Source organism: Rhodococcus quanlei (genome assembly GCF_055231015.1).
Map to the genome: position 1 here is coordinate 1 of NZ_JBUYWD010000031.1, position 42,509 is coordinate 42,509.

General features: G+C 64.6%; 42 protein-coding genes and 1 pseudogene. 21 read left to right on the forward strand and 22 right to left on the reverse strand.

The features are described from left to right. Positions 1-125: 125 nt before the first annotated feature. From ACZI8Q_RS19995 to ACZI8Q_RS20005, 3 genes and pseudogenes are all read left to right on the forward strand, one after another. Positions 126-317 (forward strand): annotated as a pseudogene (locus ACZI8Q_RS19995) (hypothetical protein); the annotation flags it as partial. Positions 318-351: 34 nt separating this feature from the next. Further along, on the forward strand, positions 352-1,434 hold the full coding sequence (locus ACZI8Q_RS20000) for a mechanosensitive ion channel family protein (protein ID WP_463375362.1): 1,083 nt from the start codon (positions 352-354) through the stop codon (positions 1,432-1,434). A 232-nt stretch (positions 1,435-1,666) separates the two neighbouring features. Further along, positions 1,667-2,224, forward strand: coding sequence for a sigma-70 family RNA polymerase sigma factor (locus ACZI8Q_RS20005; protein ID WP_463375324.1), 558 nt, complete (start codon positions 1,667-1,669; stop codon positions 2,222-2,224). A gap of 97 nt (positions 2,225-2,321) precedes the next feature. Here ACZI8Q_RS20005 and ACZI8Q_RS20010 read toward each other — a convergent pair whose 3' ends face one another. The 4 genes from ACZI8Q_RS20010 to ACZI8Q_RS20025 all read right to left on the reverse strand — a co-directional run bounded on the left by ACZI8Q_RS20010 (position 2,322) and on the right by ACZI8Q_RS20025 (position 6,502). Next, positions 2,322-2,534, reverse strand: a complete 213-nt coding sequence (locus ACZI8Q_RS20010; protein ID WP_463375325.1) for a TOBE domain-containing protein — start codon at positions 2,532-2,534, stop codon at positions 2,322-2,324. 103 nt (positions 2,535-2,637) lie between these two features. Continuing rightward, the gene (locus tag ACZI8Q_RS20015) at positions 2,638-4,089 is read right to left on the reverse strand and encodes a DUF4185 domain-containing protein (RefSeq protein WP_463375326.1); all 1,452 of its coding nucleotides are present in this window, start codon (positions 4,087-4,089) and stop codon (positions 2,638-2,640) included. Between the two features lie 621 nt (positions 4,090-4,710). Continuing rightward, positions 4,711-5,802 (reverse strand): VIT1/CCC1 transporter family protein, encoded by a 1,092-nt coding sequence (locus ACZI8Q_RS20020; protein ID WP_463375327.1) that lies wholly within the window; start codon positions 5,800-5,802, stop codon positions 4,711-4,713. Positions 5,803-5,812: 10 nt separating this feature from the next. Next, entirely contained in the window at positions 5,813-6,502 is a 690-nt protein-coding gene (locus tag ACZI8Q_RS20025) for a SanA/YdcF family protein (RefSeq protein WP_463375328.1), read from the reverse strand. Positions 6,503-6,797: 295 nt separating this feature from the next. Between ACZI8Q_RS20025 and ACZI8Q_RS20030 the strand changes: the two genes are divergently transcribed. From ACZI8Q_RS20030 to ACZI8Q_RS20050, 5 genes are all read left to right on the forward strand, one after another. Then, positions 6,798-7,991 carry a DUF418 domain-containing protein gene (locus ACZI8Q_RS20030; RefSeq protein WP_463375329.1) on the forward strand — a complete coding sequence of 398 codons (1,194 nt, stop codon included), beginning with the start codon at positions 6,798-6,800 and terminating at the stop codon, positions 7,989-7,991. Continuing rightward, the gene (locus tag ACZI8Q_RS20035) at positions 7,988-9,226 is read left to right on the forward strand and encodes a sensor histidine kinase (protein WP_463375330.1); all 1,239 of its coding nucleotides are present in this window, start codon (positions 7,988-7,990) and stop codon (positions 9,224-9,226) included. The genes ACZI8Q_RS20030 and ACZI8Q_RS20035 overlap by 4 nt, the downstream gene beginning before the upstream one ends. Next, a complete protein-coding gene (locus tag ACZI8Q_RS20040) occupies positions 9,219-9,839 on the forward strand; it encodes a response regulator (RefSeq protein ID WP_463375331.1) in 621 nt (206 codons plus the stop codon). Before ACZI8Q_RS20035 ends, ACZI8Q_RS20040 begins: the two co-directional genes overlap by 8 nt. Positions 9,840-10,056: 217 nt before the next feature. Then, the gene (locus ACZI8Q_RS20045) at positions 10,057-10,482 is read left to right on the forward strand and encodes a hypothetical protein (RefSeq protein WP_463375332.1); all 426 of its coding nucleotides are present in this window, start codon (positions 10,057-10,059) and stop codon (positions 10,480-10,482) included. Between the two features lie 81 nt (positions 10,483-10,563). After that, entirely contained in the window at positions 10,564-11,037 is a 474-nt protein-coding gene (locus ACZI8Q_RS20050; protein ID WP_463375333.1) for a hypothetical protein, read from the forward strand. A gap of 24 nt (positions 11,038-11,061) precedes the next feature. Here the strand turns inward: ACZI8Q_RS20050 and ACZI8Q_RS20055 are convergent, their stop codons facing one another. Together ACZI8Q_RS20055 and ACZI8Q_RS20060 are read right to left on the reverse strand one after the other, a co-directional pair. Then, complete coding sequence (locus ACZI8Q_RS20055) at positions 11,062-11,610, reverse strand: hypothetical protein (RefSeq protein WP_463375363.1); 549 nt, start codon at positions 11,608-11,610, stop codon at positions 11,062-11,064. Between the two features lie 11 nt (positions 11,611-11,621). Further along, a complete protein-coding gene (locus ACZI8Q_RS20060) occupies positions 11,622-12,707 on the reverse strand; it encodes a class I SAM-dependent methyltransferase (RefSeq protein ID WP_463375334.1) in 1,086 nt (361 codons plus the stop codon). Positions 12,708-12,825: 118 nt separating this feature from the next. Between ACZI8Q_RS20060 and ACZI8Q_RS20065 the strand changes: the two genes are divergently transcribed. From ACZI8Q_RS20065 to ACZI8Q_RS20080, 4 genes are all read left to right on the forward strand, one after another. Beyond that, complete coding sequence (locus tag ACZI8Q_RS20065; protein ID WP_463375335.1) at positions 12,826-13,251, forward strand: hypothetical protein; 426 nt, start codon at positions 12,826-12,828, stop codon at positions 13,249-13,251. 42 nt (positions 13,252-13,293) lie between these two features. Beyond that, the gene (locus tag ACZI8Q_RS20070; protein ID WP_463375336.1) at positions 13,294-14,178 is read left to right on the forward strand and encodes an LLM class F420-dependent oxidoreductase; all 885 of its coding nucleotides are present in this window, start codon (positions 13,294-13,296) and stop codon (positions 14,176-14,178) included. A gap of 173 nt (positions 14,179-14,351) precedes the next feature. Beyond that, positions 14,352-15,683, forward strand: coding sequence for an ABC1 kinase family protein (locus tag ACZI8Q_RS20075; RefSeq protein WP_463375364.1), 1,332 nt, complete (start codon positions 14,352-14,354; stop codon positions 15,681-15,683). A 99-nt stretch (positions 15,684-15,782) separates the two neighbouring features. Beyond that, complete coding sequence (locus ACZI8Q_RS20080; RefSeq protein WP_463375337.1) at positions 15,783-16,622, forward strand: class I SAM-dependent methyltransferase; 840 nt, start codon at positions 15,783-15,785, stop codon at positions 16,620-16,622. Between the two features lie 198 nt (positions 16,623-16,820). Here the strand turns inward: ACZI8Q_RS20080 and ACZI8Q_RS20085 are convergent, their stop codons facing one another. After that, a complete protein-coding gene (locus tag ACZI8Q_RS20085; RefSeq protein WP_463375338.1) occupies positions 16,821-17,186 on the reverse strand; it encodes a VOC family protein in 366 nt (121 codons plus the stop codon). A 95-nt stretch (positions 17,187-17,281) separates the two neighbouring features. On the opposite strand from ACZI8Q_RS20085, the gene ACZI8Q_RS20090 reads away from it, so the two are divergent. After that, on the forward strand, positions 17,282-18,247 hold the full coding sequence (locus ACZI8Q_RS20090; protein WP_463375339.1) for a helix-turn-helix transcriptional regulator: 966 nt from the start codon (positions 17,282-17,284) through the stop codon (positions 18,245-18,247). 378 nt (positions 18,248-18,625) lie between these two features. On the opposite strand, the gene ACZI8Q_RS20095 is transcribed toward ACZI8Q_RS20090, so the two are convergent. Genes ACZI8Q_RS20095 through ACZI8Q_RS20105 form a run of 3 tightly spaced genes read right to left on the reverse strand, consistent with a single transcriptional unit; the run spans position 18,626 to position 22,211 of the window. Next, positions 18,626-21,118 carry an FtsX-like permease family protein gene (locus tag ACZI8Q_RS20095; protein WP_463375340.1) on the reverse strand — a complete coding sequence of 831 codons (2,493 nt, stop codon included), beginning with the start codon at positions 21,116-21,118 and terminating at the stop codon, positions 18,626-18,628. Then, positions 21,115-21,828, reverse strand: coding sequence for an ABC transporter ATP-binding protein (locus tag ACZI8Q_RS20100; RefSeq protein WP_463375341.1), 714 nt, complete (start codon positions 21,826-21,828; stop codon positions 21,115-21,117). The genes ACZI8Q_RS20095 and ACZI8Q_RS20100 overlap by 4 nt, the downstream gene beginning before the upstream one ends. Then, positions 21,825-22,211 (reverse strand): hypothetical protein, encoded by a 387-nt coding sequence (locus ACZI8Q_RS20105; protein ID WP_463375342.1) that lies wholly within the window; start codon positions 22,209-22,211, stop codon positions 21,825-21,827. Before ACZI8Q_RS20105 ends, ACZI8Q_RS20100 begins: the two co-directional genes overlap by 4 nt. A 257-nt stretch (positions 22,212-22,468) precedes the next feature. On the opposite strand from ACZI8Q_RS20105, the gene ACZI8Q_RS20110 reads away from it, so the two are divergent. Both ACZI8Q_RS20110 and ACZI8Q_RS20115 read left to right on the forward strand, forming a co-directional pair. Continuing rightward, complete coding sequence (locus tag ACZI8Q_RS20110; RefSeq protein WP_463375343.1) at positions 22,469-23,575, forward strand: sensor histidine kinase; 1,107 nt, start codon at positions 22,469-22,471, stop codon at positions 23,573-23,575. Next, positions 23,572-24,249, forward strand: coding sequence for a response regulator transcription factor (locus ACZI8Q_RS20115; protein ID WP_463375344.1), 678 nt, complete (start codon positions 23,572-23,574; stop codon positions 24,247-24,249). Before ACZI8Q_RS20110 ends, ACZI8Q_RS20115 begins: the two co-directional genes overlap by 4 nt. Positions 24,250-24,411: 162 nt before the next feature. Here the strand turns inward: ACZI8Q_RS20115 and ACZI8Q_RS20120 are convergent, their stop codons facing one another. From ACZI8Q_RS20120 to ACZI8Q_RS20130, 3 genes are read right to left on the reverse strand one after another with little or no spacing between them, the layout of a single operon-like run. Then, a complete protein-coding gene (locus ACZI8Q_RS20120) occupies positions 24,412-24,654 on the reverse strand; it encodes a hypothetical protein (protein WP_463375345.1) in 243 nt (80 codons plus the stop codon). Between the two features lie 24 nt (positions 24,655-24,678). Next, positions 24,679-24,906: a hypothetical protein gene (locus tag ACZI8Q_RS20125; RefSeq protein WP_463375346.1), complete on the reverse strand. Its 228-nt coding sequence runs from the start codon at positions 24,904-24,906 to the stop codon at positions 24,679-24,681. 8 nt (positions 24,907-24,914) lie between these two features. Beyond that, positions 24,915-25,625, reverse strand: coding sequence for a TetR/AcrR family transcriptional regulator (locus ACZI8Q_RS20130; RefSeq protein ID WP_463375347.1), 711 nt, complete (start codon positions 25,623-25,625; stop codon positions 24,915-24,917). Positions 25,626-25,786: 161 nt separating this feature from the next. Between ACZI8Q_RS20130 and ACZI8Q_RS20135 the strand changes: the two genes are divergently transcribed. Then, entirely contained in the window at positions 25,787-27,283 is a 1,497-nt protein-coding gene (locus ACZI8Q_RS20135; RefSeq protein WP_463375348.1) for an MFS transporter, read from the forward strand. 151 nt (positions 27,284-27,434) lie between these two features. On the opposite strand, the gene ACZI8Q_RS20140 is transcribed toward ACZI8Q_RS20135, so the two are convergent. The 5 genes from ACZI8Q_RS20140 to ACZI8Q_RS20160 form a co-directional block, all read right to left on the reverse strand. Further along, positions 27,435-27,818: a hypothetical protein gene (locus tag ACZI8Q_RS20140; RefSeq protein WP_463375349.1), complete on the reverse strand. Its 384-nt coding sequence runs from the start codon at positions 27,816-27,818 to the stop codon at positions 27,435-27,437. Positions 27,819-28,055: 237 nt separating this feature from the next. Continuing rightward, positions 28,056-28,916, reverse strand: a complete 861-nt coding sequence (locus tag ACZI8Q_RS20145) for a spermidine synthase (protein ID WP_463375350.1) — start codon at positions 28,914-28,916, stop codon at positions 28,056-28,058. An 8-nt stretch (positions 28,917-28,924) separates the two neighbouring features. After that, positions 28,925-29,743 carry an arylamine N-acetyltransferase family protein gene (locus ACZI8Q_RS20150; RefSeq protein ID WP_463375351.1) on the reverse strand — a complete coding sequence of 273 codons (819 nt, stop codon included), beginning with the start codon at positions 29,741-29,743 and terminating at the stop codon, positions 28,925-28,927. 70 nt (positions 29,744-29,813) lie between these two features. Continuing rightward, the gene (locus tag ACZI8Q_RS20155) at positions 29,814-30,887 is read right to left on the reverse strand and encodes an NAD(P)H-dependent amine dehydrogenase family protein (protein WP_463375352.1); all 1,074 of its coding nucleotides are present in this window, start codon (positions 30,885-30,887) and stop codon (positions 29,814-29,816) included. Between the two features lie 79 nt (positions 30,888-30,966). Further along, positions 30,967-32,391 carry a lipase maturation factor family protein gene (locus tag ACZI8Q_RS20160; protein WP_463375353.1) on the reverse strand — a complete coding sequence of 475 codons (1,425 nt, stop codon included), beginning with the start codon at positions 32,389-32,391 and terminating at the stop codon, positions 30,967-30,969. 118 nt (positions 32,392-32,509) lie between these two features. Between ACZI8Q_RS20160 and ACZI8Q_RS20165 the strand changes: the two genes are divergently transcribed. Further along, a complete protein-coding gene (locus tag ACZI8Q_RS20165) occupies positions 32,510-32,839 on the forward strand; it encodes a hypothetical protein (RefSeq protein WP_463375354.1) in 330 nt (109 codons plus the stop codon). A gap of 17 nt (positions 32,840-32,856) precedes the next feature. On the opposite strand, the gene ACZI8Q_RS20170 is transcribed toward ACZI8Q_RS20165, so the two are convergent. Further along, the gene (locus ACZI8Q_RS20170) at positions 32,857-33,837 is read right to left on the reverse strand and encodes an SGNH/GDSL hydrolase family protein (protein ID WP_463375355.1); all 981 of its coding nucleotides are present in this window, start codon (positions 33,835-33,837) and stop codon (positions 32,857-32,859) included. 117 nt (positions 33,838-33,954) lie between these two features. Between ACZI8Q_RS20170 and ACZI8Q_RS20175 the strand changes: the two genes are divergently transcribed. Beyond that, the gene (locus ACZI8Q_RS20175; protein ID WP_463375356.1) at positions 33,955-34,410 is read left to right on the forward strand and encodes a nucleoside deaminase; all 456 of its coding nucleotides are present in this window, start codon (positions 33,955-33,957) and stop codon (positions 34,408-34,410) included. A gap of 24 nt (positions 34,411-34,434) precedes the next feature. Here ACZI8Q_RS20175 and ACZI8Q_RS20180 read toward each other — a convergent pair whose 3' ends face one another. Continuing rightward, on the reverse strand, positions 34,435-35,862 hold the full coding sequence (locus tag ACZI8Q_RS20180) for a hypothetical protein (RefSeq protein ID WP_463375357.1): 1,428 nt from the start codon (positions 35,860-35,862) through the stop codon (positions 34,435-34,437). Positions 35,863-36,240: 378 nt separating this feature from the next. On the opposite strand from ACZI8Q_RS20180, the gene ACZI8Q_RS20185 reads away from it, so the two are divergent. Next, positions 36,241-37,305, forward strand: coding sequence for a glycerophosphodiester phosphodiesterase family protein (locus ACZI8Q_RS20185; protein ID WP_463375358.1), 1,065 nt, complete (start codon positions 36,241-36,243; stop codon positions 37,303-37,305). Between the two features lie 16 nt (positions 37,306-37,321). Here the strand turns inward: ACZI8Q_RS20185 and ACZI8Q_RS20190 are convergent, their stop codons facing one another. Together ACZI8Q_RS20190 and ACZI8Q_RS20195 are read right to left on the reverse strand one after the other, a co-directional pair. Then, a complete protein-coding gene (locus tag ACZI8Q_RS20190) occupies positions 37,322-38,080 on the reverse strand; it encodes an NRDE family protein (protein ID WP_463375359.1) in 759 nt (252 codons plus the stop codon). Between the two features lie 10 nt (positions 38,081-38,090). After that, the gene (locus ACZI8Q_RS20195; RefSeq protein ID WP_463375360.1) at positions 38,091-40,301 is read right to left on the reverse strand and encodes a thiamine pyrophosphate-dependent enzyme; all 2,211 of its coding nucleotides are present in this window, start codon (positions 40,299-40,301) and stop codon (positions 38,091-38,093) included. 99 nt (positions 40,302-40,400) lie between these two features. Between ACZI8Q_RS20195 and ACZI8Q_RS20200 the strand changes: the two genes are divergently transcribed. After that, a complete protein-coding gene (locus ACZI8Q_RS20200; protein WP_463375365.1) occupies positions 40,401-41,297 on the forward strand; it encodes an AAA family ATPase in 897 nt (298 codons plus the stop codon). After that, positions 41,245-42,423, forward strand: coding sequence for a VWA domain-containing protein (locus tag ACZI8Q_RS20205; protein WP_463375361.1), 1,179 nt, complete (start codon positions 41,245-41,247; stop codon positions 42,421-42,423). Before ACZI8Q_RS20200 ends, ACZI8Q_RS20205 begins: the two co-directional genes overlap by 53 nt. Positions 42,424-42,509: the final 86 nt, after the last annotated feature.

Sequence of the window (42,509 nt, forward strand, 5' to 3'; positions counted from 1 at the left end):
CAGGAGGCTGTGAAGCGTCAACCCGGCACAACCCGACCCGGGTTGATCGGACCGGGACCGTCGCCCCGCAAGAGGCGACTGCCTGATGGACGAGCATGCTCACGTTTGCTCACCACAAGGCAACGGTCCCGGTCGAATATCTCCTCGCCGACGACGAAGGCCACGGCTTCGCGAACCCCGAGAACCAACACCGGCTTTACCACGCCGTCGAGCGCCACTTCGCCGAGCACCTCGGTGGACGAAAGGGAGATTCGCGCGCAGTAGCGGCGACGCCTTCCTCGACCACGGCCGCACGCATCTCAACTCATGCCGTGTGATCGGCGTCACTGGGGTTTCGGGGGCCCGGCGTAGATCAGTAGCCTCGTGGCCGTGAATCACCTAGCTTTTCGAATGACGGACACGTGGCAGGAATGGCTCATCGACAAGCCTGTGCACATCGCGATCTACATCGGGGTCGCACTGGTGGTGCGATATGTGCTGCATCGAACCATCGACCACATCACACAACGCCAGGACGGCGGCGGCTCGTCGTCCCGTCTGATGCGGTGGTGGGAAAAGAAGGCCGCCGAACGGACCTCCGCCGAGCAGGTCGCCGACCCCGACGGCAACCGCAAGGGCGAGGACTTGCACAACGAAGAAGGCAACGGACTCACTGCCGCACTCCTGAAGAAGTACTCGCGTAAGCGCAGCGCCGAGGACCTGCGTGTCGAGCAGCAGCGCGACGAACGCCGGGCTCAGCGCATGGCCACGATCGGCTCGGTGCTCAAGTCGCTGGTCTCGTTCCTTGTGCTGATGTGGGTGATACTGCAGACTCTCGGCATCCTCGGCTTGAACGTGGCACCGTTCATCGCCTCCGCCGGCATCATCGGTGTGGCACTCGGCTTCGGCGCGCAAGCGCTGGTCCGGGACTTCCTATCCGGGCTGTTCATGCTGTTCGAGAACCAGTACGGCGTGGGCGACTGGGTGGACCTTGGCGACGCCTCCGGCACGGTCGAGAACGTCGGCCTGCGCGTTACGTCGGTGCGCGACCTACACGGCACCATCTGGTACTGCCGCAACGGCGAGATCATGAGGGTCGGCAACTACAGCCAGGACTTCGGCGTCGCGTTCCTGGAGTTCCCGGTCTCCTACGGGGCCGACGTCGATCTGGCTTGCCGGGTGGCGCTGGAAACCGCCCAAGCTGCAGCCGCAGAAGAGCCGATCAAATCCAATCTCCTCGCCGCGCCGGAACTGCAAGGTGTCAACGATCTCGGCGCCGATGCGTGGACTCTGCGCATGACGGTGGTGACCCGCGCGAACATGCAGTGGGCCACCGAACGCGAGTTGCGTCGTCGAATCCGCATCGCCTTCGACGAGGCAGGCGTCAGCGCGCCGTACCCGAGCGGATTGCCGGTGACGCCGTTGGAGGGCCTCGTCCCGCAACCAGCCCAATAGATGGTTGATTCCTTGGCCGGGTGAGGATCCGTCGGCGGCCGGTGATCGTTCGACGGTGACGTCAACGCATCAGCCCTCCGGCCCTTCGCGGACCGGAGGGTTCGATGGCCGATGACGCACACCCTGCTGCAGCAGACCGGTACCTTCACAGAACTTGGACTTCGAGGGGGTGGCGATCCCACCACCCCAGGGTGCCTATCGGCGTCGCCATCACCGCCGCAGACTCGAATACGTGAACGAAATCGAGGTCGAATCGTCGCTGCAACACCTGGCCCCACGTGCCCGGTCCGGCGACGAACACGCAATCCGAGAGATGGTGCGCATCGCGTATCCACTCGTCCGTGAGTACTGCGAGCGCCGGATCGGAACGAGCCTGCACCCGCACAGCACCAGTGACGACGTCGCACACGACGTGTGCCTGGCCCTGATGACGAGCATCGGCGGCTGCAAGCGCCGGTTCCTGCTGCCGTTCGTCTACGGCATCGCTTTCCACAAGGCCGGGGATGCGAAACGGCGGGCGATTCGGCACAGCCGGTGCGACCACGATCCCGCTGCGGCGGATCGGGATATGGATAACCCAGAATCGGCCGCGCTGCGAGGCGAACTGCGTGACGAGGTTCGGCGGCACCTGACGACTCTGACCGAGCGTGACCGCCAGATTCTGCACATGCGGTTCGTCCTGGAGATGTCCGCCGAGCGCATGGCTGCCGTACTGGGGACCACACCCGGTGCTGTGCGCGTGGCCCAACATCGGGCACTCCGCACCATCGAGAACCGAGCTGACCTCTGAGAAGCGGGCGTCCGGTGATCATGCCTTGGTGGTGCAACCCGGCCGGACGACTTCGCGGCCTTGCGGCGTCCCGTTGCCGGGTCGATGGATCCGGCGTCTACTCCACACCGAGCATGACCTCGGTGGACTTCACCAACACTGTCGTCGCCACCCCGTTCGCGAGATCGAGTTCCTCGACAGCTTCCTTCGTGATGGACGCGGTGACGACCTGCTCACCGCCGTCCAATTTCACTTTGACCGTGGCCATCACACTTCCGACAATGACCTCGGTGATCGTTCCGGCAAGCTGGTTCCGGGTGGACAGACGCATGGCGATCCTCCATCGTTCGGGCGGGTGCTCCCGACGCTACCGCGCCAATCCCCCGACGCCGTGCGACTTCACGGAACGAGACAAGGCGATCGATCGAATCAGGTCATTCGACCTCGGCGTGCATCATGAATACGTTGTAGTCCGACCAGGTGGAGATGGTGAAGTACAGGTCGTCGTCGGTCGACCACGGGTGGATGAAGCCGCCGTACAGTTCCGGGTAGTCCTGCACCGACACCATCCGCGCAGCGTCGGACCATAATCCCTGCGGGGAATCGGATTCGCGCAGGACGATCCCCAACTTCGCGGTGTCGAGGTAGGCCATCTGCCACTGCCCGGTCTTCTCGTTGTAGCGCACCGACAATTCACCGGCCGGCCCGTGCACGATCGGGGTCGCCTCGGAGGCACCACCCACTGGTGTCCACACCCCGTTCTGCCAATACTGGTACGCCGTTTTGTTGAGGACGTCCGCCTTCGGAACCCTCGCGAGCCCGACGGAACCGAGGCGCGTGTTGGGAGTTCCGAACATGTACACGTAGTCGCCTGCGGGGACCATCGACGCCACCTGGAACTTGGACACCCCGAAGATGTTCTCCCACTTGGCGTGCGGATCCTTCGTCCATGTCTGACCGCCGTCGTCCGAGTAGGCGATGCCGCCGTGGTTGGTCCACCACGTCGTGGGGATGCTGTTCCAGGTGCGGATCGACATGTAGCTCATGTACTGCCGGTCACCGATCGCGAACCCCGAGGTGGGGATGGTGGTGATCTCGACGTTGTCGAGCTTGCGGCTGCTCAGCACCTCCGCAGCATGGCACCGACTGTCCTGAACCATGCTGTCGAAGCTCACCCCGTCCGACAGGTCCTTGTCACTGCTGAACGCCAGCACGTTGCTGCGCCAGTCGCCGCCCTGCCCGCCCGGAGGGTGAAAGCCCTTGCCGACGGTGTCACCGAACACCATCGCCACCTGACCTGGTTTGGTCTCCCAGCTGATCCCGAGGTCTGTTCCGTAAACTTGCCAACGCTTGTCCGAACGCGTCACCGAACCCGCACCCGTCTGCTTCGCCACCCTGGTGACCTCACCGATCACCGGCGTCGGCGGCTTCGGGGTGACCGAACCCTGCTCGGTGGCGGGATGCACCACCGGAGGTGGCGGCGGGATGGGCTCACCGTCGCCTGGGACCGGAATCCCGAAATAAAAAGGATTGAAGTCGAGACCCAATCGCGGAATGTTGATGGCACTGGACAGATTTCCCGGCCGCTCGTCATCGTCCGTCAGATCCGGGCACGGATCCATGCAGGGATCGGTGGGCAGTTCTTGTTGCGGAACCCGCGGCTGGGGCGACTGCGGCGCGGGATACGGCACAACGGTCACCGCGGGATAAGGAATCGGGATGTCCAACTCTTCCGGAATGAGGGAGTTGACCTCATTGGACAGATCGGAGGCGCACGGGCCGGTTCCGGGAAGGGGTTCGGCCACAGCTACCGACTGATTGGCGAACACGATCGTCGCAGATCCGAGTGTCACGGCAGTAGCCGCCGCAAGCAGCCTTCGAGACATCGATACCTCGGTGGGTCGTTCCCTGCCCACTCGCTCCGAGCGGCGTCGCAGTCGGAGATTAACACCGGACTGCCGTCCGTCCGGGTGATGCCACGCCGTTACCGGGGAGTAACGACAGTGCGCTTCCGGGCCCGAAAGCGGCAACCCGAAACCGGCCGGGCAATCGGTGGGTCGATGCCGAGGCGGCACTCGAGACGATCACGATCAGCGGTGCGGATCGACTTCACGGAGTTCGGAGTGAACGCTGCGGTTCAATATCCACTCGGTGAGCGCGCCGGTAAAGACCTCGGGCCGACCGACCGGCCATAAGTGCCCCTCGCACGGTAAGTAGGCAGCACACGCGCCCGGCACGCGGGAGACCAATTCAGGTAGCCCGTCCCGAACCGCGCCGGCCTCTTGACCACCGGCGAGCAACAAGGTTCCGGCGCCCGAGGAAATGTGCGGAAGCTTCGGATCGCGATCCTGCGCGAATATTCTGCGTTGGGTCTGCGTACCGATGCTTACCGCGTTGCCCGAGTTGTACGAGGCCGGCCGGGCCCAGTGGGGAGCCAACGGTGCGCGGTCTCGGACTCCTACTCGAGGGTAAATGGAGTGGACGTTGCCCGCTGGCTGTCCCACACTTCACGTGCCGAACAACATCCCGAGAAGATACGTCGCGGCAGCCGCCCCGTACCCGATCGCCAGCTGACGCAGCGCTCGTTTCACCGGAGGCCCACCCGACAGAAGTCCCACGATGGCGCCGGTCCCGAGCAGAGCGATGCCGACGAGGACCGCTGCGACCAGCACCGCGGTCATGCCACCCAGCCCGAACAGGTAGGGCAGCACCGGAATGATCGCTCCGGACGCGAAGAACATGAAGCTCGCAGTAGCGGCGCCCAACCCTGTCCCGATCGCCTCGTGCTCATCCTCGGCCGGCGACTTCGGGGAAGCGCCAGCACGCTTCGGATCGGCACTCGCTCGCAGCACCTCGTCTGCACGGGCGTCGGCATCATCTGCCGACATGCCGCGGGCACGGTAGACCAGGGCCAATTCGTTGGCGTCGACATCGAGAAGCGGCACGGCAGCGTGCGCTGAGGGAGCCGGCCTGGATGCCTCGAGCAGTTCGCGCTGGGAGCGCACCGACACGTACTCGCCCGCCCCCATCGACAATGCGCCCGCGAGCAGACCTGCGATACCGGTGAGCAGGACGATCTGCTGCGAGACACCGCTGCCGCTCATACCGAGAACCAGCGCCAGGTTGCTCACCAGGCCGTCGTTGGCTCCGAACACTGCGGCACGAAACGTGCCGGACATTCGGTTGCGCCCACGTGCGGCCAGACCTCGGACCACTTCTTCGTGGATCTGTTCGTCCGCCGCCATCGTTTCGGTGGCGTCTTTGTCGGTCGCATACGGCGACCTGGTCTCCGCTCTCTGTGCCAGGGCCAGCACGAACACCGACCCGAAGCGCCGCGCCAACAGCCCGAGCAGCCGGGTTCGCATGTCCCCACGCATCGGTGTGCCCACCTGATCGCCGAGAAGCGAACGCCAGTGCGACTCGTGCCGGCCTTCCGCCTCTGCGAGCGCCAGCAGAATCTCCCGCTCCTCACCGCTGCGGCGATTCGCCAGGTCTCGGTACACGGCGGCTTCCGCCTGCTCGTTCGCGAGGTACCGGCGCCAACGACGAATATCGCTCGCGCTCGGTTCTCGTGAAGGCCCAGGTGAATGGGTGGACACGGGGGTGACGCTACCCGTCGATCATCACGGTCACCGAGTTCTCCGGCCGCGACACGACTGCCGGGGCACGATTGGACATGAGGTCGTAGATCGCTTTGGGCCGAGCCAGCAACTCCCTGGCCTGGTTCTGCGCGAACGCGAACGTCGAGCACTCACAGTCGGCGTCCACGCCGTCCACGTCCATTCCTGCATCTCTGCACAACGCCACCGCCCGTGACACGTGGAGGCCTTGGGTCACGATCAGCGCCTTCGTCACGCCATACGTCTGGACCGCCCGCGCACACGTGTCGTAGGTGTCCAACCCGAACGGATCACCGACGATCCTCGCCTCGTCGACACCCTTGTCGACGAGGTAGTCGGTCATGACGCCCACCTCGTTTCCGGTAGGGCTGGCACCGTTGCCGGACGCGAGTACCGCCTTCACACGACCTTCCGACACAAGCTTCGCCGCCGCGTCGAGCCGCCCTGTGAGGAAGGACTGCGGTTCGCCGCCTTGAACTTTCGCCCCCAGAACGATCACGACGGGAGCCGACGGTGCGGCGGCTGTGCGATACACATGCCCCGATGCCTCGAGCGCGATCCAGGCAGTGGAGGCCACGACGACGAACGTCACCGCGGATACTGCCGCAGCACCCCACACGAGCAACCTGCGCACGATGCCCGGCCGGGTGCGACAACTCTCGAGAGCGGACTGAGGCATAAACCCATCCAAGCATGCACGGTTCGCAGGACGAATCAGGCATAACACCCGCGTTGCCCACTCGGGCCCGATACCGCCCGGCCATGCGCACAGCCGTGCTCGCGATTGCCCTGACCTCCAGACGTCCCCGACCAACGTCACATCGGTTCGCCTCGAGCTGACCGGTGTGACATTCGTCGGGGTGAAGGACGAGCAGGCCGGCAGGTGTCGTTGCCAAACCCGATCGGGCCGGACGCCGCCTCGTCAACCGATCGGTGGATGCCTTCTGCCGCGGTGAAAACTTAGCGTCACACGTATGGACACCACGACCGGGTCTCGCTGCGAAACCATTGGGCGCAGCCGCCTTCTTGCTCCCGATTTTGCGCGCGGGCTGATGTTGGCGTTGATCGCCGTCGCGAATGTGCAGATATACCTGCACGGCCGCCCGTATGGTCTGCGCGAACACGTCATCACCGGTGATGTTGTCGATCAGGTCGTCACCGGAGCGTTGGGCGCGACCGTCGAGTTTCGCGCCTACCCGCTGTTCGCTGCCCTTTTCGGGTACGGAATCGTGGAAATGATCCGACGCCGACGAGCTCGTGGCGTGACCGAAGACGAGGCCCGTCGGGTGTTGCGCCGCCGCTCCGTCGGTCTGATCCTGTTCGGCGCGGTGCACGCCGTGCTGGCGTTCTCCGGTGACATCTTGGGTTGGTATGGGCTGCTCGGGCTACTGCTGGTGCCGCTGCTCCGGCTGAACGACCGTGCACTCCTCGTGCTGGCGTTCTCCTGGCTCGCCGTGGCGGGAATGGTGCAGGCAGCTATTTTCGCCGATCCGACCGCGAGCACCGAACGCAGCTTCTTCTGGTCGTACGGCGTGCCGGATCCGCTGCACGCCGCCGGGCTGCGGATGCTCGAATGGGTGATGGGCCCGTTCGGGATGGCGGCGGTCGTGACCGCGATACTTGTGGGCATATGGGCGGGGCGACACCGGGTCATGGAAAATCCGGAACGTCATCGGCGTCTGCTGACGCGGACCGCCTGGGTCGGGATCGGTGTGGGCATCGCCGGGGGAATCGGCCCCGCAGTCGTCGGCGCGCAAGTGTGGACGCCGAGCCCTCCGGGGCTGCTCGTATTGTCCTGGCTGCACGTGGTGACCGGCGTGTTCTGCGGGCTGGGCTACGCCGCGCTCATCGCCTTGGCGGCAGCCCGGTTGACGGCTTCCGGCCGCGACCGGCGTCGTAGCGTGCGGGCGTTGCAGTCCGCCGGACAGAAGTCGCTGTCGTGTTATCTGGCGCAGTCGGTGGTGTTCGCTGCGCTGTTGCCGGCCGCGACACTCGGGCTGGGCGGCGAACTCGGCCCCGCTTCTGCAGTCACTCTGGCGCTGCTGACGTGGGCGGCAACCGTGGTCGCCGCTGCCGCCTGGCCCGATCGGACCGGTCCGGCGGAGGCCGTGCTGAAGTGGTTCGTCAGTGGCCGGGCCGCATCGCAAGGTGTGAGAATCGGGGCATGACGGTGGAGCCAGTGGCATCACGACATGGCAACCACACCGACTGGATCTGGTTGCTGTTGCCGTACGCCCTGCTACTGACGGTTCCCGCCTACGCGGGACCGGCAGGGGAGATCGATGCAACCGACACACCCCGCGTGCTGGTCGCCAGTCTGGCACTGGCCGGATGGCACACGTTCTGGGCAGTCGGTCACCGTCATTGGTTGGAGCGAAACGTGGCGCCGATGGCGGTGTACTACCTCGGCTTGGTCGCGTTGTGTACCGTGCTGCTGCACGTGTCCGTCAGCTACCTGGCGCTGTACCTGGTCACCTACGGGATGGCGTTCGTGGCACTGCCGGGGGCCTGGGCGTATGCCGGTCTGGCAGTGGCGACAGCGTTCCCCGCGGCGCTCGCCGTGGCCTACGGGGAGACGCCGAACCCGGCTGTCACCGTCGGGGGTATGGCGCTTGCTGCGGCCATCGGCTGGAGCATCCGCAAACTGGAGTCCGAGACGGCGGCACGCAGAGCAGCACTGTCGGAACTCGCCCGTGCGCACGACAGCTTGGAACGGGCACTGGCCGACAATCTCGAGCTGCAGGATCGGCTGGTCTCCGAGGCACGTGAGTCCGGTGTCATCGCCGAGCGTTCGCGTATCGTCGCGGAGATCCACGACACGTTGGCCGCTGCTTTGGCGGGGATCGTCAGCCAACTCGAAGCCGTTGAAGCGCAAGCGCCCAAGGATGATCCGATGCGTGCACGAGTGCGGGTCAGCATCGAACTCGCCCGGAACGGGTTACGGGAGGCACGTCGATCGATCGCGGCGCTGCGTCCGACGGTGCTCGGTAATCGCGGGCTGCCCGCCGCGCTGACTGCCCTCGCCGACGAACATGAGCGCACCGGTGGGGTTCGTACGCGGGTTCATGTGACCGGTGCGGCGGCTACGCTGCCTGACGCCGTGGAGGACACACTGGTCCGCATTGCACGGGAGTCGCTCACCAATATCAGACGGCACGCCCGCGCCGACGAAGCCCACGTGACCCTTTCGTACCTGGGCGACTCGGTGGCACTCGACGTGGCCGACGATGGTGCCGGGCTCGAACCGATGTCGCCGTCGAGGCAGGGGCACGGACTGTCCCTGATGGCTGAACGGGTGGCCGGCCACGGCGGAACCCTGGATCTGCAATCGGCGCCGGGGGGCGGAACCACCGTCACCGCAACGGTTCCCATCACCGACACTGCGGAGGCAGCCGGTGTCTGATCCGATTCGTGTCTTGTTGGTCGACGACCATCCGGTGGTGCGCGACGGGCTGCACGGGCAATTGCAGACCGCCCCCGACATCCTGGTCGCAGCAGAGGCGGGCTCGGGTGCGGAGGCATCGGCGATGCTGCATCGCCATCGCGTCGACGTCGTGGTGACAGATCTGCGAATGCCCGGCATCGACGGGATCGATCTCATTGCCGGGATACGCGCCGAGCATCCGAACGTCGAGGTGCTGGTCCTGACCACCTACGACGGTCGAAGCGATGTGGTTGCGGCCCTGACCGCGGGTGCCCGCAGCTACCTGCTCAAGGATTCCGAACGCACACAGCTGTTCGAGGCGATCCGCGAAACCGCGCGCGGCCGCCGCATCCTGTCCCCGTCGGTGCAACAGCAATGGCACGCCGATCCAGGAACGGACTCACTGCTCACGGACCGCGAACACGAGGTTCTCGTACTCGTGGCCGAGGGCAGCACCAACGCGAAGATCGGCGCCGCTCTGTTCGTCGGCGAGGCCACCGTCAAAACTCATCTGCAGCACATATACACCAAGCTGGGGGTACGTGACCGTGCCGCGGCCGTGGCGACAGCGCATCGTCGGCGGCTACTGTGAACGTCGTCGGCGGCTACCGTGAACGGAAGAGTTTCCCAGGGGTGACGTAAAGGCTCAATCACCTGCGGAAAGCCGATGACGGGAGTCGAACCCGCGTATTCAGCTTGGGATAGCTGCTTTCGGGGATCATCCGTACGTTCGAAACCGCTGCCTCGGCACCAGGAGTTTCTGATTCCTTCCGATGGCCCTCATCGACACGGTCTGATCGAATGGGCGCGTGACGCTCACCATCGATTCCAAGATCGCACTGTTGGCCTCCGGGCTCATCCTGCTGTGGGCGCTCGCGCTCGGTGTGTGGAAATACCGCCAGATGGCAACCTCCACCGATGGCTCGGCGCACCCGTACGTCGACATCGCGCATCGGGCCGCGCTCATGTACTCGTTCGCGGCACTGGTACTCACCGCTCTGGCCCAGTTCAGCGATTGGCCCACCGCAGTCGATGTCATTGCCGTGCTCACGGTTCTGGTGTTCTTCGTCGGAGCCATCGTCAGCTACATGGTGCACGGATTCCTGGCCGACACCGACAACCAGTTCGTCCACCCGGTGCGCGGCACGCACGTATTCATGTTCCTACTCATCGTCGGCGAACTGGGCGGAACGGCCGTGCTCGTGGCAGGGTTCGTGCGAGCCCAATTCTTCTGAAAACGATTGCTTTGCTAACGAATGCGGCGCGCACGACGACACACCCACACACAACGCATCCCTCGAGCAGAGGAGGACTCCATGGCCTCATCCCGCGTGGCGGCAATCGCCGGAGGTGTCGCACTCACAACGGCACTCGGGAGTGGTGTGGCCGGCGCACAGCCCGCAGGCACAGGCATGGACCAGTACACCGCCGTCGACCCAATCGACTATCTGGTCGCCGACATGAACTATTACGGCAGCGTCTTCTTCCAGACACCGGATGGGCGCATGTGCGGCATCTACTACAACAACGGATACGCCGGGTGTGACGCTGTTCCCATCGACGCACCCCCGGGCACCAACCAGGTGCGAGTTGCCGTCTTCGAGGCCGGGAACTACCTGCACTCGACATCGCCCACGTTCACCGTGCCCGGTGGTCAGAGGGTTCTTTCAGAAGGGCACAAGATCACCCGCGGGAACACCACCTGTGGGGTCGGCTATCAGGGCACCGTGACGTGCGAGGTCGACGGACACGGGTTCCTCATCGCTGCAACCTACGGGTCTACCTGGTAGTCCATCGGACACGAACCGAGAACGTCAGGGCATCTCGACTGTCTCTGCCCGCGCGACCTCCCCGACCGCATTACGGATCGCGTTCACCGCCGGGATGCGCACGATGCGCAGTAGATCCACGATCACCACGGTGGCGGCCTGCAGGTAAGCGGTGCGAGCAAGAGCCTGGAGTCTCTCGTCCACATCGACCACTCCGAGTGCGCCGGTGAGCACCTCCGCCAACGCCTCGACATCCAGATCTGGAAACCACGGGACGACGGATCGGACGCACCGCTGCAGAACTGCCTGGACGTCCTCACCGGCCATCCCGTCCGGGTGGGCCATTTCCAGCAACTCGCGCACGATCCCCGACTGCACGGACACCACCTGTTCGAACGGCAGATCGTCCAGCTCACCGAAAGCGTCGACCGCAGCCGACGCCGACTCCTCCTGCACGGCCGCCACCGCAGCGTTCACTGCCCCGGCAATATCGCGGGCTACCTGCGGCCAAGGCTCCGGCCACCTGACGTCGTCGCACATGTTCACGTGTCCCACCATCGCACGACGTACCGACACCCGACGCACAGTCGGCATTGACACCGGCGTCACAGTCGACGCATCCGCACCGCACCGAGTCGGTACGCCGGCGCCACTGCGTGCGGTTCCGCGGCGATCCGTTCGGCTGTTCGCCGCCAGATCTCGTCGAGTACGGCGTTCTTGTCGGCCGACGAACGCTCCGGACCGAGCTGCGATTCGAAGCTAGGAGACAGAAACCCGCGCAAGAATCCCGTTTGTGCCCAGGCGTAGTCCTCGACCTCACCGCATCCGAGCAGGGCAGCGAACGGATCGGTCAATACCGTTGTGATGCAGTCCAGTAGGGCCAACTCGTTGCCGGTGCTGCCCACGAAGTTCGGTGTGAACGGATCGCGCAATTCATCGACGGAACGGAACCACGTGGGGTACACCAACGACCCGTACTCGTCGTACGCGATGAGGCCGTCGTCCCGGCACTGCCGCAGCGCTGTCTCCAAACAATCGAACAGCGCCTCCGATCCCACCAGCCCGTCGTCGCCCCGTAGGACGTCCACGACCACCAGACCGCCTCCCGGTGCCAGTTCCACCGATCGGTGGTCCAGGAAGCTCGTCCAGTCGGCCTGCGAGCACGCCCGATAGATCTCCCGTACGGACTCGTGTCGTGACATGTGCACGAAGAAGTGGTCCGGTATCGGCGTCGGTGCCGCACTGAGCCAGTGCAGGCTCGACGCACTCCACCCGAACGTCAACGAAGAACGCGGAAAGATCCTGTCGTAAAACGTACGACCGGCTACGAGCGGAAACACCTCGTGCCGCTCTCGCAGATAGCTCTCGGGGGCTCGGTCCACCACGTCGAAGAGGGTGGCGAAGTCGTTGTGCGGTAGATCGGTATGGACGACGGTGATACCCGCGTCCGGTCGGGCCAGCCGCAACGTGTCGACGGCCAACCCGATCGGCCGAAGACTGTTGTTCGCCTGCGCAGCACCGAAATCGGCGACCATGACCGGCACCGAACCGACGTCGGTCGAGATTCCGGCGATCGCATCGGCGATCAACGGATACCCGATGGCAGCGGCATCGTGCTGGGTGCGCGACTCGTGCCGATACACGCCACCCAACATCACACCGGGACTGTTGCGACCAGCCTCCTCGGCCATGGGATCAGCGTAGTCCCGTTGCCACGAGCCTGCTTGGGGTCCACACATGAGTAGCCTGACGAGTGTGCCGCTCCCACCATCTGTAACGCGATCGTTGCGACGCACCGGAAGCGCTCTGATGACGCTGCCGAGATCACTGGTCACGCTCGCGAAAGTCTTCGACGGCACCTCACGCGCGCCGAAACGGCGCATCATCGCGAATGCGCTGTTGGCGGTGGTCGTCGGGCTTGTGGCGTGGTTCGTGGCATTGCTCGGCGGGTTGGCAGTGGCGCGGGGACCGCTGTACGGGTTGGTCGACCGAGGACCGTACGACGACTCGTGGGGTGGCCCCTCCTTGGCGGGCGCCTGGAGCGTACACGCACTCGTCGCGATCCCCTTCATCGTGATCGCCGTGTACGCACTGATCGGCATCGACACCCTCGTCCGACGCCTGCATCGACAGCTCGTCGACCCCCCGGGCCCGCGTTGGCCGGTCCCGACCGCGCTCGCCGTCATGACAGCGGCAGCCTTCTTCTTCGTATCCTGGCTCCACCAGCTTCGATGAGCGCACCGGAATGAACCCGAACCCGTTCCGGTTGCACGGGCTGTGACTGACACCACTGCATCGGACGAAACCCCGGCTCTCGGCAGATTCGGCGTGTGGCGCGGGGGATTCCTGAAATCGAAAGCCGCGGTGGCCATCGAGGATCTCGGCTACGGCACGATCTGGATCGGCGGATCGCCGCCCGCAGATCTCGTGGCGGTCGAGAAGGTTCTGGCGGCCACCGAGACCATCACGGTGGCGACGGGCATCGTGAACATCTGGACGGCGCCCGCCCCCGACATCGCAGACACGTACCATCGGTTCGAGCAGAAATACCCAGGTCGTTTCCTGCTCGGAATCGGAGTAGGTCATCCTGAACAGCCCGGACTGAACTACCAGAAGCCCTACAGCACCCTCGTCGAGTACCTGGACGTTCTGGACGAACATGGTGTCCCCCAGGATCGGCGCGTGCTGGCTGCGCTGGGCCCTAAGGTGCTCGCACTCTCGGCGGCCCGATCGGCGGGCGCGCACCCGTACCTGACCACCCCGCAGCACACCCGTCAGGCACGCGAGCATCTCGACCACGCCTTGCTGGCGCCCGAGCAGAAGGCTCTGCTGGCGCCCGAGCAGAAGGTCGTGCTCGACGACGACCCCGCACGTGCCCGCCTCCTCGGACGCGATGCCGTGAACAACCCCTATCTGCAACTGAAGAACTATGTGAACAACCTGAAGCGACTCGGCTACCCCGAGAAGGAGATCGTGGACGGTGGCAGCGATCGGCTCGTCGACGACCTCGTGGCGCACGGTAACGCGCAGCAGATCGCAGCCAGGCTCAACGAGCACCTCACCGCCGGCGCCGATCATGTCGCGATCCAGGCACTTCCCGCGACCGACGATCCGGTGCCGACGCTTACTGCCCTGGCCGAGGCGCTGGGGCTCCGCCGCTGAACGGTCCGGCACCTTCTTTTCTGGGAGAGTGGTTCCCATAGGCCGTCAAGATTGGCAAGATGACGTGACTCGGAGTACCGCCTAGCCTAGGACTGAACGCTGTGCACGCTTCCACTCCCCACCCTGTGGGGCCGTACTCGGCGGGGCCACCTGCCAGCGCACTGAACGTCGACATGCCCACGCTTGATCGTTTCCGACTGACCGAGTTGTGGCGAGGAGTCGTCATCGGCGTCGTCGTCACCGCATACATGGTCGCCGCAATCGCCGCCTGGCCGCTGCGTCGCAATCGTGGCCGACTCGTCGATGCGACTTGCGAAGGGATCGTGAACGGCTTCGAGGTACTCGGCCCCACCTTCGTGAAACTGGGCCAGTTGATGGCGTCGTCGTCGGGCGTCTTTCCCGCGCCCCTCGCCGACGCCTGCCTTCGGTGTCTCGACGACGTGCCACCCGTGCCGGCGTCGGTGGCACGGGCACGAATCGAACGGGATCTGGGGCATACCATCGACGTCTTGTTCACCGAGTTCGACGATCGTCCACTCGCTGCCGCCTCCGTCGCCCAGGTTCATACGTGCACGTTGCCCGACGGCCGCCGCGCCGTCATCAAGGTTCAGCGTCCGAACATCGCCGAACGGATGCTGGTGGACCTGCGCGCCGCCTACTGGGGTGCGCGCGTGCTGGAGAACATCGAGTTCTTTCGCGTCGCGAACGCCACAGCCATCATCCGCGATCTGCACTCCGCGACGATGACGGAACTGAACAGCGCCGTCGAGGCGGATCGGCAAACGCGCTTCCGCCGCAACATCGGAGAATTCGGTGACAACATCCACGTCACCACACCCGAGGTGTACTGGGACTACTGCGGACCGCACGTCATCTGCATGGAACGGATGTCCGGAACCCCACTGGACCGTTTGGAGACCACGGACGACGAAACCAGCCGCCTACTGATCCGCCGGGGCGTCAAGGTGTGGATCGAGTCGGTCGTGCTGCACGGGCCGTTCCACGGGGACGTGCACGCCGGCAACCTGTGGGTGCTCGACGACGGCCGTATTTCCTTCCTGGACTTCGGCATTGTCGGCGTGCTGCCACCGGAGTGGCGTCAGATCATCAAGGACATGTTCTATTCGACCCTGATCGACGGCGACTTCTCCCGTGTGGCACGAGGGGTTCGTGCGCTCGGCTACGTCACCGATGTGGAGGCAACAGACGAAGAGATCGGCGCGCAGGTGGCAACCGTGCTGGCACCGATCCTCGGCCAGGATCTCGGTGAACTGAAGCTCAGCAAACTGATCGGTGCGCTGGTTCAGATCGGCAAGCAGTGGGGCGTCGCGAGCCCAGAAGAGTTGGTGCTCTTCGGTAAACAGCTCGGCTACTTCGAACGTTATGCCACCGCCCTCGCACCCGGTTGGGTGCTCGGGCAAGATCTTTACCTGTTCCGCAACATATTTCCCGACGCTGTCGCGGAGCGCACCCGAGACCTGGGGATCACCCTGCCGGAGGATTGAGGGCACAGGTGCTCGTACGCACGGATGAGTTTCAAGCATTACGCAGTCGAATCCGAGTCGTCGCTGAGCTCGATCGTAGCCGAGGACGGGGACTGACTCATGAGCAACGGAGCTGACTCGACGGCGGTTCGTACCGCGATGTGGCGGGCACTACACGTACTCATCGACGAGCCGCCCCATGTGCTGGACGACACGCTTGGGTTGCAGATCGCGGGCGTGGATAGCGATGACTGGCAGAAGCGTCCAGATATGGACCCTGAACGTACTCGGTCCAACCGTTCCTCGATCGTAGCCCGGGCCCGCGCCACTGAAGACATTGTGACGGACTGTGGCGCGCAACAATACGTGGTCCTGGGAGCGGGCCTGGACACCTTCGCACAGCGCGATGAGGGCACGGCGCACGTGTTCGAAGTCGATGCGCCTGCTACCCAAGCCTGGAAGCGTCAGCGGCTGGACGAGCTTGACCTGCTGACACCGGAGCGACTGCACTTGGTGCCAGTCGACTTCGAGGCCGGAGAGTCATGGCTCGACAAGGTAGTGGCTGCGGGCCTCGACCTGGCAATCCCAACGGTCGTATCGATGCTCGGCGTGACGATGTACCTCACGCGTGAGGCGATCACGGAAACACTATGCGCGGCAGCCTCGCTCACTGCCGGATCGGTAATGATATTCAGCTACGCACGCCCAATCGCGATGGCACCACCGGAGATTCGCCCGGTTCTGGAGGGTGCCGCCAAAGGAGCCGCCGCATCCGGACATCCCTGGCTGAGCCTGTTGGCACCCGACGAGGCGATCAACCTTGCGCGTGACGCCGGATTCGGTGACGTGCAGGTCGTGGACTCGTCCGACCATCACAACCGGTACTTTTCCGACCGTCATGATCGCCTCAGCCCTGTCGGCGGCGAAGACCTCGTGGTAGCTACCACTGGCGGGGAATGATTCGACCGCCGAGCCATCGGCGTTTCGTCAGTCGGCATCTGCCGCCCCCCGACAATGGGTGCCGGAATCAATTGGTCCGATGATCACTGGCCGTTCTTTCGCATACGCTCCAGGCCGAAGCTGATCCGCGCACCGCTTGCACACCAACCTCCGGACGCCACCATCGAAAACGAACCTAGTAGGTACGGGTCGTGCAGCTCAGTCCACCGGGGACACCCGGATGAGGTTGCCGTCGGGGTCCGTGATCACGAACGTGCGGCCGAAGACAGCGTCGTACGGCTCCTCCACGACATGGACTCCCTTCGAGACCCAACTCCTGAAGGTTTCGTCAACTACGGACGCCGATCCCGGCACCATCAGGCCGACCTCGCTTGTGCGAGGGGTGCTCGGAATCGCGTGGTCGCTGTAGCCCGTCCACAGCGCGAACAGGACACCGGGCGCTACCTCGAAAGCCACGTAGTGCGGACTGGTGAAGGTCGGTTCGATCTCGAACAGGTCGCTGTAGAACGCGGTAGCGGCCTTGGCGTCGCGAACGCCGATCAGGAACAGGTTTGGTGCGGGCACAGAGCGCTCCTCAACTCGTTGATTTCTGGGTACCGCTCGAGTTGATCGCTTTATCGCGACAGAACCTGTCACCTTTTCTGCGAACATTGGTCAGTATGAAGGCTTCGAGGCTGTTGCACCTCTTGCTGCTCCTGCAGACCCGTCAGCGCTTTACCACCGCCGAGCTCGCCGAGCGCCTGGAGGTGTCCCGGCGTACGGTGCTGCGGGATGTCGAGGCGCTCTCGACAGCGGGGGTGCCTGTTTATGCCGAACGCGGGCGGAACGGCGGCATCGTCTTGCTTCCCAACGCTCGGCTCAACGCATCCCATCTGGAACCACCAGAGTTGGAGGCCCTCTCGGTACCTGGTTTGGACAGCGCGCAGCTCGAGCGCATGGGCCTGTCTGCGGTGTGGGAGTCGGCCGCGCACAAGATCGCCGCCCGCCAGGCCGCAGCACCTGAGTCGTCGAGTCTGCTGCGACTGGCGGACCTGGTGCTGGTGGACAGCACCGCGTGGCTTGCCGAGTCGAAGACAGCGGTGGACGTATCGGATCTGGCCTCGGCCCTGCGATACCGGCGCCGTCTGCGAATCCGGTACCGGCGCAGCGCCGAGAAACAGGACTCGACGCGGGTGGTCGACCCGTACGGGATCGTGGCGAAATCAGGCCGCTGGTATCTCATCGCCGATGACCAGGGGACCGGTCGGCTGTTCGCTCTGGAACGACTCTCCGCCTACGAACAACTCGACGCGCCAGCTGTTCTCCGACCAAATGAGACCCTCCGCACCAGGTGGGCGGCGTTGAAGGAACGCACCGAGAGGCAAGGTCGCGTGAGCGTGACCGTCCGCCTGCCAGCAAATGGCCTCGACCTGGCACGCCGCATCCTCGGCGCCCGGATCCACGATGTCTCCGACGCGGACGACGGCTGGTGCACCGTCGTCGTCCGCTACCCCGACATCGAGTCGGTGCGTCAGCTCCTCCAATTCGGCGACCACATCGAGATACTCACCCCCGAAGCAGCCCGCAGACGCATCAGCCAGCTCGCCAAGGACCTGGCTGAAAGACACTCGGTCCCAGCCTCGTGACTGCTAGCGGCACGCCCCTCGACTCAATCAATGTCCCCAGTCGGGACACCTAGTGAGCCTGGCTCCAGGCAAGCCAATCAGATACCAAGAGGTCGGAGAAGGACTCCGGGCTTGACCGGAGCATTTGGGTGAGCTGCCCGCTGCAGGCTGTGCCTGCCCCTCCCAACTTCGAGGATATCGCGGGCGGCGACCACCAATCGCTGATCGGGCGGGCTGCGGGTCCAGATCTCGTGCCGCAGGCACTGGGACTTCAATGCCACCGTTGTCGCGCACGAACCGAATCGTAGCCAGCAGATCGGCCAGGAGTTGGCTATATTCGGCCCTCGCAGCGTGACGCACACGGTGGGCCTGTCATCTCACAAATCACCACCGACTGACCTACTCGACGCTGACGGCCTCGATGATGTTCAGCCGAGCCGCCCGTAGTGCCGGTGGTATCGAGCCGAGCAGGCTCAGAACAACTGCGACAGCGGCGAAGAGCAGCGCGATCGCCATCGGCTGATACTCGACATCGATACTGAGGACGTTCGACATGGCCTTGGAATTCAGATACTGGTTCGCCGCGCCGAAGACGACTCCGATGCCGCCGCCCACCACCCCTATTGCCGCAGCCTCGGCGAGAACGGTCCGTAGCGCGAACCGACGGCTCGAGCCGATCGCGCGCAGGACACCCAGTTCGCGTCGACGTTCGAGGACCGACAGCATCAGCGTGTTCAGCAACGCCACCGCGGCAACGACCACCACGATCCACGCCATGATGCCGATCAGCACCGTGGCGCTTTCGATCGATCGAGTGATGGCGGTCAACCCCTCCTCGCCGCTGTACACGTAGACGTTCCCTGGAACAAATTGTTGCAGAGCGGTTTCCAGCTGTCGCACGTCCACTCCCAGGGCCGCGTCGATACCGAGAATCGTGGCGCCGGGGCGTTCGAACCATGTCTGCATGTCGGCGAGGTTCATGGCCACCACCCCACCGAGTGCGGAGAAGAACGGCACCACCTCCAACACCTCTACGGTGTGGATCCCGCGCGGCGTCGGTATATCCAGCCGGTCCCCGGCATCGACGCCCAGGGCCCGTCCGATGTCCCGTGAGATCACCACTCCTTCGCCGGCCGATATGCGTTCGCGCGTCTGCGCGTCGATGGCGTCGACCGGAGGCATCTCGGTGCCCGGAGCCATTCCCGAGATCATCACCCGCATGTTTCCGAGACTCGCGTACGCCATCTGTCCTTGCACCACGTCGGCGACACCCGGTACCGCCTCTATCTCGTCTCTCAGTCCGCCGGGAAGCAGTGGTGCTGTGGGAAAAACACCCGGTTCGGTGGCACTGACGAACAGATCGACATTCGCCATGGAAGCGAAACTGTCCGCCGTGGAGTCGACGACGTTCGAGTTCGAGCCCGTACTCGACATCGTCACCGAAACGCCGATCATCACGGTCATCAACGTCGCCCACACCCGGCGTGGCGCGCGCTCCACGGTTGCCGCCGCAAGTGCCCCGGGAGCTCCGAACATCCGCGCAATAGACGCCGACCACCGCACGATCATCGGTCCGAGTGCCAGACACAAGGCGATCTCGGCCGCGGAGATCAACCCGATCGCCCCGGTACTCAGCCGGCCGACGTCGGCGACGGCAACAGTCACCGCCGCCGCAAGCAGCCCGACTCCCAGCAATCCCCCCACCAGCCGAACGGATGTCGGAACCGTATCGGACGAAGACGCACCCACTGGTGTCAACGCCTCCACCGGCGCCACCCGGTAGACCTGACGCGCCGCGAATGCGGCCGCGGCAACGCTCGCACCGACACAAGCTGCCACCGTCACGGGAATCGCGTAGCCGGGCAGCATGTACTCCGTCGTCGCTTCGATGGATTGCACCATCGCGGTCGGCAGCGCATCGATTGCCAGGCGTCCTACGAATATCCCGATCACGGAACCGAGAAGCCCACCGACTGCACCCACCAGCGCCGCCTCGGCGAGCAGATCTCCCACCATGGCACGGCGGGAGCCACCGATGGCACGGAGCATCGACAGCTCACGCCTACGCCCGGAGATCGCCATGCTCATCACGTTGTAGACGAGGAATGCGGCAACGACCAGAGCTGCGGACGCCGACGACAAGGTCAACGAACGCAGAATCGAAATGCTGCCGGAGGCGTTCGCGGACCGGGCACTGGGTTCGGCGACGATCGCCCGACCATCTACCACCTTCGCCACCCCGACGCGGACCTGTCCCACGTCCGCGTCGGGTACGACCTCGATCATGATCGAATCCAACCGATCCGTACGCCCCGTGAGCTCTTGCAGCAGCGGCAAGGGTGCCATCACGAACCGCCCACTGTTGACGCGCGTCGCGTCGTCGCCGCCGAGCACCACAGCCACCGGCGCGGTTCCCGACCCGACTCGAACCGTGTCGCCCTCCGAGAGCCCCATTCCCGCGCCGACCGCTACTCCGCCAGGGATCGCCAACAGACGACCGAGCTGCGGCTGCACGGTCTGTTGCAGTTCACTGTCCAGACCGGCAATCGACGCATTGGCACCGAGCAGAAGAACGCGCTCGGTCGGCGGACCCGACGACATGCGGAGCATCGGCACCGCTGTGGAGACACCCGGCACCGCAGCGATCTGGGCCTGCAATTCCTGATCGAATCCACTGTCGGTGATGCCGGAAACCTCCAGATCCGCGGTGCCCGCGACACTGCGCGTCAGCCGTTCCGCCGAACCCGTGATCGATCCGGAGATTCCGAGTACGGCAACGAGAAGAACCGCAGAAACGGCCACCACCGTGATCGATGTCGCAGTTCGGGCGGGGTGCGCTACGAACTCGCGCAACGTGAACACTCGCACGCGCGACAGCGCAGCTCCGGTCATGGCCGCGTCCCGGCTGGGAGCGCCTGCGCCCTGTCGTCGGACTGCACATGGCCGTCGCGCAGGGTGATCGTCCTGTCCGTCGACTCTGCCGCATTCGCGTCGTGAGTCACCATCACCACCATGCGATGGCCGCCGTCGGCGTGAGCGATATCGGCCAGCAACTTCAATACAGACGCACCTGTCCGCGAGTCGAGGTTGCCGGTCGGCTCGTCGGCGAGAATCAACGGCGGGTCCATCATCAGGGCTCTCGCCACCGCCACCCTCTGCATCTGACCACCCGACAACTCCGCCGGCCGGTGCTCCGCACGATGACCGAGCTCCACCCGCTCGAGTAGGGCAATGGCATCCGACTTGACCTTGTTCATTCGGACCCCGTCGAGAAGTTTCGGGATCGCAACGTTCTCCCAGGCCGACATGGTCGGGAGCAGGTTGAAGAACTGAAACACGAACCCCACCTGCTTACGCCGAAAGCGGGATTGCGCTTCGTCGTTCAGTGACCCGATCTCTCTGCCCTGAAACAGGATCGATCCGGAATCCGGAGAATCCAACGCACCGAGTAGGTGGAGCAACGTGCTCTTCCCGGCACCGGACGGGCCGATGATCGACACGAATCCGCCGCCTTCGAGAACCAGATCGACGCCGTCCAGCGCGCGCACCAGCTGCCCACCGACCAGGTACTCGCGGCGGACGTCCCGTAGTTCGATGCTCATGCCACCACCACTCGGTCGTCGGCCGATAACGATCCGGTCGCGTGGGCCGCGATCATGCGCTGCTCATGACGGCGCACGTGCCGTAGGGATTCGTAGGTCACCGACGCGGCATCGAGGACCGCCCGCAGTGTCGGCTGTTCGGCGGCGAGGTCCTTCCAGGCATCGACTGGGGCAGTACCGTCCTCGAGCGACTGATCGAGCTTGGCAGCGAGGTGATTGTTCCACCGTTGCTGCAGCGCGAGGAGAAGGTTGTCAGGGGAACCGAAGTGCCGCATCACCCCCGGCACATGACTCAGTCGCACCACGATCTCTGGATCTACGCGAGCCCGATCGAGAACGTTCTCGAGAACTGCCCGCCGTGCATGAAAATCGTCCCAGGTCATCTTCGCCACCTCCGTGCATCCGTTTGTGCCGAAAACGCTACGGACGCCGAGATGCGATATCGCCGTGCCAGAGGAGGGAATCCGTCTCCTACCGTGGTCGGAGGCCAGTCTCCGTTTCGGGAAGGATGTCCGGGGGCGCTGTGGTCGCCTACGCTTGTTTGGTGCAGGTGATCGAATTTTGTCGTCGTAGGGCGGAGGCGAGCGAGTACGACTACCCGCTCCTTGTACCCGCGGTCTCGCACGCCCTCGGAGTCGCAATGGCCACAATCGCCGTCGTCCAACGCGACGCGCTCGTCCCACCCGGATGGCCTCTGCTGTTCGGGTTGATTGCCGCGCTCACTCCGTTGACGAGCGCCATCAAACCCGGTGTCATCGTGCCGAGGCCGCTGCTGACGCTCATCATGATCACGGCGACCGCATTGCTGCTGCTCGAACCACCGAAGTCGCAATTCGACTTCGCCCCACTCATTCTGGTCGTCATGGCAGCCGAGGTCGCCGCGACGTCGCGACTGCGCGTCAGCATGCCCGCTGGGATCGGCGCGCTGGCAACCCTGTCTGTGTTCGCATTCACCGGTACGCTCGACAATGCCCTTTACAGCATCGTCGGCGTGGTGTTGGGATGGACTATCGGGCATCTGATGTTGACGCAGCTTCGGCTACTGCACCAGGAAAAGGCATCGCACGCTGCCCAGGCGGAACAGGCGGCAACACACGAACGGCAGCGAATCGCCCGCGAGATTCACGATGTCGTGGCGCATTCGCTGAGTGTCACCCTGCTCCATCTGACGGGCGCACGGCGAGCGCTGGAAGAAGACCGAGACATCGACGAAGCGATCGATGCACTTGCTGACGCCGAGCGTCTGGGCCGGCACGCCATGACCGATATTCGGCGGACCGTCGGGCTTCTCGACGGACGGTCAACCAGCACCAAACCCGAGCCGGGCATCGCCGACGTTCCAGATCTCGTCGACGCTGTCCGGCGCGCGGGGCTTCCCGTGACCTTCGAGATGCATGGCGACCTGGACCCGGTCACCGGGGCGATGGGCCTCGGCCTCTACCGCATTTCGCAAGAATCCTTGGCGAATGTCCTCAAGCATGCTCCGGGCACCGACGCTCACGTGGCACTGGATATCGCGCCGTCTGCCATAACGCTCGAGGTCCGGAATCCCACGCCGCACCCCGTCGCAGACCCAACCGGCGCCGAAGGTTCCGGACTACGCGGAATGCGTGAGCGGGCAACGCTCCTCGGCGGTGATCTGCGTGCAGGACCTACGACAGACGGTTGGTCGGTGCGCGCGTGCATCCCACTCGACTCCGGCAGCTGCCCCGGTTCTTTCCTTCGTCGCCTCGGGAGCCAAATGTGACCAGCCCGGAAATTTCCGTACTACTCGTCGATGACCAGGAGCTGGTGCGCTCGGGATTGCGCCGAATCCTGCGGCGTAAGGACGGTTTTCGCATCGCGGCCGAGTGCGCAGACGGGGACGAGGTCTCCGATGCCGTAGCGCAGCACACTCCGGATGTGGTGTTGATGGATCTGCGGATGAAGCGTGTCGACGGCATCGCGGCAACCCGCGCACTCCAACAACACGATCACACACCTCCGGTGTTGGTCCTGACCACCTTCGACGACGACGAGCTGCTCTCCGGCTCACTCAGGGCGGGCGCGGCCGGCTTCGTTTTGAAGGACTCTCCCGCAGAAAATCTGATCCGCGCGGTACGGACCGTGGCCGAAGGTGGGGCCTGCCTCGATCCGGCCGTCACGGGACGGGTCCTGTCCACCTACCGAAACGCTGCCTTCCCCAGCAGCAGCGATGCCGCGACCGTCGACCTTCTCACCGCCCGCGAATGCGACGTCCTCGCTCATATCGGACGTGGCCGAACGAACGGCGAGATCGCTGCAGAACTATGCATTTCGGAGGTCACGGTGAAGAGTCACATCGGCCATATCTTCGTGAAACTCGACGTTCGCGATCGAGCCGCAGCCATCGTCTACGCATTCGATCACGGCATCGTCACCCCTGGGTCCACCCCACGGTGAACGGGCTCGTTGATACTCGACGGACGTCAACCACAGGAAGGCTTGCCCAGATCTGTGGAGATTCGCAGCACTTTGCAGACCTCCCTTCGCATAAATGTCCGACCCGACGAGCAGAACGTACGACGATCGCAAGCGCAGTCCTGAGCACCACAGTTCCCAGCACTAGTGCCCCTCGCCGTCAATTCGTTCAATTAGTCGTCCGAGGGACTCGAGGTTCTCCTCGGCCCTCTTGGTCCAGATGAACGGCTTGGGATCGTCGTTCCACGCGGCGATCCAGGTGCGGATGTCGCGTTCGAGGGATTGGACACTGGTGTGATGGCCGCGCTGGAGTAGCTCGCGGGTGACTTCCCCGCACCAGCGTTCGACCTTGTTCATCCAGCTGGAACCGGTCGGGGTGAAGTGCATACGGAAACGAGGATGTGCGGCAAGCTATTTGCGGATCGCCGGGGTTTTGTGTGTGCCGTAGTTGTCGCAGACCAGGTGGATGTCGAGGACCTCGGGGGTCTGCTTGTCGATCTTGATCAGGAACTTCTTGAACTCGATCGCCCGGTGCCGGCGGTGTAGCGAGGAGATCACTGTGCCGTCGGCGATATCGAACGCCGCGAATAGGCCGGAGGTGCCGTGCCGGACGTAGTCGTGGGTGCGCTTCTCGGGCATCCCCGGCGTCAACGGGTGACGGGCGCAGTCCACAGGCCGGTCAGCGCGTCGACCAAGTCTACGCCGAAGTCGTCCCACGTGAGACCGTCATCGTCGTCGCCGCCCAGGGCGAGTTCGCGTTCCGCGCACATGTGCACCAGCAGTTGGCGGGCCATGTGGGCGCGCGTGCGCCGGATCCCGAGAGGGACTTCCCCGCCGTTGTCGCGCAGTCCATTCAGCGTTTCCTTGAGGGATTCGGAGGTCAGGGCGTCCTCGTAGATGCCTGCGCGCAAAGTCGGGTCTGCCATCACCTGCGCATTGAACCGTGCATACCAGGTGGGAGTGTTCAGTTCGGCAAAGTGCTCGGTGGACGGCAACACCAGGCAGCGGATCCAGTCGCGGATGTTCGTGGACCCGCGGGCATCCGCGAGCAGTTCGGCGCGGCGTGCGTCGATGCGCTCTGAGTGTTTACGGATGATCTCACGGATCAGGTCGGTCTTGGTGCCGAAGTGGTAGCCGACTGCGGTGTTGTTCGCCTGTCCTGCCGCCTCGCCGACCTGCCGGTTGGACACTGCGTATATGCCGCGCTCGGCGAAGAGCCGTTCGGCTGCGGTCATGATGGCCTCGCGGGTGGCGGTGGTGCGTGCGTTGTGGCTGCCGGTGCCGGCTGGTGACGAGCCGGAACCGGCCCGATCGTGTGGTTCCCGGGTGGAATCGACTGACGTGGCGGCAGGGTTCACTGTGCGCCAACTCCTTCCTGGAGTGCGGCCGAGTTGAGAGACGTCGGTCACCGTGCCCCGACCCGGGCTGGTTTAAGGCACCTGATTGATCTATTCTACCGTAAGTCAGTCGACTTAAAACCTTCTGCCCCTTGCGGGTAGTTCGATCAGATTGGGCCAAGATGCTGCGAGAGCCTGACTCCACCATTACAGAAAAAGGCGAACCAGACGGACCTGCGCTTCACACGGCGCCCGTCATTGCGGTGCTGGCGCTCGCCGGCATCGTCGTGGCGTTGATGCAGACGCTGATCATCCCGATCATTCCGGCCCTGCCGGATCTGGTGAACGCCTCCGCCGCGGACACCGCATGGGCCATCACGGCGACCCTGCTGGCCGCCGCCGTCGCCACACCAGTCATGGGTCGCCTGGGCGACATGTACGGCAAACGTCGCATGCTTCTGGTCAGCCTCGTCATGCTCGTCGTCGGCTCGGTTATCGGCGCGCTCGCCACCAGCCTGATCCCGCTGATCGTCGGCCGCGCGCTGCAGGGTCTCGCCTCGGGCGTGATCCCACTGGGAATGAGCCTGCTGCGCGACGTGATGAAGCCGGAGAAACTCGCGAGGTCGGTCGCTGTCATCAGTGCATCGCTCGGCGTCGGCGGCGCCCTCGGTATGCCGATCGCGGCCGTCATCGCGGAATACGCGAGCTGGCACATGCTGTTCTGGGTGTCAGCCGTCCTCGGCGTCGTCGTCACCGGGTTGACAGTCGTCTTCGTGCCCGAATCGCATCTGCGCTCGTCGGGACCGTTCGACTACGTCGGCGCGAGCACCCTTTCTGCAGCGTTGATCGCCCTGTTGCTGGCAATCTCCAAGGGTTCCGACTGGGGTTGGGCGTCCGGCAGCACGATCGCGTTGTTCGCCGTCGCCGTCGTCGTCTTCGCCGTGTGGGTCGTGTGGGAGCTGCGCGCGACTCGGCCGCTCGTCGACCTGCAGATCGCCGTGCGCAAGCAGGTGCTGTTCACCAACCTGGCGTCCATCGTCTTCGGCTTCGCGATGTTCGCGCAGTCACTGGTCATCCCCCAGATCATCCAGATCCCGGAGGCCTCCGGCTACGGTCTGGGCCACTCGGTCCTCATTGCCGGACTCGCGATGGCGCCCGGCGGACTGGTGATGATGGCGGTGGCGCCGCTGTCCTCGCGGATCACGATGACGTGGGGCCCCAAGTTCACGCTGATGGGCGGTGCGGTAGTCGTCGCGCTCGGCTACCTGATGGGCGTGATCTGGATGCATTCGGTGTGGCAGATCATCGTGTTGACCTGCATCATCTCGTCCGGAATCGGCCTTGCCTACGCCGCAATGCCCGCCTTGATCATGGGTGCGGTCCCGCCGGAGGAGACCGGCGCGGCCAACAGCTTCAACACGCTCATGCGTTCGCTGGGCACATCGTTCGCCAGCGCCATCGCCGGTGTCATCATCGCGTCGTTCACGATGACACTGGGTTCGGCGGTGATCCCGTCGGAGAGCGCCTTCCAGATCACGATGGCCGCGGCCGCCGGTTCCTCGGTGGCGGCGCTGCTGCTGGCGATGCTCTTGCCGCGGTATCGCGCGGCCCACGTAGACGAGGCCGAGGCGGTGGAAGCGGCAGTCGAGGTTGCAGACGCCGAGCCGGCACGGGCGTGAGCCGAACCCAGCCGCGCATCACGCGCGTGCAGCGGACGGCCCGGCCGCGGGGCGACATCCGTCACGTCGACGGTGTCGCCCCGGAGCTGCGCAACGAGCTGTTCCGCAGTCGGAACGTCGACAGCGTCAAGTACTCCGACAGCTTCGAGTACTACAACTGGTTGTACCGGGTGACTAGCAGGACTTTGTTAGGTCGGGAAACGGTGGTGACACAGTGTGCAGGTGCCGATCCCCAGTAGTCGGTGGGTTCTGCCGCTTCGGTAGGCCATTCGGCCAGGAGCCACACCTGTTCGACCGATCCGTCGTCGGCGCGGGGTACTCGATGGCCCGCGGGGCGGGCCCGCGGCGCGACGAACCGCGAACGCATAACGGCATCGGGGCTGTTTGGTGCCGTCTTGGTGCCGCGCCGCCACGACACCTGCTGCAGCGCCTCCGACCCGGCGGTGAGCACCAGGTCCTTGCAGTTGGATTTCGGAACTCGATAGCGGGCGGTGAAGGGGCGGCCGGGGCCGATGCGGGGCGGGGCCTCGGGCACCGGCCGGGTAGACGCTGGTGGAGTCAGCGTGCCCGTTAGATCGAATTACTTGGAGGTTCGCGACGATTCGGGCTGATATCCGGTAGCCATCAATCACGGCCCTGCTTGCCGAGACGTGCAGGTATTCGAAGTGCTTTGCGGGCCTTGGGGGTGATAGCGCAATTGCTCGACTGCGACCATTCCAGCATCGGCCCCAAATGCTCTGGCGCCGGTGGGTCCCAGTCAGCCCACGGATCTTCAGTCCACCTCGGGTGAGGCAAAATCGCTGAGCACCTTGGCCGATCCGAAGAACTTGCGGACCTGCTCGTCGCGCCACAGCGTGGCGGGCACGCTGCCGACCAGAAGTTCGCGGACCAGGCCCGAGTCGTCTGCAATGGGTACGTCGCTACCGGCGATCACGATGTTGCCGTAGCGGCGGCCTTTCAGCATTGCGGGGTCGGCGATGATCGCCGTGTACTCGAAATGAGAACTGATGGTCGCCGCTTCCCGTTTGGCACCCGTCAGGTCCCGGGTGTCGCCACAATTGACGACGTAGATGCCGCCCGGTGCCAGCACGCGCCGAACATGCCCGGTGAACTCCGTGGTGGTCAACGAACGCGGAGTCGTGCTTCCCGAGAACACGTCTCGGATCACCAAATCCCGCGACGACTCCGTCAACGTCTCCGTCACCGCACGAGCATCGCCGACCCGGATGCGCAGCAAAGGCGCACGAGGAAGTCCGAACCACTCGCGCACGAGGGCGGCCATCCGCCCGTCCACCTCCACCGCAACCTGACGGGCCTCCGGGTAAACAGCCGACAGATACCGCGCAAGGGTGCATGCACCGCCACCGAGGTGCAGCGTGCGAAGCCTTGCACTCGAATCCCACTCGGATTGCGTAAGACTCGCAATCCACCGCATGTACTCGAAGTCGAGTCGCTCGGGATCGTTCAGGTCGATGTGTGAACTCTCGACGCCGTTGATCTTGACCAGCCAGCTATTACCTGAATGTCGATCTTCGACCAGTTCGCAAGTGCCGGTGTCTATCTCGTACACACCGGCGGACGGACCGTTGTCGTTGCCCCGTGTTCGAGCCTTGGCTCCGCGCTTCTTCGCCACGCTGCGGATCAACTCAGCCTGGCGTAGACGAGATCCAACGGGATTCCGGCGGTATCGATCAGCAGGTCGTTCTCCAGGGCGGCACGGAACTCGTCCACATCCGCGAGCTCGCGTCGCTCACTCGGCCCGTTCAGGTGGTGGACCGTCAGGCGCGGCCCGCTGAGCGCAAACCGACGGTCGGACGTCGGGCGGGCCGCCACCAAGCCGGTGACGAAACGCGACTGCGGCGAGGTGGAGAGGTACCAATTGATGGCCTCGTAGTCGACCGGATGCTGCGGGGCCAGATCGAATCGGTAGATGGACCGCCACGTGCCGTCCACCTTCCCTTGCAACGCATAGTCGTCTCCCAACATCGTCAGGCGGAACGACTCGAGGGGCGTCGACTGTTCGACATCCGTTTCGAAGGCAAGCGACGCGGTGGGTGTCATGCCACCGAATCCGACGTCGGCGAGGCGCGGCCCGCCGTCCACCTCCACCATCAGAAGCATGTGCGATCGACGAGTGAGCACGTAATCACCCGTGCCCCAGAGCACTCGGGCCGCCAACGCGGTCACGTCGTAGCCCAGGGACAACAGCACCGACCGCAGCAGCAAATTCTGTTCGAAGCAGTATCCACCGCGACCGGATTCGATCAACTTGTGCGTTACCGACGTCAGGTCGATGCGATTGGGCCGGCCGGTGAACGGATCGAGATTCTCGAACGGAATGGCGGATGCGTGATGGGCGATGATCGCATCCAAGGTGGATCCTGTCGGGGTTCGGGCACCGGCGTATCCGATGCGCTCGAAGTATCGGTCGAGGTCGAGGGCCTCGTCACTGCCCGCCATGACACCTCCTCCGCGTACCGCCGTCGAACAACCGGGTGCGAACAATCGCGAATCGAGAATACGCCCCTGGTCAGCTGACGAGGCCGCGACCGGTGATCTGAGGAAGGTCGAGTGCAGTCGCCAGGCCCGGATCGGCTCCGACGACGGCAGGAACCGCGTTGACCAGGCGCATCGCCGTGGTGATCATGCCGGAATCGTTGTGGTCGCCACTCTCGCCGTGGTGGCTGAAGTCCACCGTCATGGCCGGTTCGCCCTTGATCTCGATGCGGTACGCGCCGTCCCCTCGTGCGGGCTGCGGCCAGTCCGGCACCTGGTCCCGGCGAGTGCGCGTCACGTGTTCGAGCACCACCTTGGGCACGCCGTTCACGGCGCCGATCACCTCGAACCGCAGTGCAGCGGCGGTGCCTTTCGGAATGTGGCACGACGCGATGTCCAGATCGACGTCCGTCGCCTCCCGTTCGAATTTCTCGACGAGCGGCTCGTCCAGCGTCACCCCCAGACCGGCGGCGATCTGCCGGACCACGCTGCCCCACGCCATCGACAGCACCCCTGGCTGCAACAGCGGTGGCGTCTCGTCCAGCGGTTTGCCGAATCCGAAGATGTCGCGCATCACGACGGGCTGGTAATAGGTGGAGTAGTCGGCGATCTCCGAGCAACGCACCTCGTCGATCCGCTGCGACAGGCTCGTCATCACCAGCGGCAGAACGTCGTTCGCGAAGCCGGGATCGATGCCGTTGACATGCAGAGTGGAACCGTTGCTCTTTCCTGCATCCGCGATGCGGCTCACCAAGTCATCGGGGATGACGCCGTACGGGTATTGCAGCAGCACCGGACCCGAGGACACCACGTTGATTCCGGCCTCGAGGAACGAAACGAGGTCCTCGATCGCTTCGAAGATCCGGTCGTCGGTCATGGCGGTGTGGACGATGCAGTCCGGATTCAGGGCCAGGAGCTCGTCCTTGTCCCCGGATGCCTGCACCCCGAGGCTGCGGTCGAGACCGGCGAGCTCACCGGCGTCCTTACCCACCTTGTCCGGGTTCGAGACCCACACCCCGACCAGCTCGAGTTCGGGATGCGCGTCGATCCCGGCGATCGCATGCTTTCCGACCGTACCGGTCGACCATTCCACTACGCGGTACACCATTTCTGGACTCCTGTTGTCGCCGAGGTTGCGGCGAATGTAACAGGTTCCAGTTTCTGTGTGCGGCTGATTCGCACATCCCCTATCCCCGAGAGACTGGCGGCATGTAGTCGCCGACCAGTTCGCGATGCCACCACGCGCCGCTCTCGCGCCGTTCCCTCCGACTCGTGTACCTATACCGGTAGTAGCGGGCGCGAACGAAATGCGGTTTCTCCCCCAGGAACGGGTCGGTGCGCACCAACGCCAGTACGGACGGGTCGGCATCGAGAAGTTTGGCGACCATTCCGGGGAACCAGGAACGCGCATAGGACGGAGACAGCGCCGCAAACCACATGAGCCAGTCGAGTCGCAGGTGATAGGGCGCGAACTGCCCCGGCCGCCGTCGGACGTCTCCTGGTTTGCCCTTGAACTCGTACTCGCGCCACTCGGTGGTGTCCGAAAGTACCGCGTCGGTTGTGCCCTCGAGAACGATCTCGTGACGAATTTTGGTGACGGTGCCGAACGCGCCATAGGTATTGACGAGATGCCATTTGTCGAAGGATGCGTTCATCACCTGTCTCTTGGACACCAGGTTGCGGGCGGGTCGATAACTGAGGACCACGACGAGTGCCGTCACGGCGACGACGACTGCAACGAATGGTGCCGGCGGCGACGTGAAGCCGGTATCGACCGAAAACGGCAGAATCGGTTCGAGAATCGAATCGGGAAGCACCGACACGGCGAGAACGATGGCTGCCCAGTTGAGCCAGGCGAAGTTGCCGCTTGCCACCAGCCAGAGTTGCGTTCCGATCATCGCCGCGGCAGCGAACGCGGCTACCGGTTGTGGCAGGAACAGCCCGAACGGGACGACCAGTTGAACGACATGGTTGCCGGCCGCTTCCACCTTGTGCAGGGGTTTCGGTAGATGGTGAAAATGCCAACTGAACGGTCCCGGCATCGGTTGACTTTCGTGGTGGTAATACATGCAGGTCAGGTTGCGCCAGCAGGCGTCACCACGCATTTTGATGAGTCCGGCACCGAACTCGAGCCGGAACAGAATCCACCTCAGCAGGATCAGAACGAGAATGGGTGGCGCGGTGTCCGCGTTGCCAACGAAGATGGCGAGAAACCCGGCCTCGAGCAGCAGCGACTCCCATCCGAACGAGTACCACGCCTGCCCGACGTTGACGATGGAAAGATAGAGCACCCACATCGCGAACCACACGGCCATACAGGCGAGCAGCGGCAGTCGCGTCGTCACACCTACGGCCGTCACGACCCCGAGCCCGGCACCCGACCAGGCCACCACCGCGAAGAATCGATCGGAATAGTGCAGGTGAAACAGGCTGGGTGAGCGTCCGAACGGTATATCGGACACGAAATCCGAGACCGGGAGCAGACCATCCGTACCGATGAGCCCCTTGAACTGGCGGGCCGCCCCTATGAATGCCATGAGGTACAAGATCCCGAGACCGTGAGTGAACAGCATCCGGCCGAGCGAATAGTCTTCGGCGACGAACCATTCCATCGCGGCCACCCTCTGACCAGGGCTTGTTCGTGGTTTCGTTCCTCTTGAATGGAACGATACGCCTCGAGGTACCCACCGGGTCCCCCTTACAATCGTCGAGTACGAACAGGAGGTGGCCGTGGACCCGCAGGACGTCGATTTTGCGCACACCGAACAAGCGGCGCGAAACCGGCGGGAGAAGGCACTCGGAATCGCTCGCTATGTGTGGGACCGCGACATCAGTGGTGACGAACTGCTTGCCCTCCCCGATTCACAGCTCAAAAAGCTGGCCCGCGCCGCCGGAGCGCACCCGCCCCGCTCCACGGAAACTTGGACCACCGTCGCGGAGCTGCTGCGGGAGAAGACGCAGTGGGCTGCGAAGAACCCCGATCACAGCGCAGCCGCGAAGAAGCATGCGGACGAGAAGATCATGTGGGTCAAACCGCCGGTGCCGCCCTGGCTGTCGTGATCAGCAGACTGTCGTGATCAGCTGATCTGCTTCACTATCTGATCGGCAACGGCGGCCATCCCCTTCGCATTCGGGTGGTAGAAGATCGCGCCGCCACTGCCGGGCTGCACCACCTCGAAGCCCGCCAACCAGGGGTCGTCCGAACAGGCGGAGTGTCCGACACCGAGCTGAGATGCCCGCACCAACTGCGCACCGGTGTCTTTCGCCGCACGCGCGGTGGCATCCGCAACGGCGTCGTGAATGCGCACCGTTGTTGCGGCGCGCTGCGGGGTGAGAGGCACTGCATCACACACGGTTCCGTCTTTCGGCAGGATGCGTAGGTAGTCCACGAACACCACCTGCGCCTGCGGCGCCCGACTCCGCGCCTGCGCAACGATTGTTTCGAGCGCGGCTTCCACCTTGGCGTACGCATCGGGAGCGGGCTCCGAGGACGGCGGCGTACCGACGGTGCTACACAGGCTGTCGAACACCGCGGACGACGACACTCCGCCTGCCCGTTCCAACAGCGTCGCGCAACTGTCCGCGACCAACCGACTCATGTGACCGACGTCGTTTCCGCCGATGGTCACCGTGACCAGATCGGTCTCCGACGTCACAGCCTCGATCTGCGGCGGTTGCGGAGCGCCGAGTCCGTAGTTGGGCCTCTGCGGCTTGTGGAGAATGCTGGCTGTCGTTGCACCGGAACAGCTTCGGTCGGTGAGCCGATACCCCAGCTGCTCGGCCACCAGGTGTGGATAGTTGCTTCCCGAGCGGGTGCAATCGGCATCGATCACGGGTGCGATCAGCGGCCCCGCCGCGAACGAGCTACCGAGGGCCACGTAGTCCAGCGGCTCCACGACGATCGGGGGCGCGGTTGCATTGGCCGGTTGCGTCGTGGCGGCACTCCACACCGTGACCGTAGCCGCAAGCACAGCAACCATCAGCGCACGCAGCGACCGGCGAGTATTTCCCGAAACACCGAAATGCTCCGAGCGGTGACCTACGCCCTCACTGGTCATGGCCCCACAGTAGAACGAAGACGCACGCAGCGCAGAGTAATCGGCTAACGCATAGCAATCGGTCTTGCGCGGGGGCGATCGGTTGACACGAAGTCGTCACTGAGATGAGCTGAACGCATGATCGACCTCGGCACCACGCCGTTGATCGACGTCGCGCTCGAGGAGGCGCGCATCGGTCTCGCCGAAGGCGGCATCCCGGTCGGGGCCGCACTGTTCACATCCGATGGCACACTGCTCGGCCGCGGACACAACCGACGTGTGCAGGACGACGATCCGTCCGTACACGCCGAGACGGCGGCCTTCCGCAACGCTGGTCGTCAGCGGGACTACCGCTCCACGATCATGGTGACGACGCTGTCCCCGTGCTGGTACTGCAGTGGCCTCGTTCGCCAGTTCGGGATCGGCGCGGTGATCATCGGCGAAAACGTCACCTTCACCGGCGGCCATGACTGGCTGGCAGACCACGGAGTGGACGTCACCGTCCTCGACGACAGCCGATGTGTCGACATCATGCGCAAGTTCATCCGGGATCGACCGAACCTGTGGCACGAGGACATCGGGGTGCCGCCCTGAAGCGTGCCCGAACAACTCGGCCGGTCAGGATGCGATGTCGACGACGACGGCTGCGGGGCCACTGAAATCGAGGTCGAAGCTGCCCGACTGCGCCGACATCTGTTCTGCCGACGCGGGTGTGAAGCTGCCGTCCGCGGCGACCTCGCTGCCGGCAAAGCGGACCGCGTCGGTGGCATACGGGGACGGTGCGGTCAGCCATTGCGCCGAGGCGGTCGTCGCCGTCGACCCCTTCACGTGCACGGTGACGTCGCGATCCGCCTCGCGCCTCGAGTCGTCGACGACGACCTTGACGCTGCCGTCCGGCATGCGCAGCCCGTACGCCGAGACACCAGCATCAGGATCGGAAACCTGCGTGGGCAAGAACGTGCCTCCACGCAGCTCGGAGAAGAGCAGACCCGCGTAGTAGGGCGGCTGGGCGTGCAGCGTGTCGGTGCCATCGGCGAAGCACACCCAGGTGTAGCTGCCACAGTCATCGGGCTGCTGGTGCATGTTCACCCCGGTGATGCCCGCTTCGGCGGCCATGAGCAGGTAGTCCAAGGTCCACAGTGCGGCACCGAAGGTGTTCGACACTCCTGGTTGCCCGTTGCCTGCGACGCTGTTGGTCTCCGACAATCGCGGAGCGACTGCGGCCGCGTCGGCTTCGCGGACGAGTTGTTCGATGAAGCGGCGATCGGCTTCGGCGGTGGCGGGTGAGTTGAGTTGATCGACCATGGCCGCAGTGTCCGCGCCAGGTGTGCGCACAAGCGGGTAGTAGTGCTGATTGAGGAAGTCACCCTGATCGGCGAAGGCACCCAGATATGCCTCCCGCCACGACTGGGCATGGGGAGCGTAGAGGTCGCCGAGCGGCACGGCGCCCCCTGCCATGGACGCGTCCGGGCCCGCATAGCGCACCCCAGGTGCGGCAGCGTCGATGGCCTGCCGGTAGCTACGAACCTGGTCGATGTAGGTGGCCTGGTCGTAGGGCGCGAGCTTCATGAGCGGGAAGCGGTCGGGTTGGTTCCCGATCTGCACCGAGCGAAGCCACGGCCCCATCGCCGCTTGTGCGGTGCGGACCTGGTCCGCCGCCGCGGCGGGATTGTTCGCGTTCAGGTTCACCCCCAGATCCACCGGCCACTGCGTCGCTCGGGCGAGGTCGCCGGCGCGGTAGAGGTCTGCCGCGGTGATCACCGGTCCGGGTGAGTCGGGGCCGGCGTCGGGCCGCCAGGGAGTCTGGTCCACTGCGTTGGCCGAGAAGCGTAAGCTGCCCGGCCCCAACTCGTTGAGCAGGGTTGCGAGATTGCCGGTGCCGGTCCCCACCCACGGTTGGTGCAGCTGGTCGGCTTCCCACGACAGACCCAAAAAGTTCGCTGGGATCGTGTGACCACCGACGGCGTCGGCATCGACGGTGATCGTCAGCGCGGTCGGTTCTGCCACGGCCGGCGCCGCCGACATCATTGCGCCCGTCACTGTCACTGCCAGTCCCGCAGACACTCTCCGTCGTACGCGCCGACGGGTCGACCGTATTTTCGTCCGGGCCGGATGTGAGAAGCGCAGGTTGATGGGCACGAAAGTCTCCTCGGTAACGGCTCGAAAGAAGGCCGCGGGGATGCGTTCATGACGGGCTCGCAGTCACCGCGCATCTCCGGGCGACCAACTAGAAGATACACGTCTGATTCTTATTAGTCGAAGGCGTCGGTAGGTGAACACTCGTCGACACACCCGCGCCCAGGCCGCGAAAGGATCGCGAACGGACTCGAAACTGCCCGCACTCGAAGGGAGTTCTCTGCGCCGCACTGTTAGCGTCCGGTCCGTTACGCCCCCCCTCGGGGTGTTCGGACGCGAAAGGACCCCATGTCGCACTCTCGACGTTCCCCGCTACGCGCCGCTGCCGCAGCCGTCTGCACCATCGCCGCAATCGGCGCTGCCACAGCACCCGCCTCGGCCTCACCGCTCACCGATCTGATCGACTCCCTCGACTCCGGTTCGCTCGATGGTGGCGGCCCGGAATCGAATCTGCCCGACGGCTTCGATCTGCAAGCACACCGCGGCGGCATGGGCGAGACCATCGAAGAGTCGCTGCCCGGCTTCCGGAAGGCACTCGAACTGGGCGTGACGACCCTCGAATTGGACATCGTCATGAGCAAGGACGGAGTTCCCGTCGTCTGGCACGATGCCAAGATCTCGTCGAAGAAATGCTCGGATACCGCACCCGCCACCACCGACGACCCACAGTTCCCGTACGTCGGGGACGCCATCCACGATCTGACGTGGATGCAGCTGCAGACCCTCGCCTGCGACAAGATCCAGCCCGGCCACCCCGACGCGGAAACGGTGAAGGGCAACAAGCTGATCCAGTTGCGGGACGTGTTCGCGCTCGCCGCTGCCCACAACGCAGACGTGCACTTCAACATCGAAACGAAGATCGAAGCGGAGCAACCAGAACTCACCGCTTCCCCACAAGAATACGTCGACGCGATCCTGCGCGAGGTGCGCAGCGCCGGTGTCGTCGACAAGGTGATGATCCAGAGCTTCGACTGGAGTTCTCTGCCGCTGGTACGGGCCGCGGAGCCGTCCATTCCATTGGTGATGTTGTGGAACGAGCCCAAGTGGGTGCCGGGTTCGCCGTGGACCGGACCCGTCGACTACGACGCAGTGGGTGGCGACATCTTCAAGGCCGCCGAGCAGCTGGGCGCCGAGGTCATGTCGCCGTCACACAAGCTGGTGGACGCGAACCTGATCGAGGGCGCGCACAACGTCGGCCTTCGCGTCGTGCCGTGGACCGTCGACGACCCCGCCCGCATGAACGAGCTCATCGACCTCGGTGTCGACGGCATCATCACCAATTACCCGACTCGACTGCGGGCCGTGATGACCGACCGCGGAATGGACCTTCCACAGGGCTTCCCGGCGCCGTGATGGTTCCGGATCGTTGTTACGACCGGATCGTGGTTTCCCCTGTGATGCGGGAGCGCTCGTACCTGCGCTCGGTGACGGCGAATCCGGCGTCTGCCCGCATGCGTACGACGGTGCTCGCCCGCGTGCCGTACTCCTCGAAGTCCACGAACCGAGGCGAAAGCACCCGCTCCATCTCCTCGCCGACGCCCGTCTGCGGCAGCAGGTTCGGTGGGGCGGGCGTGGTATCGAACAGGAGGTCCAGGTACCGCTCCGTGGTGTCTTCGCTGCCGTCGTCGGTGGCTGCGAGGTGTTCGAAGGCTGCGGTGCCTTCGGTGACCTTGGGCCACGCGGTATCGAGTGCGCTGTTCGACAGACCGTGAATTCCCGGCGTGACCGGTTCCGTACCGAAGCGGTTGGACGTCCACCACAGCTCTTCGAGGTCGCACGCGAGCAGATTGAATCCCTCGTACCGGTCACCGTCCGCAGCAACGGCCTGCGTGTACGGGGCTGGAGCCTCGGCTGTGACGAGGAAGTCGGTGGTCAGCAGGCCACGCGAACGTGGCGCCCCAGCCCCGGTCGGCACCCCCTCACGAACATTGGTGACCGCTGCGAAACGTCCCTCACGAACACCCAACCAGGTACCGCCGCTGGTCACATCGCGCCCGGCCACCAGGTCGCCCTGTTCGGACCATCGATGCAGAGGCTGAGTGGGACGCGCGTAGAACTCGTCTCGGTTCGCGGCCACGACCAGCGGGTATTCGGGGTGGACCTTCCACGCGATGAGCAGCAGGCACATGCTGCGGATACTACGGCCCCCTCCGCCACGACGGCACGTTCGCGGGGTGTACTTCCGAGACGAGGCTCGCTGCCGCATCGACGATCTGGGTTTTCGACACCAACACCCGCAATGCCGCTTCACCCAACGGGATGAAGCTGTCCTCGCTGGTCACTCTCCGGAGTGCACCGGTATATCCCGAATCCACCAGGGCGCTGACGACACCTTCGGAGACGCCGCCCGATCGCCGCGTTTCGTCGACCACGAGCACTCGGCCCGTCGCGTTCGCCTCGCGGATGATGTCGGTGACCGGAAGCGGCACCAGCCAGCGCAGGTCCACGACGCGCGCTGCGATGCCTCGGTCACGCAACGCCGCCGACGCCTGCACGCTCAGCAGGAGACCGTTCCCGAACGTCACGATGGTGAGATCGGCGCCGGTGCCGTACGTACGTGCGGTTGCCAGCGGCACATGCCGTTCAGTGGCGGGATAGGGCGCCATCCATTTCTCGTCGCCGTCCTCGTGCAGATCACGCCGGTGATAGAGAGCGATCGGCTCCAGAAAGACGCATGGCATCCCGGACGCTTTCGTCGCTGCCACGCAGGTTCGCAGCATCGCGGCCGCGTCATCCGGTGTCGCAGGCGAAGCAACGATCATGCCCGGAATATCCCGGAGTACACCGATCGCATTGTCGTTGTGAAAGTGACCGCCGAATCCCTTCTGATAGCCGTACGCGGCCATACGGATCACCATCGGATTCCGAAAACGGCTCTCCGAAAAGAACTTCAGTGTCGCAGCCTCGCCGCGTAACTGGTCCTCGGCGTTGTGCAGGTAGGCCAGGTACTGAATCTCCGGTATCGGCAGGAAGCCCGTCGACGCAGATCCGAGAGCCAAGCCCAGAATCGTCTGCTCGTCGAGCAGGGTGTCGAATACTCGGGCCGGACCTGCCTTGACCGCCAGACCACGTGTCACCCCGTACACACCACCTTTGCGAGCGACGTCTTCGCCGAACACCAACGCCTCCGGATACGCGTCGAGGATGTCCGCGAGTGCGCGGCCGATCGCTTGTGCGACGGTGAGCGGACGACGGTCGCCACCAGGAACGGGTGCCATTGCAGCCTGGACCTCGCGGGGTGTCGGCATGGCCAGCGGCGCCATGATCTGCGGTGCGGATGTCAACGGTGGATGCCCCGACGCCTCACGAGCTTTGTCGGATACGGCCTTTCGGGTATTCTCGTAACGCTCCAGAATCTCTGCCGTCGTGAGAACCCCCGTTTCGACGAGAACTCGGGCCGTCCCGAGCAGAGGGTCGCGTTCGAGATCTTCCGCGATATCGGCGGTCTCGCGATACGCAGACTCCACGTCCGACCCGGCGTGCCCCATCATTCGCACCGTCTTCAGATGCAGGAGCGCCGGTTTCCGGTGTGTCCGCACCCAGTTCGCGGCACCCGCGGCAACCTCGAAGCTCCCCACAGTGTCGTGACCTTCTGCTGAAAAATACTTCACATCACCACTGTTCGAATACATCCGCTCGATCCAGCCGTCCGGCGTGCGAACACTGATCCCGAGTCCGTTGTCCTCGCAGACCAGCAGCAACGGCAGTGACATCCCGCGGTACGCGATGTTCGCCGCTGCGTTCACGGCACCGGTGGTCGTCGAGTGGTTGGCGGAGGCATCCCCGAAGCTGCACACCACCAGCGCGTCATGGGGCCACGGAACGCGTACCCCCTGCTTCGCGGCACGGGGGATCGCGAACGCTAGCCCGACTGCACGAGGAAGATGTGAGGCGACGGTGGACGTTTGCGGAATCACCGCCAGGTCGTGGCGGCCGAAAACCTTGTGACGACCACCGGATATCGGATCGTCGGCCGCAGCGACAATACCCAGCAGGACGTCGAGCAACGGATCGCCATTGCCGACCTGACGAGCACGGGCGAGGTAGAAGCCACCCGAACGGTAGTGCAACAGCGCCGGATCGGTGGGACGCAGCGCTGCGGCGACAGCGGCGTTGCTCTCGTGCCCGGCGGAGCCGATCGTGTAATACCCCCGCCCCTCGGCTCTGAGCCGGCGAGCGGCCAGATCGAGGTGACGACTGCCCGCCTGGTCGTCGAACAGATCCAGGAGCGCGGCGACCGTCAGTGACGATCCCTGACGCACCGGTTCGGACGGTCCGGTGTGCCGTGTTTCCGATGATGAAAGAGCGCGGACACGTTCGATGAAGTGCTCGTCGACCTGCTCACCCATCGATATCGCCTCCTTGCGGCAGGGGCAATGCTCATTCTGGCGGATACCCGACGTACCCGCTGGTATACGCTCGATGCTGCGATGAGCGCGGACACGGAGATGACACACCCAGCCGAACCGGGCGCCTTGTTCACTTCGGTCGACGAGGTGACCGAGCGCTTGAGCGCCGTGGGCTACCTGCCGTCGCTCGACATCGCGACGGCCGTCTTCCTGGCCGACTACCTGCACAAACCACTTCTCGTCGAGGGTCCAGCCGGCGTCGGTAAGACCGAACTGTCCCGAGCCATCGCAGCAGCGACGAACTCGGAACTGGTGCGATTGCAGTGCTACGAGGGCATCGACGAGTCCCGCGCGCTCTACGAATGGAATCACGCCAAACAGCTGCTGCGTATCACCGCAGCGCAGGGTGAGTCCTGGGAGGACACGCGTGACCACGTGTTCACCGAGGAGTTTCTGCTCACGCGGCCACTCCTGACCGCGATCCGAAACCCCGACCCCACCGTTCTACTCATCGACGAGCTCGACAAGGCAGACCTCGAGGTGGAGGGGCTGCTCCTCGAGGTCCTCGGTGATTTCCAGGTGACCATCCCAGAAATCGGCACCATCGAAGCCGTTCGCACACCGTTCGTGGTTGTCACGTCCAACGCCAACCGTGAGGTGTCCGAGGCCCTCAAACGACGTTGCCTGTTCCTACACATCGACTTTCCGGAACCCGACCTCGAACTCGAGATCGTGCGTTCGAAGGTGCCGGAGCTCGACGAATCGGTCGCTGCCTCAGCGGTCGAGATCGTGTCGGCACTGCGTCAACTCGACCTCCGTAAGCCACCGTCCATCGCCGAAACCGTCGACTGGGCACGAACACTGCGAGGACTTCGCGTCCGGGAGATCAGCAACTCGGTGGTGCGATCCACGATGGGCGTGCTGCTGAAGTATCGATCCGATCATGAAACCGCCTCCAGTTCATTGCATCTCGACGACAAGCCGAAGCGGCAGTAACGTGCCGGCGGCGGGCGAATCAGCGAGACTCGTCGAGTTCGTCGGGACTCTCCGTGAACACGGAATCGAAATCGGAACGAGCGATACCGTCGATGCTGCGGCCGCGATGGTCGTTCTCGGACAAGACGATCTCGGCCGGCTCCGATCCGGATTGGCTGCCACCCTGCTGCGCCGGCCGAACCAGCGCGTCACCTTCGACCGAATCTTCTGCCTGTATTTCGACAGCTCCGACGGGCACTCACCCGCACACCCTGCTCCGGATTTCGCCACGCTGCACGAGAAGGTGATCATGGCAATCTCCGGGGACGACACTGCCGACACCGAGAACCTGGCTGGCCAGGTTCTCGACTCGTTGGGCGAGATCGGCGACAGCGGAAGATCTGGATCGGGCGGCAATGCAGGCCAACGGTTCTCCGCGCTTCAGGCGCTTCAGCGACTCGGAACGACGGACGAACTGGTGGCGATGGCCGGGGCGCAGCAGGGATCGCGTGGAAACGGCGTGCGGGATGCGGCCTTCGCCCTCGAAGCGCGCCGCCGCGTCGAGGACCTGCGTTCTCGGGTGGAAAGCGAGGCGCTCCGCCGGAGGACGCAGCAGCGTGGAGCCGAGTTCGTCGCCCGTGCCGCCGTACCGGACAGTGCGGAGGACCGCGGCTTCCTCGCCGCGAATCGGCAGGATCTCGCCGAAATGCGGCGACTGGTGTATCCGTTGGCACGCACCCTCGCGACACGTGTTTCGTCCCGCCGGCGCCGGGCTGTTCGCGGGCAGATCGACATGCGGCGCACAGTGCGCAAGTCGATGGCGACCGGTGGCGTTCCCATGCGCCCGGTGCTGCAGGCACGGCGGCACGGAAGACCCGATCTCGTGATCCTGGCCGACGTGTCCGGCTCTGTCTCCGGATTCGCCGAGTTCACCCTGATGTTGATTCAGGCGATGCAAGACCAGTTCACGAAGGTGCGCAGCTTCGGATTCGTCGATTCGTGTGACGAGATCACGGGAATGTTCCGTCCCGGCGAACCGTCGCGCCCCGGTCTCGCACCTGACTTGCACAGGTCGGAGCGGATTCCCAGTGTTGATGTGATGTCTGCACTGGTAGAGGGCTTGCGGGTTCGGGATTTGGCACACTAACCGATCGGTAGGATCTGTCGGGTGGCGGCGTACATTCGCAAGATTCGGACCGCGTCCGGGGCGACAGCGGTGCAGATCGCGGTCAA

What these genes read in the sequence shown, in the direction of transcription:
- ACZI8Q_RS20010 (WP_463375325.1), bottom strand. Translation starts at nt 2,534, where the DNA reads ATGCGTCTGTCCACCCGGAACCAGCTTGCCGGAACGATCACCGAGGTC.
- ACZI8Q_RS20015 (WP_463375326.1), bottom strand. Translation starts at nt 4,089, where the DNA reads ATGTCTCGAAGGCTGCTTGCGGCGGCTACTGCCGTGACACTCGGATCT.
- ACZI8Q_RS20025 (WP_463375328.1), bottom strand. Translation starts at nt 6,502, where the DNA reads ATGCCTCAGTCCGCTCTCGAGAGTTGTCGCACCCGGCCGGGCATCGTG.
- ACZI8Q_RS20030 (WP_463375329.1), top strand. Translation starts at nt 6,798, where the DNA reads ATGGACACCACGACCGGGTCTCGCTGCGAAACCATTGGGCGCAGCCGC.
- ACZI8Q_RS20035 (WP_463375330.1), top strand. Translation starts at nt 7,988, where the DNA reads ATGACGGTGGAGCCAGTGGCATCACGACATGGCAACCACACCGACTGG.
- ACZI8Q_RS20050 (WP_463375333.1), top strand. Translation starts at nt 10,564, where the DNA reads ATGGCCTCATCCCGCGTGGCGGCAATCGCCGGAGGTGTCGCACTCACA.
- ACZI8Q_RS20055 (WP_463375363.1), bottom strand. Translation starts at nt 11,610, where the DNA reads ATGCCGACTGTGCGTCGGGTGTCGGTACGTCGTGCGATGGTGGGACAC.
- ACZI8Q_RS20060 (WP_463375334.1), bottom strand. Translation starts at nt 12,707, where the DNA reads ATGGCCGAGGAGGCTGGTCGCAACAGTCCCGGTGTGATGTTGGGTGGC.
- ACZI8Q_RS20065 (WP_463375335.1), top strand. Translation starts at nt 12,826, where the DNA reads ATGACGCTGCCGAGATCACTGGTCACGCTCGCGAAAGTCTTCGACGGC.
- ACZI8Q_RS20075 (WP_463375364.1), top strand. Translation starts at nt 14,352, where the DNA reads ATGCCCACGCTTGATCGTTTCCGACTGACCGAGTTGTGGCGAGGAGTC.
- ACZI8Q_RS20080 (WP_463375337.1), top strand. Translation starts at nt 15,783, where the DNA reads ATGAGCAACGGAGCTGACTCGACGGCGGTTCGTACCGCGATGTGGCGG.
- ACZI8Q_RS20090 (WP_463375339.1), top strand. Translation starts at nt 17,282, where the DNA reads ATGAAGGCTTCGAGGCTGTTGCACCTCTTGCTGCTCCTGCAGACCCGT.
- ACZI8Q_RS20095 (WP_463375340.1), bottom strand. Translation starts at nt 21,118, where the DNA reads ATGACCGGAGCTGCGCTGTCGCGCGTGCGAGTGTTCACGTTGCGCGAG.
- ACZI8Q_RS20100 (WP_463375341.1), bottom strand. Translation starts at nt 21,828, where the DNA reads ATGAGCATCGAACTACGGGACGTCCGCCGCGAGTACCTGGTCGGTGGG.
- ACZI8Q_RS20105 (WP_463375342.1), bottom strand. Translation starts at nt 22,211, where the DNA reads ATGACCTGGGACGATTTTCATGCACGGCGGGCAGTTCTCGAGAACGTT.
- ACZI8Q_RS20110 (WP_463375343.1), top strand. Translation starts at nt 22,469, where the DNA reads ATGGCCACAATCGCCGTCGTCCAACGCGACGCGCTCGTCCCACCCGGA.
- ACZI8Q_RS20120 (WP_463375345.1), bottom strand. Translation starts at nt 24,654, where the DNA reads ATGCACTTCACCCCGACCGGTTCCAGCTGGATGAACAAGGTCGAACGC.
- ACZI8Q_RS20125 (WP_463375346.1), bottom strand. Translation starts at nt 24,906, where the DNA reads ATGCCCGAGAAGCGCACCCACGACTACGTCCGGCACGGCACCTCCGGC.
- ACZI8Q_RS20135 (WP_463375348.1), top strand. Translation starts at nt 25,787, where the DNA reads ATGCTGCGAGAGCCTGACTCCACCATTACAGAAAAAGGCGAACCAGAC.
- ACZI8Q_RS20150 (WP_463375351.1), bottom strand. Translation starts at nt 29,743, where the DNA reads ATGGCGGGCAGTGACGAGGCCCTCGACCTCGACCGATACTTCGAGCGC.
- ACZI8Q_RS20155 (WP_463375352.1), bottom strand. Translation starts at nt 30,887, where the DNA reads ATGGTGTACCGCGTAGTGGAATGGTCGACCGGTACGGTCGGAAAGCAT.
- ACZI8Q_RS20160 (WP_463375353.1), bottom strand. Translation starts at nt 32,391, where the DNA reads ATGGAATGGTTCGTCGCCGAAGACTATTCGCTCGGCCGGATGCTGTTC.
- ACZI8Q_RS20170 (WP_463375355.1), bottom strand. Translation starts at nt 33,837, where the DNA reads ATGACCAGTGAGGGCGTAGGTCACCGCTCGGAGCATTTCGGTGTTTCG.
- ACZI8Q_RS20175 (WP_463375356.1), top strand. Translation starts at nt 33,955, where the DNA reads ATGATCGACCTCGGCACCACGCCGTTGATCGACGTCGCGCTCGAGGAG.
- ACZI8Q_RS20185 (WP_463375358.1), top strand. Translation starts at nt 36,241, where the DNA reads ATGTCGCACTCTCGACGTTCCCCGCTACGCGCCGCTGCCGCAGCCGTC.
- ACZI8Q_RS20190 (WP_463375359.1), bottom strand. Translation starts at nt 38,080, where the DNA reads ATGTGCCTGCTGCTCATCGCGTGGAAGGTCCACCCCGAATACCCGCTG.
- ACZI8Q_RS20195 (WP_463375360.1), bottom strand. Translation starts at nt 40,301, where the DNA reads ATGGGTGAGCAGGTCGACGAGCACTTCATCGAACGTGTCCGCGCTCTT.
- ACZI8Q_RS20200 (WP_463375365.1), top strand. Translation starts at nt 40,401, where the DNA reads ATGACACACCCAGCCGAACCGGGCGCCTTGTTCACTTCGGTCGACGAG.
- ACZI8Q_RS20205 (WP_463375361.1), top strand. Translation starts at nt 41,245, where the DNA reads ATGAAACCGCCTCCAGTTCATTGCATCTCGACGACAAGCCGAAGCGGC.